The following is a 56093-nucleotide window of genomic DNA, read 5'->3' as shown; positions in this document are numbered from 1 at the left end:
ACTTCGCGCGTGACCTTGGCCTTGCCGTCGACCACTTCCACCTTGGAGGCGAAGGTGGCCTGCGGCAGGTCGGCGAGTGCTGCGAGCATCTGGCCGGTCTGGTTGCAGTCGTCATCGATGGCCTGCTTGCCCAGGATCACCAGGCCCGGCTGTTCCTTGTCGACCAGCGCCTTGAGGATCTTGGCCACGGCCAGCGGCTGCAGCTCGGCGTCGGTCTCGACCAGGATGGCGCGGTCCGCGCCGATGGCCAGGGCCGTGCGCAGCGTCTCCTGGCACTGGGTGACGCCGCAGGAGACGGCGATGATTTCCGTGGCGACGCCCTTTTCCTTCAGGCGCACGGCCTCTTCGACGGCGATTTCGTCGAAGGGGTTCATGCTCATCTTGACGCCGGCGAGGTCCATGCCCGTCCCGTCGGACTTCACCCGCACCTTTACGTTGTAGTCCACCACCCGCTTCACGGGCACCAGCAGCTTCATGTGCGCTCCTGTCTGAATGTTTGAGGCTTGACGGCGGATTTTAGAGTGGGCCTCGCACCGCGCCCGGGCGCAAGGGTGGGCACCGCTACACTGCCGCCGCCATGAACCCTGCTCCCCGCGCCGGCTGCTGCATCGGCGTCTTCGACTCCGGCGTCGGCGGCCTGTCGGTTTTGCCGGCGCTGCGCACGGCGCTGCCCGCCGCGCGGCTGCTCTACGTGGCCGACAGCGGCCACGCGCCCTACGGCGAGCGCACCGAGGCCTTCGTGGTCGAACGCGCCCTGCACATCGCGGCTTTTCTGCTTTCGCAAGGGGCGCAGATGCTGGTGGTGGCCTGCAACACGGCCACGGCCGCCGCGGTGGAAGCGCTGCGGCAAGCGCATGCCGAGACGCCCATCGTGGGCATAGAGCCGGGGGTGAAGCCGGCCGTGGCGCTCACGCGCAGCGGGCACGTGGGCGTGATGGCGACCACCGGGACGCTGTCCAGCCGCAAGTTCCAGCGCCTGCTGGCCGCGCAGCCCACGCACGCGGCCGTGCACCTGCAGGCCTGCCCGGGGCTGGCGCTGGCGATCGAGCGCGGCGATCTGCAATCGGCCGAGCTGCGCGAGGTGGTGCAGCGCCACAGCGCACCGCTGCGCGAAGCCGGCTGCGACGTGGTGGTGCTGGGCTGCACCCATTACCCCTTCGCCGCCCCGCTGATCCGCGAGGCTTTGCCGGGCGTGGCCCTGGTGGACACGGCCGAAGCCGTGGCGCGGCACACGGCCACGCTGGCGGCGCGGCTGGCGGATTCGCCCGGCGATTTGCCGCCGCTGCAGTTGTGGAGCAGCGGGGAGCCGCGGCAGCTCAGCGCGTTTGCGCGGCGCTGGCTGGGGTGGGACGTGGAGGCGAAGTCGTTGCCATAAGGCAATGGCTGGGCTGTGCCTGTAGGAGGCCCGCTGGCGGGCCGAATTGCCGCTCAAGCCGCGGCCGCCCCCTGCCCCCGCTGCAAATCCAGCGGTTTCAGCAGCACCAGCCCCAGGACGAAGAACAGCCCCGTGGCCGCGATCGCCAGCCGGTGGTTGCCGCCGGTGGCCCAGGTGACCAGCCCGTAGGTGACCGGTCCCGCGATGGCCGCCAGCCTGGTCGCCAGCGTCCACAAACCAAAAAACTCCGCCAGCCGCTGCGGCGGCGCGAGCAGCCCAACCAGCGCGCGCCCGGCCGATTGGCTGGAGCCCATGCACAGCCCCGCCAGCACGGCGGCGCACCAGAACAAGCCCGGCCCCGTGGCGGCCCAGGCCAGGAGGGTCATGGCGATCCAGCCCACCAGCGTCCAGCCCAGGGTGCGCTTGTGGCCGGCGCGGTCCTGCCAGTAGCCGAAGGCGAAAGCACCCAGGGCCGAGGCGATGTTCACGAGGAAGATCAGCGCCATGGTCTCCGTCTGCTTGAAGCCCAGCGCCTGCTCGGCGTAGACCGCCGCCAGCGCCACCACCACGGCAATGCCCGCCTGGTAGGCCACCGTGCAGGCCAGCAGCCGGCCGAAGTCCGGGTAGCGGCGCGTGGCCTGCCAGGAGCCGCGCAGGCGGCGCAGCGAGTCCAGCACCCCTGTGCCCCTGCCCGCGACGGGCTGCTGAGGCTGGGCCCGCTCGCGCAGCAGGATGAACGTCGCCAGCGAAGCGACGGCGTAGAGGACGCCCGTGATCGCCATGGTGACCGGGACGAACTGCTCGGCCCGCTGCCCTTGCGCCTGGGCCCACAGCACGTAGGCCAGGCTCAGGCCCAGGGTGAGCATGCCGCCGAAGTAGCCGAAGCTCCAGCCCCAGCCGGAGACGCGGCCCATGGCGTCGCGCCGGGCCAGCTCAGGCAGGAAGGCGGCGATCAGCGACTCACCGGCGCTGTAGAAGGCGTTGGAGACGAGCACCGCCGCCACGGCCAGTGCCACGTCGTCGCGCCCGCAGGCGGCAAGCATGGCGCAGCCCAGCACGCAGCCGGCCGTGGCGCAGGCCAGCAGCTTTTTCTTGGCGGCGTGCACGTCGCCCCAGGCGCCCAGGGCCGGCATGAGCAGGACGACCAGCGCGTTGGACGCCGCCAGCGTGAGCGTCCACGCCAGCGTGGCCCAGGCGGCGTTGCCGGCCACCACGCCGACGAAGTAGGCGTTGAACACGGCGGTGAGGACGACCGTCGTGTAGCCGGAGTTGGCGAAGTCGTACATGGCCCAGCCGAAAACCTCGCGTTTTTGGACGCCGGGGTTCAGGAGGGCTTGAGAAAACAAAGGCATGGCGCGGGCCGCGGCCGGCACCCGGCGTTTCAAACGCCTGGGCCGAAGCCGCGTTGCAGGGCTGGACGAGGCCGCGAGTGTGCCGCGCCCGCGCACCACTCGCGCAGGCGGCCCGGGCGCGCCATGGGCGGGCCCGGGCCGGAAAAGGCGATGGCTTTACTTGCTGGCGCCCGTGCCGCCGCTGGTGCCCATGCCTGTGGAGGTGCCCGAGCCCATGTCCGGCGTGGAGGCCGCACCGGACTGCGTGCCGGACTTGGCAGGCTTCTTGGCCGGTGCGGCGCCCTGGGCGGCCTTCTCTTCCACCGGCGGCTTGGCCGCCTTGTTGCCGCCGGCAGCGGTGCCGGAGGCGACGGGCTGCGCCGGGGCGGCGGCGCCTGCACCGGTGGTGGAGCCGGCGGTGCCCGTGGTGCTGCTTTGGGCCCAGGCGGTGGAGGCGAGGACGGCGGTAAGCGTCACGGCGCCCAGGCTTTTCGCCAGGCCGTTGAGGGAAATGCTCATGAGAAGTCTCCTCTTGTGCTGAAAGGGGCACGGGCTTTTGAAATCAGCCGCACATGCCTTGACGGCAGCGGGCAAGCCATGGTCCCGGGAGCAAAAGGAAAATGTTTTCTTTAAATATCAAGGCAGGCCATCGCGCCCAATGAAATTGAATAAATATATTAAAGATTCGATTAATTTTGAATTCTCAAAATAATTTAAAATTGGCACCAACGCCCAGAAAATTAAATAAATGACGTAACCCAACGTCAGGCGCCTCCCGGCGAACCGACTTGAAGAAGAATTTGATTTGGTGCCCGGGACGGGACTCGAACCCGTAAGCCGTTTTAGCGGCGGCGGATTTTAAGTCCGCTGCGTCTACCGATTTCGCCACCCGGGCGGGCTGCCGTGCGCTCTTGTCGGCACGGCTGGCAAGCCGCGCATTATCGCCGCAAGAAAGGGCCGTTCTTCAGGGGATGTTGAGCAGTTTGTGCGTCTGCAACCCCAATCGCCACTGCGGGTGCTCCAGGCAGTACTGAAGCGCGGCCTGCGTGTTGCGCTCGCGATCCGGGCCGTCCATGGGCTGCAGCACGAAGTGTTTGAAAGCCAGACCCTCGAAGCGCTCCGGCATCGCTTCCACCTGCGGAAACACCAGCTTCAGCTCGTCCCCGGCCGTCAGCGCCAGCGGGGCGTCGGCCTTGGGGCTCACGCAAATCCAGTCCAGGTCGGCCGGCGCGGGCTGCGTGCCGTTGGTTTCCACGGCGATCTCGAAACCCCGCGCGTGCAGCGCCGCTATCAGCGCCGCGTCCAGTTGCAGCAGCGGCTCGCCGCCGGTGCACACCACCAGCGGGCGGCCACCGCCCGGCCACTGCGCCGCCACGGCGTCGGCCAGCGCCGCGGCATCCGCGAACTTGCCGCCGCCGGCGCCGTCGGTACCGACGAAATCCGTGTCGCAGAAGCGGCACACGGCCGTGGCGCGGTCCTGCTCGCGGCCGCTCCACAGGTTGCAGCCGGCAAAGCGGCAGAACACCGCCGCGCGGCCGGCTTGGGCGCCCTCGCCTTGCAGCGTGTAGAAGATTTCCTTGACGGCGTAGCTCATGCGTTCGTCCCGCTGCGCCCGCCTCAGATGGGCAGCGACGGCGCCTCGGCGCCCAGGTACACGGTGGCGCCGCAGCCGGCCGTCTCGTGCAAGTCCACCCGGTTGACCTGCGGCAGGCGCTCGCGCGCCTGGCCCAGCACCCAGCGCGAGAGCGTCGCGGCGTCGCAGTCGGCCAGGTCGGCGCGCTCGTGCAGCGGGTGGTGGTCCAGCATGCGGAAGACGGGGTCGAACAGGCGCTTCACGTCGCCGAAGTCCAGCGTCCAGCCCATCACCTCGTCCAGCGGCGCTTCCAGGTGCAGGCGCAGCAGGTAGGTGTGGCCGTGCAGGCGGCGCAGCGGGCTGCCCTCGGGCGCGCGCTTCAACTGCAGCGCGCTGTCCAGGGTGAAATCCTTCCAGGTGCGCCAGTGGCGGCCGTCATGGCAGGCGCCGCAGGAGGCGGTCTCGAACACCGTCACGTTGGCCAGGCCCGGCAGCACGGGGGCCATGCGCGACCAGATCCAGCTGGAGAGCATTTCGCTGGTCGGGTTCTCCAGCCCGGCCAGCTCGTTCAGGCAGTTCATGTGCAACTGGAGCTGCACGGGCGCCCAGGCGGCATCGAGCTGCTCGTGCGTGGCGCCGTGGGCGTGGATGAGCGCCTCGAAGCCGTGGCCGTGCATGCGGCCGCACTTGTGGCCTTCCGGCACGTTGGGCAGGCGGTGCGCGGCATGGAAGGCGTAGCGGCGCCAGGCATGGGCGCGGCCGGCGCCGTCCAGGTCCACGCCGCGGTCGGCCATGCTTTGCACGCCCACTTCCAGCGGCAGGCCCATCTGGCCGCTGAACCAGCGCGCCAGGCGCTCGTCGCTGGGTTCGTCTATCACTTCGTTGAGCAGCCGGAAGTCCAGCATGGCGGCCACGTCGCGCAGCTCGTCGGACAGGCGCTGCACCTCGCCGCCAGGAAAGCCCGCCCAATCGCCGGGCAGCTCGCCGCGCACGCGCACCTGGAAACCATGGCCGTGCAGGTTGCGGGCGCGATGCGCGGGCGGGACGTTCACCAGTCGCCGCGCCGCCTCGAACCCGGCTGCCGCCGCGTGCCACACCGTCCCAACCATCACCATCGACTCCTTACCGCTCAAACATATGCACGCGCCGTCAGCGCGCAGGGCGCGGGAGTCTAAGTGCTGTGCGGCTTTCGCGACGGCCCGCGCCGCCAAGGCCCTGCACGCACAGCGGCGCGCCGTGCAGTCCGGCACGGCAGCACGCCGGCGGGCGGCGCTTCAGCGCGACGCCTGCTCGCGCCGCTCTATGAAAATGTCCCAGGCCGCCATGAAGAGCGCGGCAATGACGGGCCCCAGCACGAAGCCATTGAGCCCAAACACCGCCAGCCCGCCGAGCGTCGAGATCAGCACCAGGTAGTCGGGCATCTTGGTGTCCTTGCCCACCAGGATGGGCCGCAGCACGTTGTCCACCAGGCCGATCACGACCACGCCCCACACGATCAGGCCCACGCCCTTGAGCATCGCGCCCGTGACCATGAGGTAGACGGCCACCGGCCCCCACACCATGGCCGCGCCCACGGCCGGCAGCAGCGACAGCACCGCCATCACCACGCCCCACAGCAGCGCGCCGTGTATGCCCAGGAACCAGAAGGCCAGGCTGCCCAGGCCGCCCTGCACCACGGCCACGACGATGTTGCCCTTGACGGTGGCCCGTATCACCGCGGCAAAGCGCGAGAGCAGCTCGCGCTTGTCGTCCTCGGCCAGCGGGATGGCCTTGCGCACCCGCGCGGCCAGCGCGTTGCCGTCGCGCAGCAGGAAGAACAGCAGGTACAGCATCACGCCGAAGGCGATGACGAAGTTGAACGTGTCCTGGCCGAAGCTCACCGCGTGCGTGGCCAGCGTCTGCGTGGCCTGCGTCAGCCGCTGCCCCAGCACGGACTTGAGCCCGGCCAGGTCGGCCAGGCCAAAGCGCTCCAGCAGCCCCGTGAGCCAGGCCGGCAGCGCCGCATAAATCTGCTCGGCGTAGCGCGTGAAGTTGATGTCGCCGCTCTGCACGCGCTCCACCACCGACATGGCCTCCTGCACCAGCATGGAGCTGACGACGGCCAGCGGCAGGACGACGATGACCAGCACGATCAGCAGCGTCAGCAGCGACGCCACGTTGGCGCGCCCGCGCAGGTTCTTGCGAATGCGCCGCTGCACCGAGGCAAACAGGATGGCCGTCACCACGGCCCAGAACACCGCGCCGTAATAGGGCAGCAGGATCCAGCCGAAGGCCAGCGTGATGAGCACCAGCAGCCACAGCAGGCTGCGGTACTCCAGCGCGCTGCTGCGTGTGCGGTTGATCTCGAACTTCGCGGGGCGGGGAATCAGGGTGTCGTTTGGGCGGTCGTTCATGGGCAGGCGGCCGACTCAAGAGGCCGCGACCGCGCTTAGGCAAACGGTGCGCCCGCCCCTTTCACGGGCCCGCCTCCCATCACTCGTGCCGCAACGCCTCGATCGGATCCAGCCGCGCCGCGCGCCGGGCCGGGAAGTAGCCGAACAGCACCCCAATGCCCGCCGAGAACAGGAAGGCCAGCACGTTGATGGGCACGTCGAACTGGTAGGGCACGTCCATCAGCCGCGAGCCGGTGATGGAGAAGATGGCCGCCAGCACGATGCCCACCACGCCGCCGAGCGCCGCCAGCGCCACGGCCTCGATCAGGAACTGCAGCAGCACCTCGGCCTCCAGCGCGCCAATGGCCAGCCGCACGCCGATCTCGCGCGTGCGCTCGGTCACGCTCACCAGCATGATGTTCATGATCCCGATGCCGCCCACCAGCAGGCTCACCGCCGCCACGGCGCCCAGCAGCATCGTCATCACGCGCGTGGTGCTGGAGAAGGTCTGCGCGAGCTGCGCGGTGTCCAGCACGTTGAAGTTGTCCTCGTCGGCGGCGGCGAGCTTGCGGCGCTCGCGCAGCAGGTCGCGTATGCCGGCCTTCACGCGCTCGGCGTCGCTGCCCTCGGCCATGGAGATCAGGATGGTCTGCACCCGCGTGCTGCCCGTCACGCGGCGCTGCACGGTGGCCAGCGGCATGATCACCACGTCGTCCTGGTCGTTGCCCATGGCGCCCTGCCCCTTGGAGGCCAGCACGCCCACCACGTCGCAACTGAACTGCTTCACGCGCAGCCGCTGGCCCAGCACCGACGCGGCGTCGGCGGCGAACAGCTCGCGGCGCACGGTCTCGCCGATCAGGCACACGGCGGCGCCGGCCCGCTCCTCGGCCTCCTCGAAGCCGCGGCCCGCGCCAATCGTCCAGTTGTTGGTGAAGAAGTAGTCGCTGGTGGTGCCCGTGACGCTGGTGGCCCAGTTGCGGCCGTTGGCCACCACCGTCACGCCGGAGCGCACCTCGGGCGCCACCGCGGCCACGCCGCCGATCTGCGTGCGTATGGCCTGCACATCCTCCACGGTGAAGCTGGGCGCGCCGGCGCCGGAGGCGCCCGGGCCCAGGCGCTGGCCCGGCCGCACCATGAGCAAATTGGTGCCCAAGCTGGTGATCTGGTCCTGCACCGCCTGCGTGGCGCCCTTGCCCAGCGTCACCATGGTGATGACGGCGCTCACGCCGATGACGATGCCCAGGATGGTGAGAAAGCTGCGCAGCAGGTGGCGACGGATCTCGCGCAGCGCCAGCAGCAGGCTGTTCCAAAGCATCAGTGCGCCCCTCCCTGCGCGGCCACGGGCTGGGCGGCGGCGCCCTCGCCCGCCGGGTGCGGGTTGCGTTCGTCGCTGTCCACCAGCCCGTCCACGAAGCGGACGATGCGGCGCGCGTAGGCCGCCATGTCGCTCTCGTGCGTGACCATGAGCACGGTGATGCCGCGCTCGCTGTTGAGCCGCCACAGCAGCTCCATGATTTCGCGGCTGCGCTGTGTGTCCAGGTTGCCCGTGGGCTCGTCGGCCAGCAGCACCTTGGGGTGCGTGACCAGCGCGCGGGCGATGGCCACGCGCTGCTGCTGGCCGCCGGAGAGCTCGCCGGGCGTGTGCGTGGCCCATTGCGCCAGGCCCACGGTGTCCAGCGACTCCAGCGCCAGCCGCCGCCGCTCCTTGGCCGGCGTGCCGCGATAAAGCAAAGGCAACTCCACGTTCTCCAAGGCCGACGTGCGGGCCAGCAAATTAAAACCTTGGAAGACGAAGCCGAGCTGCTCGCGGCGCAGGCGGGCGCGCTGGTCGCGGCTCAGCTCGTGAACCGGCACGCCGCGGAAGAAGTACTGGCCGCTGGTGGGCACGTCCAGGCAGCCCAGCAGGTTCATCACCGTGCTCTTGCCGGAGCCGCTTGGGCCCATGACGGCGACGAACTCGCCCTCGGCAATGTCCAGGTCCACACCCTTGAGCGCCAGGAAGGCGGCCTGCCCCTGGCCATAGCGCTTGGTGATGCCGCGCAGCCGGATGAGCGGCATGCGCTCCGTGGTGGAGGCCGGCACGCCCGCCGCCGCGGGTGAAGCGGACGTGCTCATCGCGGCTTGCCGGAGCGCTGGTCCACGATCACGGGCACGCCGGCTCGGATGCCCTCGCCGCGCACCTCGGTGCGGCGGCCGTCGCTGGCGCCGGTGCTCACGGTCACGGCGGTTGGGCGGCCGTCCTGCAACAGCCACAAGGTCTTGGTGCCGCCACCGGTGGCGTCGCCGGCCTGCTTGCGCGCGCCGCGGGGCATGCGCGGCATGAGCACGCCGGCCACGCCGCCACCGCCGCCGGGACCGGCGCCGTCCTGCGGCGCGGCGGCCGAGGCCGGGGTGAAGCGCAGCGCCTGGTTGGACACCAGCAGCACGTTGCGGCGCGGGTCGCTGTGGATGGTGGCGGTGGCCGTCATGCCGGGACGCAGCGACAGGTCTTCGTTTTCCACCTCCAGCAGCGTCGGGTAGGTGACGACGTTGTCGGTGGTGGTGGAGCCGTAGGCCACGCGGGTGACGGTGGCCGGGTAGCGGCGCTGCGGCCAGGCGCTGACGCTGAAGTCGGCCTTCTGGCCCACCTGCAGCGAGCCCACGTCGGCCTCGTCCACGTTCACCTGCAGCCGCATGTGCTGCAGGTTCTCGGCCAGGGTGAACAGCGTCACGGCCTGCAGCGAGGCGGCCACGGCGTTGCCGGGGTCCACCGAGCGGGTGAGGATGACGCCGTCGATGGGCGCGCGTATCGACGTCTTGGCCAGGTTGGTTTCGTCGATGAGCACCTGCGCCTGCGCGTCCGTGACGGCGGCGCGGGCGGCCAAGAGGTCGGCCTGCGCGCGCTGCACGGTGGCGCGGGCGGTGTCCAGCTCGGATTGCGAGGGCACCTTGCCGCCGGACAGCCGCGCCACCTCCTCAAAGCGGCCCAACTGCGCCTGCGCCTCCTTGAGCGTGGCCTCCACCTGCGTCACCTTGGCGCGGTTGGAGGCCAGCGTCGCCCGCGAGCGCTCCAGTTGGCCCGCCAGGCGCGTCTGGTCCAGCTCGACCAGCACCTGCCCCTTCTTGACCTGGTCGTTCACGTCCACCAGCACGCGGGCGACGGTGCCCGACATTTCGGAGCCGATGTTGACGGTGCGCGTGGGCTGGAGGGTGCCGTTGGCGCTGACGCTGAGGTTCAGGTCACCTTGCGTCACCGGCTCGGTGACGTACACGGGCGTGGCGTCCTGCGCCTGGCGCGCGCGGTAGGCCATGCCGCCGGCCACGGCGGCGGCCAGCAGCGCGGCCGTGAGCCAGGGGGTCTTGCGGCGCCACCAGGCGCGCGGCTTGGCGTCGGGGCCCAGCAGCGCTTCGAGCTCGGGGGCGGTGTCTTTGGACTTCATGGCGTGGGTTCGATTCGAGGGCGGGCGGGCTCGGGGGCTTCAGGCACGGTGCGGCCGGCGGGCTGTGGTTCAGGGCGTGGCCGTCGCCGTCGAGGTGGCGTCCGGCTGCCAGCCGCCGCCCAGGGCCTTGTAGAGGCGCACATGGGCCACGGCGGCGTCGGCCTGCGCGCTGGCCAGGCTGTCCTGCAGGGCCAGCTGGGTGCGCTGGGTCTGCAGCACGGTCTGGAAGTCCACCAGGCCGCCGCCGTATTGCTGGGTGGCCAGCAGCGCGGCGTTGGAGGCGGCCTCGGCCGCGCGCGCGAGCGTGGCCTGGCGCTCGCGGCTGCTGCGCAGCTCCACGAGGGCGTCCTCCACCTCCTTGAGCGCATTGAGCGCCACGGACTGCAGCGTGGCCGCGGTCTGCTGCGCCGCGGCGTCCTGCGCGCGCACTTGGGCGTTGATGGCGCCGCCGTCAAACAGCGGCAGCGACAGGCTGGCCAGCAGCGAGCTGACCACGGCGCCGGGGCCGGTCAGGCCGCCCACGGTGAGCGCGCTCAGGCCCAGCGAGCCGCTGAGGTTGAAGCTGGGGTAGCGCGCCGCGTCGGCCTGCGTCACGCGGGCCAGCGCCGCCCGCACCCGCGCTTCGGCCGCGCGCACGTCGGGGCGCTGGCGCAGGGTGTCGGTGGGCAGGCTTTGTGCAAGCGCATCCGGGGCCTTGGGAATGGCCGCCAGGGGGGTGAGCTGCTCCGCTTGGGCTTCAGCCGGCGGGCGGCCGGTGAGCACGGCCAGGGCGCTGGCGTATTGAGCGATGGCGAGCTGCAGCGACGGAATCTGCGCCTGCGTCTGCTCGGCCGCGGCGCGGGCCTGCTCGGCCTCCAGCGAGGTGGCCAGGCCGGCCTGCAGCCGCCATTGCGCGATCTGGCTGGTTTCCTGCTGGCTGGCCAGGTTGGCCTGGGCGATGGCCAGCCGCGCCTGCAGGCCGCGCAGGGTGATGAGATCCACGGCGACCTCGGCCGCCAGCGACACCTGCACGTCGGCCAGCGACAGCGCGCTGGCGGCGGCGTCTTCTTCCGCCGCGGCCACGCCGGCGCGGGTGCGGCCGAAGAGGTCAGGCTCCCAGCCCGCATCGAAGCCGGCCTGGAACTGGTTGCTGCTCACGTTGCGGGCGCGGTTGCGCCCGGCCGACGCCGAGGTGCCGACGTTGGGAACCAGCCCCGCCGCCGCGAGGTCGCGCAGCGCGCGCGCCTGTCGCAGCGTCGCTTGCGCGGACGTGACCTGCGGACTGGCCTGCAACGCCTCTTGCACCAGGCCGGGCAGCAGCGGATCGCCGAACTGGGCCCACCAGGAGGCCGTGGCCGCCGGTGACGCCGCCCCACCGGCGTGCTGCTGCACGGCGGTGGTGGCGTCGGTGGGAAGGGACGCGGCGGCGGTATCGCCAGGCGGCCGGATGGCGGCGCAGCCGGAGAGCAGCGCCACCGCGGCCAGCACGGCGGCCCGCCGCAGCGCAGCGGAATGAATCACTGATTGCTTCACGTCTTGAAGTTTGACCTTCGCTTGTGACGCGGCCGCTGCGCCTCCTTTGCTGCAGCGTAAAGACGCTGCGGAGGGCCTTCGCGGCGCGGTGCGCCGGTTTGCAAGGGCAAGCCGGCGGCCCTGGCGACCCAGGGCAAAGCTCAGGGTGGGGCCGGCGGCAGGTATTTCCAGGCGCCGTTCTCGATGCGCACCATCACGCGCGCGCGCTGGTCCAGCCCAAGGTGGTCGCGCGGCGAGAGGCTGAAGATGCCGTGCGCGCCGGCCAGCTCGTGCGTGCCCTCCAGTGCCTCGCGCAGCGCAGCGCGGAAATCGGCGCTGCCCGGCTGGGCTTTCCTGAGCGCCACGGGCACGGCGGCGGCGACAAGTTGCCCGGCGTCCCAGGCATGGGCGCCGAAAGTGGAGACGCTGCCCTTGCCGTGCGCGGCCTCGTACAGCGCGACGTAGGCCAGGGCGCTCTTCTTGACCGGGTGCGTGGCGGGCAGCTGCTCGGCCACCAGCACGGGACCGGCCGGCAGCAGCGTGCCTTCCACGTCCTTGCCGCCCAGGCGGATGAAATCCTCGTTGGCCACGCCGTGCGTCTGGTAGATGCGGCCGGCGTAGCCGCGGTCGCGCAGCGCCTTTTGCGGCACCAGCGCCGGCAGGCCGGCCGCGCCTATCAGCACGGCGGCGGGCCTGGCCATCAGCATGCGCAGCACCTGGGACGCGACCTGGCTTTCGGTGCGCGCGTAGCGCTCGTTGGCCACGATCTTGATGCGCTTGAGCGCCGCGGCGCGGCTGAACTCCTGGAACCAGCCCTCGCCGTAGGCGTCGTTGAAACCGATGAAGGCCACGTTCTCCACGCCGTGGGCCGCCATGTGCTCGGCAATCGACAGCGACATGGCGATGTCGTTCTGCGCCGTCTTGAAGACCCAGCGCCGCTTGGCATCCATGGGCTCGACGATGCGGGCGCTGGCCGCCAGCGACACCATGGGCGTCTGCGTCTCGGCGGCCACGTCCATCATGGCCAGCGAGTTGGGCGCGGTGGTGGAGCCGATGAGCACGTCCACCTTGTGCTCGGCCACCAGGCGGCGCGCGTTGGCGGCGGCGGTGGCGGGGTCGGAGGCGTCGTCCAGGACGATGTAGTTGAGCTTGTGCCCGGCCACGGCCGTGGGCAGCAGCGCGACGGTGTTCATCTCCGGAACGCCCAGCGAGGCCGCCGGGCCGGTGATGGACAGCGTGACGCCCACGTTGACGTCGGCCCAAGCCGGCACCGCCACCACGGCCGGCAGCACGGCGGCCAGGGCGATCAAGCCAAGCTTCAAGGTTTTCATGGGCCATCCACTCCCGGCGCGAAACGGCATGCGCCGGATGCGGCACCCGGCTGTCCTGCTGGAGCGTGCATTGTGCTTGGGACGGTTTGGCCCAGGTCCGCAGCCGGGCCTTGAGGTTTCACCCCGGACCGGGAACGCAGGCCCTCGCCTGCTTGCGAACGTGCCCCGCACCACACACGGGCGTGGTGATTGCCGCAACGCAGCGAGGCTTTTGCTGCAGCGCACGCAGGCCTGCACGCCTGGTTTCGCCTCCATCTCGATGACGCCGTGTTCGGTTGCGGCCGATGGCTCAGCGCCCATGCGGGCACCTGTGTGGCGACCGCCTTTGCCGGCCTGCCGCAAAACGGCTCCCGGCGTACCGACCGAGCGGCGCGGTGGCGGAGCTGTCCCTGGAGCACTACACCAGCTCCGCTGGACGAGATGCCGGGGCTGCAGAAGCTGCATCTGCAAGGGCTGGACGAGCCCACATGCTGCATCCGCACTTCTTGGCGATGGTGGAGATGGCCGCGGCGCGGGGCATCCGGGTGTCGGCAAACATCCATCTCACGCTGCTGACGCTCGCGCGGGCGCAGCGCTGCGTGGATTCGGGCTGAGCGCGCTGTCGGTGTGGCTGGACAGCGTCAGTTGGGCATGCGGCTGAACCTGCCGCGGCTGCATACGCGGGCGGTGCGCACATCGAGCGGCCCGCGCTGTACCGAGGGATGTTCTGAAGCGGACCCGAAGCGCTCAAGCGCCACGGACGCCAAGGCATCAAGACACAGCGTGTCGAGAAGCTGAACCCAAAAAAGAAAAGCGGCCCACAAGGGGCCGCTGAAGATTGGGTTTATTTAGAGTTCTTTGGAGGCGCGGGGCGGAGTCGAACCGCCCTGGACGGATTTGCAATCCGCTGCATAACCGCTTTGCTACCGCGCCGCTGCATGAAAAAAGGAAGCCGGGGCTTCCTTTTCGGTATATGGAGCGGGAAACGAGACTCGAACTCGCGACCTCAACCTTGGCAAGGTTGCGCTCTACCAACTGAGCTATTCCCGCGTTGTCTTCACTTTACATTGCTGCTCAGCGAAGACTCGCAGTATAGACCAAATTTTTAGAATTGCGCAAGCACTTTTTTCAGTGCTTGATCGCTTCGCCAGTAGCCGCCGGAGCGGCCTCGGGCTTGGCGGCGTCCTTTGCCGGCAGTTCCTCGTCGGGCAGCGCTTCCGGAGCCGTTTCCAGGGCAACTTCGAGCACGCGGTCAATCCAGCGGACCGGGACGATCTCGAGCTGGTTCTTCACGTTCTCCGGGATGTCCTGGAGGTCCTTGACGTTTTCCTCGGGGATCAGCACGGTCTTGATGCCGCCGCGGTGTGCGGCCAGCAGCTTTTCCTTGAGTCCGCCGATGGCCGTCACCTCGCCGCGCAGCGTGATCTCGCCGGTCATCGCCACGTCCGCGCGCACCGGGATACCGGTGAGCGAGGAGACGAAGGCCGTCGTCATCGCGATGCCCGCGCTGGGACCGTCCTTGGGCGTGGCGCCGTCGGGCACGTGGATGTGGATGTCGCGCTTTTCGAACATCTCATCCTTGATGCCCAGACGGCGGGCACGCGAGCGCACCACTGAGCGTGCGGCTTCCACCGACTCCTTCATCACGTCGCCAAGCTGGCCGGTGCGGATGATGTTGCCCTTGCCGGGCATCACCACCGACTCGATGGTCAGCAGATCGCCGCCCACTTCCGTCCAGGCCAGGCCGACCACTTGGCCCACCTGGTTCTTCTTCTCGGCGCGGCCAAAGTCGTACTTGCGCACGCCCAGGAAGTCGTGGAGATTTTCCTCGGTCACGACGACCTTGCCTTCGTAGGTCCTGAGCAGCAGGCCCTTGACCACCTTGCGGCAGATCTTGGAGACCTCGCGCTCCAGCGAACGCACGCCGGCTTCACGCGTGTAGTAGCGCACGATGCCGCGCAGGGCGCTTTCCGTGACTTCCATCTCTTCATCGCGCACGCCGTTGTTCTTCTGCTGCTTGGGCAGCAGGTAGCGGCGGGCGATGTTGAGCTTCTCGTCCTCGGTGTAGCCCGACAGGCGAATCACTTCCATGCGATCCAGCAGCGCGGGCGGGATGTTCATGGAGTTGGAGGTCGCCACGAACATCACGTCCGAAAGGTCGAAGTCGACCTCGACGTAGTGGTCGCTGAAGGTGTGGTTCTGCTCGGGGTCCAGCACTTCCAGCAGGGCCGACGACGGGTCGCCGCGGAAATCCATGCCCAGCTTGTCGATCTCGTCGAGCAGGAACAGCGGATTGCGCGTGCCGACCTTGGTCAGGCTCTGCAGCACCTTGCCCGGCATGGAGCCGATGTAGGTACGGCGGTGGCCGCGGATCTCGGCTTCGTCACGCACGCCGCCCAGCGCCATGCGAACGAACTTGCGACCCGTGGCGCGGGCCACGCTCTGGCCCAGCGAGGTCTTGCCAACGCCCGGGGGGCCGACCAGGCACAGGATGGGCGCCTTGACCTTGTCCACGCGCTGCTGCACCGCGAGGTATTCGAGGATGCGGTCCTTGACCTTCTCCAGGCCGTAGTGGTCCTCGTTGAGCACCTCCTCGGCATGTGCCAGGTCGTGCTTGATCTTGGTCTTCTTGGCCCAGGGCAGGTTGATCAGCGTGTCGATGTAGTTGCGCACCACGGTGGCCTCGGCCGACATGGGCGACATGAGCTTGAGCTTCTTGACCTCGCTGTCGGCCTTCTTGCGGGCCTCCTTGGGCATCTTGGCCGCGATGACCTTCTTCTCCAGCTCCTCGATGTCGGCACCTTCCTCGCCGTCGCCGAGTTCCTTCTGGATGGCCTTGACCTGCTCGTTGAGGTAGTACTCGCGCTGGCTCTTCTCCATCTGGCGCTTGACGCGGCCGCGGATGCGCTTTTCCACCTGCAGGATGTCGACCTCGTGCTCCAGCAGCTCCAGCAGCTTCTCCAGCCGCTTGTCCACTTCGTGCAGGTCCAGCACCGACTGCTTGGCTTCGAGCTTGAGCGGCAGGTGCGCGGCGATGGTGTCGGCCAGGCGGCCGGCGTCGTCGATGCCCGCGATGGAGGTCAGGATCTCCGGCGGGATCTTCTTGTTGAGCTTGACGTACTGGTCGAACTGCTGCGTCACGGCACGGCGCAGGGCTTCGACTTCAGGCTTGGTGTCGGTTTCCGGCGGAATGGGGCTGACCTCGGCCACGAAGTGGTCGCCGTTGTCGGTGATTTCCGTGGTCGTGGCGCGCTGCGTGCCCTCGACCAGCACCTTCACCGTGCCGTCAGGCAGCTTGAGCATCTGCAGGATGCTGGAGACGCAGCCGATCTGGAACATGTCGTCCGCCTTCGGCTCGTCCTTGCCGGCAGCCTTCTGCGCCACCAGCATGATCTGACGCCCAGCCTCCATGGCCGCTTCCAGCGCCTTGATCGACTTGGGCCGCCCCACGAACAGCGGGATCACCATGTGGGGAAACACCACGACATCGCGCAGCGGCAGCAGCGGCAGCGTGGTCGAGTCGGCGGGCAATACAGGATGTCCTGACATGGGTTCCTCTCTTTCTCCGGCCCACATGGGGCCCGAGCATTGATTTACAAGCGGGAACGGCCGCCGCCGTGTCTGGAAAAAAGCGTCGTGAGAGCTGTCTCAGGCACTGGCCTTTTGCTCGCGGTACACGAGCAGCGGCTTGGCGCCCTCTTCAATGTTGTGTTCATCGACCACGACCTTGGCCACGCCGTCCAGCGTGGGCAAGTCGAACATGGTGTCAATGAGCGCGTGCTCCATGATGGAACGCAGGCCGCGCGCGCCGGTCTTGCGCGCCAATGCCTTGCGTGCAATGGCCGACAGCGCCGAGGGGCGGATTTCCAGCTCCACACCGTCCATGCCGAACAGACGCTGGTACTGCTTGAGCAGTGCGTTCTTGGGCTCGGTGAGGATCTGCACCAGTGCGTCCTCGGTCAGCTCGCCCAACGTGGCGACCACGGGCAGGCGGCCCACCAGTTCGGGAATCAAGCCGAACTTGATCAGGTCTTCCGGCTCGGCTTCGCGGAACAGGTCGGAGACCCGCTTCTCGCTCTTGCTGTGCACGGTGGCGGCGAAGCCGATGCCGGACTTCTCGGTGCGGTTCTGGATCACCTTCTCCAGCCCGTCGAAGGCGCCGCCGCAGATGAACAGGATGTTGGTCGTGTCGATCTGCAGGAAGTCCTGGTTCGGATGCTTGCGCCCACCCTGCGGCGGCACGCTGGCCATGGTGCCTTCCACGAGCTTGAGCAGCGCCTGCTGCACGCCCTCGCCCGAAACGTCGCGGGTGATGCTGGGGTTGTCGGCCTTGCGGCTGATCTTGTCGATCTCGTCGATGTAGACGATGCCGCGCTGCGCACGCTCGACGTCGTAATTGCAGTTCTGCAGCAGCTTCTGAATGATGTTTTCGACGTCCTCGCCCACGTAGCCCGCCTCGGTGAGCGTGGTGGCGTCAGCGATGACGAAGGGCACGTTCAGCAGCCGCGCCAGCGTCTGCGCCAGCAGCGTCTTGCCCGAGCCGGTCGGGCCAATGAGCAGGATGTTGCTCTTGCTGAGCTCCACCTCCTCCTTGCCGCTGCCCATGTGCTTCAGGCGCTTGTAGTGGTTGTAGACCGCCACGGCCAGCGTGCGCTTGGCCACTTCCTGGCCAATCACGTATTGGTCAAGGCTGGTCTTGATTTCGCCCGGCGTAGGCAGGTCGGACTTCGCGGACTTGGCGGCGCCTTCGGGCGGCACCTCGTCGCGGATGATGTCATTGCACAGCTCGATGCACTCGTCGCAGATGAACACCGAGGGGCCGGCAATGAGCTTCTTTACCTCGTGCTGGCTCTTGCCGCAGAACGAGCAATACAGCACCTTTTCGCTTGAAGCGCCTTTTTTGTCGGCCATGGAATTGAGGGTCGCAAATGCGCGTTGGGGGGTCGGGACAATGATAGTGCAATGAGAAACGGGGCTCCCCGTGTGCGGAGAGCCCCGTCGCCCAAGGTGCTTAAGAAGACACGCCGCACGCCCTTGTCTCTCTGTCGAGGGACGTGCCGCGTGCCCGCTCAGGGCCGGCGATCAATAACCTGATCAATCAGCCCATAACCCTTGGCTTCGGCGGCGGACATGAAGTAGTCGCGCTCGGTGTCGGCCTGGATTTTTTCGAGCGGCTGGCCGGTGCGCTCGGCCAGGATGCGGTTGAGCTGCTCGCGGGTTTTGAGGATTTCACGGGCGTGGATCTCAATGTCCGTGGCTTGGCCCTGCGCGCCGCCCAGCGGCTGGTGGATCATGACCTTGGAGTTGGGCAGCGAGAAGCGCTTGCCCTTGGCACCGGCGGCCAGCAGGAAGGCGCCCATGCTGGCGGCAATACCCATACAAAGTGTCGAAACGTCCGGCTTGATGAACTGCATCGTGTCGTAGATCGACATGCCCGCGCTCACGCTGCCGCCAGGCGAGTTGATGTAGAGCGAGATGTCCTTGTCAGGGTTCTCGCTTTCCAGGAACAGCAGCTGCGCCACCACCAGGTTGGCCGTTTGGTCATTCACCGGCCCCACCAGGAAGATCACGCGCTCGCGCAGCATCCGGCTGTAGATGTCGTAAGACCGCTCGCCGCGACCCGACTGTTCGATGACGATGGGCACCATGCCCAGATTGTTCGTATCCAGCGCACTCATGAGGATTGTCCTTACAGGGGAGGTTCCGCGACGATTATGTCGCGAAGAAAACAAGGGCGCCGGCCTTGCGGCGCGGCGCCCTGCGGCCCTCTGAAAGCAAGGCCTTAGCCGGCCATCAGCTCCTCGAACGGCAGCGCCTTGTCGGTGACCTTGGCCTGGCCCAGGACGAACTCGGTGACGTTGTTTTCGATCACCACGGCCTCGACCTCAGCCATGCGCTGGCGGTCGCTGAGGTACCAGCGCACCACCTCGGCGGGGTTCTCGTAGCTCTGCGCCATCTCTTCGATGTGCGCCTGCAGTTGCTCCGGCTTGGCTTGCAGGTTGTTGGCACGCACCAGCTCGGCCACGACCAGGCCCAGGCGCACGCGCTTCTCGGCCTGGGGCACGAAGATTTCAGCGGGGATGGGGGCCTTGTCGGCGTCCTTGATGCCGCGCTGCTTGAGGTCGGCGCGGGCGCCTTCGGTCATGCGGGCGACTTCGTCTTCCACCAGCGCCTTGGGCAGGTCCAGCTCGGCGGCCTTGACCAGCGCGTCCATCACGGCGGCCTTGTTCTTGGCCTGCACGCGGAACTTGACCTCGCGCTCCAGGTTCTTCTTGATGTCGCTGCGCAGCGCTTCGACCGTGCCTTCGGCAATGCCCAGCGACTTGGCGAATTCCTCGTCCACCGCCGGCAGGTTCTGCAGCTCGATCTTCTTCATCGTGACCAGGAAGTCGGCTTCCTTGCCCGCGACGTCCTTGCCGTGATAGTCCTCGGGGAACTGCAGCGGGAAGGTCTTGCTCTCGCCGGTCTTCATGCCGCGCACGGCCTTGTCGAACTGCTCCAGCATCTGGCCTTCGCCGATGATGAACTGGAAGCCCTCGGCCTTGCCGCCGGCGAAAGGCTCGCCGTCGATCTTGCCTTCGAAGTCGATGGTGACGCGGTCGCCCTCGGCGGCGCCTTCCTCGGCGGCACGCTCGGCGAAGCTGCGGCGCTGCTTGCGCAGGATGTCCAGGGTCTTGTCGATGGCTTCGTCGCTGACCTCGGTGGCCACGCGCTCGACCTCGGAGCCAGCCAGGTCGCCGATCTTCACGTCCGGGTAGACCTCGAAGGTCGCGTCGAAGGCGAGCTGGCCTTCACCGGCCTCGTCCTTCTGCGTGATCTTGGGCGCGCCGGCCACACGCAGCTTGGCCTCGGTGGCGGCGTTGGCGAAGGCCTCGCCCACCTTGTCGTTCATGACCTCGTACTGCACCGAGAAGCCATAGCGCTGAGCGACCACGCTCATCGGAACCTTGCCCGGACGGAAGCCGTCGGCCTTGACGGTGCGCGACAGCTTCTTCAAGCGCGACTGCACCTCGTTGTTGATGGCGTCAGCGGGCAGCGTCAGCGTGATGCGGCGCTCCAGCTTCTCGAGGGTTTCCACTTGGACCGTCATGATGTCGTGCTCTTTCGTTGCTTGTGTGGTGCGCGGGGCCGGACTCGAACCGGCACGCCATTGCTGGCGTCAGGACCTAAACCTGGTGCGTCTACCAATTTCGCCACCCGCGCCGTTGTCCCAGCGCTGCTGCCCGAGCGAGGCGGCAGCGCGCAGTGATTCGGCAAACTTTGGATTTTAGCCTGCTGCGGCGCTCTTCCCCGACAACAGGGGTGCAGCATGGACAATTCGGCCCCGTGAGCATCGACCACTACGAGAACTTTCCCGTCGCTTCCGTGCTGTGTCCGCCGTCCCTGCGCCCGGCGGTGGTGGCGATCTACCACTTCGCGCGCACGGCCGACGACATCGCTGACGAGGGCGATGCACCGGAGTCGCAGCGCCTTGCGGACCTGGCCGCCTACCGCATCGAGCTGCAGCGCTGCGCCGCGGGCGAATCCGCGCAGGACGCGCGCTGGCTCCACGTCTTTGGCCCGCTGGCCGTGCAGATGCGCCGCTTCGCGCTGCCGCCGCAGCTGCTGGCCGATCTGCTGAGCGCTTTCGAGCAGGACACCGGTAACCCCCGCTACCCCGACCGCGCCACGCTGCTGGACTACTGTCGCCGCTCGGCCGATCCCATAGGCCGGCTGCTGCTGCATCTCTACGGCGTGCGCGACGCGGTGGCGCTCCAGCAGTCCGACGCCATCTGCAGCGCGCTGCAGCTCATCAACTTCTGGCAGGACTTCAGCGTGGACCTGCCGCGCGGGCGCCACTACGCTCCGGTGGCCGACGCCGCGCGCCACGGCCTCACGCTGGAGCAGCTTCAAATGCAGCAGGACAGCCCCGCCACGCGCGCCATGGTGCGCGAGCTGTGCCTGTGGGCGCGCGAACTCATGCTCAGCGGCGCCCCGCTCGTCCACCGGCTGCCGGGACGTGCCGGCTGGGAGCTGCGCCTGGTGGTGCAGGGCGGCCTGCGCATCCTTGAGAAAATCGAGCAAATGAATCACGCCACCCTCGCACGGCGCCCAAAGCTGGCCGCCCTGGATGCCCCGCGCCTGCTTTGGCGCGCCCTGGGCATGCGCGCCCGCCCCGCCACGGCCCGGAGCCCCGCATGACGACGACGCCGCAGCAGTACGTGCAGGACAAGGCGGCCGCCAGCGGCTCGTCCTTCTACTACGCCTTCAGATTCCTGCCGCCGCCGCGGCGCGAGGCCATCACGGCCTTCTATGCCTTCTGCCGTGAAGTGGACGACGTGGTGGACGAGGCCCATGACCCCGGCGTGGCCGCCACCAAGCTCGCCTGGTGGCGCCAGGAGGTGGCGTCGGCCTTCGCCGGCAAGCCCAACCACCCGGTGATGCGCGCGCTCGCGCCCCACGTGGCCGACTACGGCATGGAAGCGCGCCAGCTCCTTGCCGTCATCGAGGGCTGCGAGATGGACCTGCAGCAAACGCGCTATCTGGACTTCCCTGCCCTGCAGCGCTATTGCCACCTGGTGGCCGGCATCGTGGGCGAAGTGGCCGCCAGCATCTTCGGCCGCACCCAGGACAAGACGCTGCAGTACGCGCACACGCTGGGCCTGGCCATGCAGCTCACCAACATCATCCGTGACGTGGGCGAGGACGCGCGGCGCGGGCGCATCTATCTGCCGGTGAATGAGCTGCAGCGCTTTGACGTCAAGGCCCACGAGCTGCTCAAGCGCGAGGCGCCCTGGGGCTACAGCGATCGCTTCACCGCCCTCATGCGTTTCCAGGCCGAGCGCGCACACCGTCTCTACGACGAGGCCTTGGCCCTGCTGCCGGACGCCGACCGGCGCGAGCAGCGCCCCGGGCTGATGATGGCCGAGATCTACCGCACGCTGCTGCGCGAGATCGAGGCCGCCGACTTCCAGGTGCTGCACCAGCGCATCTCGCTCACGCCGCTGCGCAAGGTGTGGATCGCCATGCGCACCAACTGGCAGGCGCGCTGACGTGGCCGCGCCCGCCCTGCCCCAACGCGCGGCGCGGCCGCTGCGCGTGGGCGTCATCGGCGGCGGCTGGGCGGGCCTGGCCGCGGCGGTGGAGGCGGTTTCGCGCGGCCATCACGTCACGCTTTTCGAGATGGCGCCGCGCCTGGGTGGACGCGCCCGCGCCTTGCCCGATGGCGTGCTGGACAACGGACAGCACATCCTCATTGGCGCCTACCGCCAGACGCTGGAGATCATGCGCCGCGTCGGCGTGGACCCCGCACAGGTGCTGCAACGGCTGCCGCTGGCCCTGGTGACGCCGGACGGCCGCGGGCTGCGCCTGCCGCCGGGGCCGCCGCTGGCCACCTTCGGCTGGGCCGTCATGCGCCGCCCGGGCTGGAGCCTGCGTGAGCGGCTTGGGCTGCTGGGCGCCTCGTTGCGCTGGGCGGCCATGCGTTTCACCTGCCCGGCCGACTGGAGCGTGGCGACGCTGTGCGAGAGCTTGTCGCCGCGCGTGCGCGCCGAGCTGATCGATCCCCTGTGCGTGGCCGCGCTCAACACGCCCGCCGACCGCGCCAGCGCCACCGTGTTCCTGTGCGTGCTCAAGGACGCCCTCTTCGGCGGCGCCGGTGCGGCCGACCTGCTGTTGCCGCGCCGCCCGCTCTCGGCCCTGCTGCCGGAGCCGGCCGGCGACTGGCTGCGCCGCCACGGCGCCACGCTGCGCGTGGCCAGCCGCGTGCAGGCCGTGTCGCGCGAAGGCCACACATGGCTGGTGCAGGACGAGCGCTTCGACGCCGTGGTGCTGGCCGCCAGCGCCACCGAGGCTTCGCGGCTAGCCCAACCGCTTGCCCCGCAATGGGCCGCGCAGACGGCGGCGCTGCAGTACGAGCCCATCGTCACCGTCTACCTGGAAAGCGCCGGCAGCCGACTGCCGCTGCCCATGCTGCAGTTGCATGAATCCGACACCGCGCCGGCGCAATTCCTCTTCGACCATGGGGCGTTGGGCGGCACGCCGGGCCGCTTTGCCGCCGTGGTCAGCGGCGCGGCGCCCTGGACCGCGCGCGGCCTGCAGGCCACGGGCGAGGCCGTGCAAGCCCAGCTGCTGCGCGACTTCCCCGCCGACATCTGGCGCACTCCGCCCAGCGTCAAGCGCGTGGTGGCCGAGCGCCGTGCCACCTTCGCCTGCACACCGTCGCTGCAACGCCCGCCGGTGCAGGTCGCGCCGGGCCTGTGGGCGGCCGGAGACTATGTGCAAGGGCCTTATCCCGCCACGCTAGAAGGTGCGGTGCGTGCCGGCATCGCCGCCGTCCACGCCCTGGAAAACGCCCCCAGCTGAGGCTTGTGTCCCCACCAGGCAGCACCTTTGCGCACGGCGGGCCAACCCTGGGGCTAGGTGCTTCGCCCCTGCCGTGCAAGGCTGCACACTGCGGAGAAACCCCTAGCGGTCATGTCAAGCAGCAAAGTGAATTTTCGCGATGCAAAATATTGACAACCACAGCACAATCAGCCCCATGCAGAAAAAGGAACTCCAGACGCCCACGATCCAGGTCCTGGAGCGCAGCTTTGCCCTGCTGGATGTACTGGCTGCGCATCGGGAACCGGTTTCTTTGAAGCAAATCAGCGAGCGCACCGGACTTCACCCCTCGACGGCGCACCGCATCCTCAACGACTTGGCCGCCGGCCGCTTCGTGGACCGCCCCGAGGCCGGCAGCTATCGCCTGGGCATGCGGCTGTTGGAGCTGGGCAACCTCGTCAAGGCACGGCTGGACGTGCGCGACGCGGCGCTCAACCCCATGCGCGAGCTGCACAAGATCACGCACCAGACGGTCAACCTCTCGGTGCGCCAGGGCGACGAGATCGTCTACATCGAGCGCACTTACAGCGAACGCTCCGGCATGCAGGTGGTGCGCGCCGTGGGCGGCCGCGCGCCGCTGCATCTCACCTCCGTGGGCAAGCTCTTTCTCGCCCACGACGAACCCCAGCGCGTGCGCGCCTACGCCGCGCGCACGGGCCTGGCCGGGCACACGCGCAACAGCATCACGGACCTGCAGCGGCTGGAGCGCGAGCTCGGCAACGTGCGCCAGCAAGGCATTGCCCGCGACGACGAGGAGCTGGAGCTGGGCGTGCGCTGCATGGCCGCGGGTATCTACGACGACCAGAACCAGCTCGTGGCCGGGCTGTCGCTGTCGGCTCCTTCCGACCGCTTGGAAGAAGGCTGGATAGAGCGCATCAAGTCCACCGCCGCCGAGATTTCCCGCGCCCTGGGCCAGCAGGCCCACCAGGGCTGAAAAGAGGGCGGCACGGGACGCCTGGACGTCCGCCGTCCCCTTCCGTTTCAATGAACGGTCCATGAAAAAAGGCCTGTCCGCTGGACAGGCCTTTCGCATTGGAACTTTGGCTGGAATCAGGAATCAGTCGCCGTGCTTGGCCATGGCCTTGACGCCGGACTCGGCACCTTGCAGCAGCCACTTGCGCAGCCGCTCGGCATCGCCGATACGCGAGTACTTACCGGCGGAATCCAGCAGCACCATGATGAGCTTGCGCCCGGCCAGGTCGGCCTGCATCACCAAGCAGCGGCCCGCCTCGGTGATGTAGCCCGTCTTTTGCAGGCCGATGTCCCAGGTGCCGCCGCGCACCAGGCCGTTGGTGTTGTGGAAAGTCACCTGACGGCTGCCCACCATCACCTGATGCTCGGTCGAGGTCGAGAACTCCCGCACCACCGGGTTGCTGCCGTGCGCGTACTTCACCAGCGCCGCGAGGTCGCGCGCGCTGGACTGGTTGCGGCTGGAGAGCCCGGTGGGCTCGGCGTAGTGGGTGTCGTTCATGCCCAGCTCGCGTGCCTTGTGGTTCATGGCCGCGACAAAGGCTTCCTCGCCACCGGGGTAGTGGCGCCCAAGCGCGCTGGCGGCGCGGTTCTCGGAGGCCATCAGCGCCAAGTGCAGCATCTCTTCACGCGTGAGCCGAGTGCCCACGGCCAGGCGCGAGCTGCTGTTCTTCTCGGTGTCCACGTCTTCCTGCGTGACCGTCAGCACCTCGTCCATAGGCAGCTTGGCCTCGGTCACCACCACTGCCGTCATCAGCTTGGTGATGGAGGCAATGGGCAGCACGGCCTGCGGGTTCTTGCTGAACAGGATTTCGTTGGTGTCCTGGTCCATCACCAGCGCGACGCTGGACTTCAAGTCCAGCGGATCGCTGGTGCTGTGCAGCCCGTAGATCTGTCCAAAAGAGGCACGAGCCGGCGCCGGCTCGTCGGCCACCACGCTGCGGCGCGCCAGCACCGCGCGCACCTTCGTCTTCTCCACCTTGGCCTCGACGCGCGGCGCGACCTTTCGCACCGGTTTTCGGGCGGCCGCTTCGGCCACGTAAGGCTGCAAAAAGGCCGCGCCGACCAACAAGGTCAGCGACCAACTCATCAAGCGGAGGTTATGAAGGCGACGCACGGTAGAACTTCCGGACTGCGGGGGCGGCAGAGTTTACGGGAGGGCAAAAACATATGCAATATCAAAAACTTAGAGAGACTTCCTCAAGTTCGACTTGCACATGATCCAGTCCCTGCGGGCCAGCCGCACCCCTTGCTAGCCCTGCGCAGCCACTCGCTCGGCCTGGCTCTGCAGCTTGTTGAGAGCCGACAGATAAGCCTTGGCCGAGGCGATGACGATGTCGGGGTCAGCCCCCACACCGTTGACCACCCGGCCACCGAGTTGCAAACGCACCGTCACCTCGCCCTGAGATTCTGTGCTGCCTGAGGTGATGGCATTGACCGAATACAGCAACAGTTCCGCACCACTTCTTACTTTCGACTCAATCGCCTTGAGGCTGGCATCCACCGGGCCGTTGCCTTCACTTTCCGCATGGTGCTCCGCCTCGCCGGCGGCAAACACCACACGGGCAAAGGGCCGCTCACCGGTCTCGGAGCGCTGAGCCAGGGAGAGCAAACGGTAATGCTCGTGTTCACTGGTAACGCTCTCGTCGCCCAACAGCGCGATGATGTCTTCGTCGAAGATCTCGCTCTTGCGGTCAGCCAAGTCTTTGAAACGGGCAAAGGCGGCGTTGAGCTCGGCCTCCGACTCCAGCTCCACGCCCAGTTCCTGCAGGCGCTGGCGGAAGGCGTTGCGGCCTGAGAGCTTGCCCAGGACGATCTTGTTGGCGCTCCAGCCTACGTCCTCGGCACGCATGATCTCGTAGGTGTCGCGCGCCTTGAGCACGCCGTCCTGGTGGATGCCGCTGGCGTGCGCAAAGGCATTGGCCCCCACCACCGCCTTGTTGGGCTGCACCACGAAGCCCGTGGTCTGCGCCACCAAGCGCGAGGCCGGGACGATCTGCGAGGTGTCGATGCCCACCTCCAGGTCGAAATGGTCTCGCCGCGTCTTCACGGCCATCACGACTTCTTCCAGCGAGGTGTTGCCGGCGCGCTCACCCAGGCCATTGATGGTGCATTCCACCTGGCGCGCACCGCCAATCTTCACGCCGGCCAGCGAGTTGGCCACGGCCATGCCCAGGTCGTTGTGGCAGTGCACGGACCAGATGGCCTTGTCGGCGTTGGGCACGCGCTCTCGCAGCATGCGTATGAAGTTGCCGTACAGCTCAGGAATGGCGTAGCCCACGGTATCGGGCACGTTGATGGTGGTGGCACCCTCCTCGATCACGGCCTCCAGCACACGGCACAGGAAGTCGGGGTCGGAGCGGTAGCCGTCTTCCGGCGAGAACTCGATGTCCGGGCAGAGGTTGCGCGCGAAGCGCACCGCCAGCCGCGCCTGCTCCAGCACCTGCTCGCGCGTCATGCGCAGCTTCTTCTCCATGTGGAGCTCGCTGGTGGCGATGAAGGTGTGGATGCGCGAGCGCGGCGCCTCCTTGAGCGCCTCGGCGGCGCGGGCAATGTCGCGGTCATTGGCACGGGCCAGCGAGCACACGGTGGCCTCGCGGATGTGCAAGGCGATGGTGCGCACGGCCTCGAAGTCTCCGGGGCTGGCGGCGGCGAAACCGGCCTCGATCACGTCCACGCGCAGCCGCTCCAGTTGCCGCGCGATGCGCAGCTTCTCGTCGCGGGTCATGGAGGCGCCGGGCGACTGCTCGCCGTCACGCAAGGTGGTGTCAAAAATGATCAGCTTGTCGCTCATGTCCGTGTCTCCTTCAGGCAGCCTGTTCCTGCGCCGCGGCGGGCATCACCCCGGTGCCGGCACGCGCCAGCCCCGACAGCAGCGCCTTGAGCGAGGCGTTGACGATGTTGGCGTCCACGCCGGCGCCAAACAGCACCTGCGCGCCCACGCGCATTTCTATGTAGGCGGCCGCGCGTGCCTGCGCGCCCGCGCCCAACGAGTGCTCGTGGTAGTCGAGCACCTGCACTTCCGCACCGGTGTGCGCACGCAGCGCGGCCACGAAGGCATCCACCGGGCCGTTGCCCTCGCCGTGCAGCAGCAGCGCCTGACCCTCCACCGTGGCCTGCGCCTGCACGCGCATGGCGCTGCCGGCCTCTTCCAGCCGCACGGCGCCCAACGCAACGCGCTCCAGGCGGTACTCGCGGTCGAACAGCGCCCACAGGTCGGCAGCGCCGAGCTCGCGGCCTTCGAGGTCCATGACCTGCTGCACGCGGCGGCTGAACTCCATCTGCAGCCGGCGCGGCAGTACCAGGCCGTATTCCTTTTCCAGCAGGTAGGCGATGCCGCCCTTGCCCGACTGGCTGTTGACGCGGATGACGGCCTCGTAGCTGCGGCCCAGGTCCTGCGGATCTATGGGCAGGTAGGGCATTTCCCAGACGTCGCCTTCCTTGCGCGCGGCAAAGGCCTTCTTGATGGCGTCCTGGTGCGAGCCGGAAAAGGAGGTGTAGACCAGATCGCCCACATACGGATGGCGTGCCGGCACGGGCAACTGGTTGCAGTGCTCCACGGTGCGGCGGATGTCGTCGATCTCAGAAAAATCCAGCCCGGGCGACACGCCCTGGGAATAGAGGTTGAGCGCGACGTTGACGATGTCCAGGTTGCCCGTGCGCTCGCCGTTGCCGAAGAGGCAGCCTTCGAGCCGGTCGGCACCGGCCATGAGGGCCAGCTCCGCCGCCGCCGTGCCCGTGCCGCGGTCGTTGTGCGGGTGCACGGACAGCACGATGGCCTCGCGCCGCTGCAGGTGGCGGTGCATCCACTCCACCATGTCCGCGAACACGTTGGGCGTGGAGTGCTCCACGGTGGAGGGCAAATTGATGATGCACTTGCGCTCGGCCGTGGGCGCCCACTCGGCCGTCACCGCGTCCACCACGCGCTTGCTGAACTCCAGCTCCGTGCCCGAGAACATCTCCGGCGAGTATTGGAAGGTCCACTGCGTTTCGGGATGGCCGGCGGCCAGCTCGCGGATGAGCCGCGCGTGCGAGACGGCCAGCTCCACGATGCCGTCCTCGTCCAGCCCAAGCACCACGCGGCGCATCATGGGCGCGGTGGCGTTGTAGACGTGGACGATGGCGCGCGGCACACCCTGCAGCGCCTCGAAGGTGCGGCGGATCAGCGGCTCGCGTGCCGGGGTGAGCACCTGGATGGTGACGTCGTCCGGGATCAGGCCGCCCTCGATGAGCTGGCGTACGAAGTCGAAATCCGCCTGTGAGGCCGAGGGGAAGCCCACCTCGATTTCCTTGAAGCCGATGTCCACCAGCGTGCTGAACAGGCGCATCTTGCGCGCCGGATCCATGGGCTCGATCAGCGCCTGGTTGCCGTCGCGCAGGTCCACGCTGCACCACAGCGGCGCGCGCGTGATCACGGCGTCCGGCCAAGTGCGCTCGGCCAGCCGCACCGGCGCGAAAGCACGGTATTTCTGGGCGGGGTCGGACAACATCGGCATCAAGATCTCCTGGAGAAAACGAAGACTCGCAGCCACGGAATGAAAAAACAAAACGGCCCGCTGCGAGACGCTGGCGGGCCGTTGATCCGTGTGTAAGGACGAAGTCGATCAGCGCGCCCGCGGCACTCCTAGAAGCAGTAGCGAAAAGACAGCGGCGCGGGACGACATCGGCTCAATATAGCACGCCCCTTTCGGGGCACCCCTTGGGGGGTTGTCCATCGCGCCGATAGCGTGCAACGCGGCACGCGAATCGGCCCAGGAGATTCAGCGGTGCAGCCCCGCCTCGTCAGGCTCGTCGGTGGACGTGGCGATCACGCTCACCGGCTTGCCCTTGCTGCGCTTGTAGGCATAGACCGCGTAGCCGGAGAAGCCATACACCACGAACAGCGCGAACAGCACCATGGGCGGGTGGATGTTGATCACCGCAATGCCCAGCGCGATGGCCACGATCACGATGAAGGGCACCGTGCGCTTGAAGCTCACGTCCTTGAAGCTGTAGAAGGGGACGTTGGTCACCATGGTCAGGCCCGCATACAGCGTGAGCGCGAAGGCCGTCCAGCGCAGCCACTCCACGTTCCAGGCGTCGCGCCAGCCGGCGGCATCCATCACCCAGATGAAGCCGATGATCAGCGCCGCCGCCGCCGGGCTGGGCAGCCCCTGGAAGAAGCGCTTGTCGACCACGCCGATGTTGGTGTTGAAGCGCGCCAGCCGCAGCGCCGCGCCAGAGCAGTAGACGAAGGCGGCAATCCAGCCAGGCTTGCCCAGGCCCTTGAGCGCCCACTCGTAGACGATGAGCGCCGGCGCCGCGCCGAAGCTCACCATGTCGGAGAGGCTGTCCATCTGCTCGCCGAAGGCGCTTTGCGTGTTGGTCATGCGCGCCACACGCCCGTCCAGGCTGTCCAGCACGGCGGCACAAAAGATGCCGATGGCCGCCTGCTCGAAGCTCCCGTTCATCGCCATCACCACGGCATAGAAACCGCCGAACAGTGCGGCCAGCGTGAACAGATTGGGCAGGATGTAAATGCCCTTGCGGCGCGGACGCGGCGGCTCGTGCGCCTCGGCGTCATCGGCGTCGCGGTCGTGGATCACGTCGTCGCTCATGCAGCACGAACGCGGCCTCTTGGGCCGCGCTTGGGGGGTCGAATTTTCATGCGCGCGAGGATACCCGAATGAAAAAAGCCGCCCGCAGGCGGCTTTCATCATGTGGAATCCGAGCCGTGATCAGTTGCGGCTCTTGTCCACCATCTTGTTGGCCTTGATCCAGGGCATCATCGCGCGCAGCTTCTCGCCGACCTGCTCGATCGGGTGCTCGGCCGTGAGGCGGCGGCGCGAGATCAGCGTCGGGGCGCCGGCCTTGTTCTCCAGGATGAAGCTCTTGGCGTATTCGCCGGTCTGGATGTCCTTGAGGCACTGGCGCATGGCGTTCTTGGTCTCCTCGGTCACCACGCGCGGGCCGGTGACGTACTCGCCGTATTCGGCGTTGTTGGAGATCGAGTAGTTCATGTTGCCGATGCCGCCTTCGTAGATCAGGTCCACGATCAGCTTGAGCTCGTGCAGGCACTCGAAGTAGGCCATCTCGGGCGCGTAGCCGGCTTCCACCAGCGTCTCGAAACCGGCCTTGATCAGCTCCACGGTACCGCCACACAGCACGGCTTGCTCGCCGAAGAGGTCGGTCTCGGTCTCTTCGCGGAAGTTGGTCTGGATGATGCCGGCCTTGCCGCCGCCGTTGGCCGCGGCGTAGGACAGGGCCAGGTCACGGGCGCGGCCGGTCTTGTCCTGGTACACGGCGATCAGGTGGGGCACGCCGCCACCTTGCGTGTAGGTGAAGCGCACGGTGTGGCCCGGGGCCTTGGGGGCCACCATCCACACGTCGATGTCTTCGCGCGGCACGACTTGGCCATAGTGCACGTTGAAGCCGTGGGCGAAGGCCAGCGAGGCGCCGGGCTTCAGGTTGGGGGCCACTTCGGCGTTGTAGACGCCGGCGATCTGCTCGTCAGGCAGCAGGATCATGACCACGTCGGCTTCCTTCACCGCATCGGCGATCTCGGCCACCTTCAGGCCGGCCTTCTCGGCTTTGACCCACGAGGCGCCGCCGCGGCGCAGACCCACCGTGACGCGCACACCGCTGTCGTTGAGGTTGAGCGCGTGGGCGTGGCCCTGCGAGCCGTAGCCAATGATGGTGACGTTCTTGCCCTTGATCAGGCTCAGGTCCGCGTCCTTGTCGTAGTAGACGTTCATGTGATGCTTCCTAGTGGGGGTCTTCGAAGGCGTGAAGGGTGAGTGGTGAAGCGTGCGGACGCCGGAACAGCAAGGGACGAAAAAAGCACTGCGGCCCTTTTTCGCTCACCCTTCACTCTTCACGCTTCACGGAAAAGAAACGAGGCCTGCCGCGTCAGACACGCAGGATGCGCTCGCCGCGGCCAATGCCGCTGGCGCCGGTGCGCACGGTTTCCAAGATGGCGCTGCGGTCCAGCGCCTGCAGGAAGGCGTCAAGCTTGCTGCTGTCGCCGGTGAGCTCCACCGTGTAGCTCTTGTCCGTCACGTCCACGATGTGGCCGCGGAAGATGTCGGCAGTGCGCTTGATCTCCTCGCGCTCCTTGCCCACGGCGCGCACCTTCACCAGCATGAGCTCGCGCTCGATGAAGCTGCCCTCGGTGAGGTCCACCACCTTCACGACCTCGATGAGGCGGTTCAGGTGCTTGGTGATCTGCTCGATCACCTCGTCGCTGCCGGTGGTGACGATGGTCATGCGCGAGAGCGAGGCGTCCTCGGTGGGCGCCACGGTGAGGCTCTCGATGTTGTAGCCGCGCGCCGAGAACAGGGCCACGACGCGGGAGAGCGCGCCGGGCTCGTTTTCCAGCAGCAGCGCAATGATGTGTTTCATGGGTTCGTCCTCCAGGGCTCCTCGGCCCCGGCAGCGGTAACTGCCGGCACCTTGGCCCCGCGTTCGAAGTCAGCAGAAAAAGGCTTGTCGGCCGCCGCCCCGCGCGGCGCCAAGGCAAGGCGCGGTAACGCCCTGCCCCGCGCCGGCTGTGGCCGCCGGCCGGGTGCGGTTACAGGTCCTCGGAGCCCAGCAGCATCTCGGAGATGCCCTTGCCCGCCTTCACCATGGGCCAGACGTTCTCGGTCGGGTCCGTGCGGATGTCCAGGAACACCGTGCGCTCGGTCAGGCGCATGGCCTCGCGCAGCGCGGGCTCCACGTCAGACGGACGCTCGACCTTCAGGCCCACGTGGCCGTAGGCCTCGGCCAGCTTCACGAAGTCCGGCAGCGCATCCATGTAGCTGTGCGAGTAGCGGCCCTCGTAGTCGAGCTCCTGCCACTGCCGCACCATGCCCAGGTAGCGGTTGTTCAGCGAGATCACCTTGACCGGCGTCTTGTACTGCTGGCAGGTCGAGAGCTCCTGGATGCACATCTGTATGGAGCCTTCGCCCGTGATGCAGAACACGTCGCTCTCGGGCTTGGCCAGCTTGATGCCCATGGCGTAGGGCAAGCCCACGCCCATGGTGCCCAGGCCGCCGGAGTTGATCCAGCGCCGCGGCTCCTCGAAGCCGTAGAACTGCGCGGCAAACATCTGGTGCTGGCCGACGTCCGAGGTGATGTAGGTGTCACGCCCGCGGGTGAGCTCGGCGAGCTTTTGCACCACGAACTGCGGCTTGATGACCTCGGAGCTGTTCTTGTACGAGAGGCACTCGCGCTGGCGCCAGCCGTTGACCTGGCTCCACCAGTGGGAGAGCGCCTGCTGGTCCGGGCGCTGCTGGGCCTCGCGGATCTGTGCGATCAGCTCCTGCAGCACTTCCTTGACGTCGCCCACGATGGGGATGTCCACCTTCACGCGCTTGGAAATGGAGGACGGGTCGATGTCCACGTGGACGATCTTGCGCTCCACCGAGGCGAAGTGCGCCGGGTTGCCGATCACGCGGTCGTCGAAACGCGCACCCACGGCCAGCAGCACGTCGCAGTGCTGCATGGTCATGTTGGCTTCGTAGGTGCCGTGCATGCCCAGCATGCCCAGGAACTTCGGGTCGCTCGCGGGAATGGCGCCCAGGCCCATGAGCGTGTTGGTGCAGGGATAGCCCAGCAGGTCGGCGAGCTCGCGCAGCTCGGCCGCCGCGTTGGCCAGCACCACGCCGCCGCCGCTGTAGATATAGGGGCGCTTGGCCTGCAGCAGCAGCTGCACCGCCTTGCGGATCTGACCGCCATGACCCTTGCGCACCGGGTTGTAGGAGCGCATCTCGACCTTGTCGGGATAGCTGAAGGTCGTGGTCTTGAGCGAGACGTCCTTGGGGATGTCCACCACCACCGGGCCAGGACGGCCGGTGCGGGCGATATGGAAGGCCTTCTTCAGCGTCATGGCCAGATCGCGCACGTCCTTCACCAGGAAGTTGTGCTTGACCACCGGACGCGTGATGCCCACCGTGTCGCACTCCTGGAAGGCGTCCAGGCCAATCGCGGCCGTGGGCACCTGCCCGGTGATGATCACCATGGGGATGGAGTCCATGTAGGCCGTGGCGATGCCGGTGACGGCATTGGTCACGCCCGGACCCGAGGTCACCAGCGCCACGCCCACATCGCCGGTGGCGCGCGCATAGCCGTCAGCCGCGTGCACGGCCGCCTGCTCGTGACGCACCAGCACGTGCTGGATCGAATCCTGCTTGTACAGCGCGTCGTAGATGTAGAGCACCGAGCCGCCGGGATAGCCCCAGAGGTACTTGACACCCTCGGCCTGCAGGCTGCGGACGAGGATTTCAGAGCCGTTGAGCTCAGCGGAGGGAGATTGCGGTTGGGCCCGGAGGGCACCCTTGACTTCCGCGGCAGACATGTCCATGAAGAACCTTTGCGAATTTCTCTGACGAAAAACCATCGGTGTCCCTCCTCGCACCCTTGTGGGGCGGATTCGGAACCTGCGCGGTCAAAAACGAGACACCCGTGTTCGGGCGACAGCTTGAGACCAAAAAGCGTTGTGCGAACTATCGATTATGGCATCACCGCCGCACCAGGGTCTTGACGAATGGTGAGCAGCGTCACGCCAGCAGGCATAATCGCGCGCGTTTGCCGCCGCCGGCCCGCCCCTCTTGGCCACCGACAAAGAACTCTCCGATTTCCTCGCCAGCGTTGAGAAACGCGCTTTCAAGCGCACCGCCTACACCGTCCGTGACGACGATGCGGCGCTCGACATCGTGCAGGACGCCATGATCCGTTTAGCGGAAAAGTACGCGGACCGCCCCGCCGCGGAATTGCCGCTGCTGTTCCAGCGCATCCTTTCTAACGCGACCATGGACTGGTTTCGCCGCCGCAAGGTGCGCTCAGCCGTGGAGAGCAACTTCTCCACCTTTGAAGGCGGCGCCGACGACGAGGATTTCAATCTGCTGGAACTGCTGGAGACGCAAGACGGCAGCCTGGGTGCCGAGGGCGCCGACGATCAGGCCTCGCGGGCGCAGATGTTGCAAGTCATCGAACATGAAGTAGCACAGTTGCCAGCGCGTCAACGCGAAGCGTTTCTGCTGCGTTACTGGGAAGAACTCGATGTTGCCGAGACCGCGGAGGTCATGGGTTGCTCTGAAGGCAGTGTCAAAACGCACTGTTCCAGGGCAGTGCATGCCCTGGCCAAGGCTCTGCGCGCCAAGGGAATTGCGCCATGAACTACTCCAGAACCCTCTCCACGCCGCTTGATTCGCAAGCACTTGAAGCACGCTTTGCCCTGCGCCTGACGGCGCGGCTGAGCGAGGGCGCGGCGCGACAGCCCCATGCCATAGAAGAGCGGCTGCGCTTTGCGCGCCAGCAGGCGCTGGAGCGCGCCCGCGAGCGGCGCAAGGCGGTGGTGACGCAACAACCCGCGACAGTTCAGGCCGCAGGCAGCACGCTCGCTTTGGGTGGCGGCCCGCGTGACAAGGGCGGCAGTTGGTGGGAGCGCGCCATGGCCATGGCATTGCCGCTGGCGGTGTTGGTGGGCGGCATGGCACTCATTCACTGGAACCAGACCCACGCCCAAATTGAGGCCGCGGTGCAGATAGACGCCGATCTGCTCACCGATGACCTGCCGCCCGCGGCCTACAGCGATCCCGGCTTCGTCGAATTCCTGCGCAAACAGCAGGACCGCTGACAAGGACCACCGACATCGTGATCCGCCGCCAGCGCCCCGGGCGCCCCCTTCTTATTGCGGCCGCGCTGGCCGTGGCGGCCGGCACCGCTTGGTCACAGCCGGCACCGACCCCGGACACCACAACCCACGCCGGGGCCACCGAGCGCTCGTCGGCCTGGGCCTCGCTCACGCCGGCGCAGCGCACCACGCTGGCGCCGCTGGAGCGCGACTGGCACAACATCGACGTGCTGCGCCAGCGCAAGTGGCTGGAAATCGCCATGCGATTCCCGCGCATGTCGACCGAGGAGCAGCAGCGCGTGCAGGAGCGCATGACCGAGTGGGCCCGCATGACGCCGGAAGAGCGCGGCCGCGCCCGCGTGCAGTTCCAAGAGGTGCGCCAGATCAGCCCGCAGCAGCGCCAAGCCGGATGGGAGGCCTATCAGGCCCTGCCACCTGAGGAAAAACGTGAATTAGCCCTGCGCGCCATGCCCACGCCCGCGCGCGGCGCCGGTCAGGCGGCCGAGCCCAACGCAAAATCCACGATAGTGCGCGTGCCCGCCGCCCCGCCCGTGCTCAAGCCGGTTGGGGCGACGCAGGTGCAGGTGGCGCCCGGCGCCACCACCACCAGCGTCACGCGTGCGCCTACGCCGCCGCTGCACCAGCAACCCGGGCTGCCCAAGATGGCCGCCACTCCGACTTTCGTGGACAAGAACACCCTTTTGCCCAAGCGCGGCGCTCAAGCCGCCGCCACGCTCAGCGAACCGGCCGCCTCGCAGGCGGTTGGCCGCCAGTGACCGCGCCCCTCACCGGCGCGCTGCAGACCCCCAGCCTGAAGCGCCGACTGGCCTGCATGGCCTACGAGGGCGTGCTGCTGTTTGGCGTGCTCATGTTCGCGGGCTTCATCTACTCCGGTCTCACGCAGCAGCGCCACGCGCTGCAGGGCCAGGGCGGCATGCAGGCCTTCCTGTTCGTCATCCTGGGCCTGTACTTCGTGTGGTTCTGGACGCACGGCGGCCAGACTGTGGCCATGAAGGCTTGGCACATCAAGCTGCTGGACGCTCAAGGCGCGCCGGTGGCTCCCAAGCGCGCACTCTGCCGCTACCTGGCCAGCTGGATATGGTTCGTCCCGGCCCTGCTGGCTGCGCGGCTGGCTCACCTGCCCTCCAGCACCGCCATTTTTGGACTGCTGCTGGCCGGCATGCTTGCCTACGCCCTGCTGGCCCTGCTGCACCCGCAGCGCCAGTACTGGCACGATCGCCTCTGCGGCACGCAACTCGTCGTCAGCCGCCCACCGCCGCGCAAGCGCAAGTGAACCCATGCACGACCGTCCGCCCAGCGCCGACACCATTCCGACGCCGATGACCAATCCTCACAAGGGCCGCACCGGGCTGGACCGCATGATGCGCGCCACGCGCTACTCCATGGACGGGCTCAGGATGGCCTATCTCGGCGAGCAGGCCTTCCGCCAGGAAGTCTGGCTGGCCGCCGTGCTGCTGCCGTTGGGCCTGTGGCTTGGGCGCACCTGGGTCGAGACCGCGCTGCTGCTGGGCAGCGTGCTGCTGGTGCTCATCGTCGAGCTGCTCAACTCCGGCATAGAGGCCGCCATAGACCGCGTTTCGCTGGAGCTGCACGACCTCTCCAAGCGCGCCAAGGATCTGGCCAGCGCCGCGGTGTTCCTCTCGCTCGTCCTGTGCGCCATGGTCTGGCTCATGGCGCTGTGGCAGCGTCTGGCCGGCGGCTCCTGACGCGCACCGCTTTCCTGTTCTCCTCCACCGCACCCCTACCTGCGGCGTAGATCTCAGCGCCTCCGCAGAGACTCACACCGGCCCCGTCTTAGGCCATCGCCCATCCCAATGAAAAGCGGCGCACGAAATGTGCGCCGCGATGCGTGAGCCGCGGGCCAAAAGCCCCGCATGCGCGTTCAGTCCTTGCGGCTGCGACGGCGGCTGGTGGCATACAAGCCCAGCAGTCCGCCACCCAGCAGCAGCATCGAGCTGGGCTCGGGCACAGCCGCGGTCGGGGTATTGGAGAAGCTCAGCGTGCCGCCGCCACTGATGGTGGACATGCCGCCAGTCAGCAGTGCCGGACCATTGGAAGCCGCGCTCGTCGTGCCGTTCACGTGCATGTACGAATAAAAGTCGTTGGGCACGTTGAACAGCCGCTTGCCGGCAGCGTTGAGCGACAGCAGCAAAGACACGCCAAAGTCGCCGGAAGCCAGGCCGTTGTAGATGTTCGCCTCGCCCAGGGCCAAGGTCGCCGAGCCCAGCAGCACGTCGTCGCTGCTGTTGCTGCGGGTGAAGTTGACCTGCGTGCCGCCACTGATGGTCGAGCCTGTGGTGCCCAACCGCGTGTTGCTGTTGACGTCCGCGTAAAGGCTGAGGCTGACCGACGCAAAAGCTGCGTGGATCAAGTTGTTGCCCTGCCCGTAGTCCGTCTCACCATTGATGATGAAGGTGGCGTAGAGCTGGTAACCCGCAGATCCAGGGCTGTTGATGTAGGAACTGACGCTGCCGGAGCTGTTGGCGTACGACGACAGGGAAAGGTAGCCCGCCTCACGGAACAGGTCGCCGCTGCCCGCCAGTCCATTGCCGCCCGTGACGGTCTGGGCAATCCTGGCGCCGTAGGCGTAGGACATGCGGTCCGCTGCAACGGTGTTGGCCGGCGTGCCGGAAATTGCATCCTCGTGAACCTGAAAGGCCGGATAAGCGTAGGCAGAAGAAACGCCCCCCAGCGAGGACAAGGCGGCCCCGGCCACCAAGCCGAGAGAGGACAGAAAACGGCACTTCATAAAATTCTTTCGCGGACTACAAGTTTCAACTTGTCAAACTGCGTGTGACTGCACAGTAAAAGCAAGGTCAATGCCAACCTTGAAAAATCACCCTAAGTCCTTGATTTTTAAGAAAATACAGATAGATACAAAACAACTTTACGCAATCAGTGTCAAGTTTTCCGACATAGGTTTATCGACTTGAATCGTATCAAAAATTATCTTAAGAAACTAAATACAACAAAGTTGTTTGACAGGGATTTCCACCTTTCCCGCTCATGCGCCTCCACCAGTGCACAAGGCCATGCGGGCTTGTCCGCAAAAGATCTCATGCTCTCCACGCAGCGTGCTGCAGAACCGCAAAAGCGGTGTACGGACCGCCCTGGGATGTTCCGGCGGCCAAAGACCGCCGATGAAAAACTGCCTGCGGGCGCCCCTTACGTGACGGCGGGCCCCGGTCAGCCCACGACTTTGCTCATGCTCTGAAGGTTGCCGTGCGGCGACATGGGGTGGTTGGTGCGTGTCGCAGCGCCACTGACCTCCAGCTGCTGCAGCGGCTGGCGAATCGAGCGGCTTTGCGCCGCGGGCCCGGCGCCAACACGGCCCATGAAGACGCAGCGCTGCACTTCCTGCACACCCAACAAGGCCTGCAGTCGCTCGACGGCATGCACGGCATTGGCATGCACATCGGCTTGCGCCGTGAAGGAACGTCCCTCGCGCAGGTAGCGGGCGAAGATCAGCGGCGTCATGGCCGGCTGCAGGTTCAGCCCCTGCCGCGTGACGGCCAGCCAGAAGCGCTGCATGGCGCGCCCTGCCGCTACGAACTCGTCCACCGTGTGCGGCTCGCGCGGCGCCACGAGCGCGAAATGCGCCCCGCAGGCCAAGCCGGGAATCAGGTCCATCTGCAGCCGCGGCGCCACCGTGCCGGCCAGCCAGCGGTTGAAGAAGCGCACGCGCCCCCAACTGCCCAGAACGAAACGCATCATCTTCACCGTCATGCGGTCCGCGCCCAAGGCATGGTCCGGCACCTTGTCCACGCTGAAGCGAGCATTCCACTCGATGATCTCTCGGTGTACCAGGTAGGCCTCGCGCATGGTCAGCCGCACTTTGGCAAAGGCGCTGAGCAGCCGCGCCATGTCCAGCCGCTGCGTGAAATCCTCTCGCCACACCACGCGGTAGTGCGGCGCCACCGCCGCCTCCAGCGCCTGCTTCTCCTGCGCCGTGAGCCGCCGCGCGCTCATGGCGCGGCGCTGCACGCTGCGCGACTCGATGCTGGCGGCCAGCGGGTCGGCCTTGAGCCGGGGGTCCGGCTTGAAATGCACGTCGAAGGTGGGCCGCCCAAGCGGCGCATCGCCACGCCGTGTCGAGCGCATGGACCAGCCCCGCACCGAGGCCGCGATGGCCATGGTCTCCAGCAGCGCGCCCAACGACTGCTCGCTGGCGTGGCCGTCCAGGTCGTAGACGCAGTGTTCGCGCGTGTCGAAGCCGTGCACCACGACATGACGCTCATTCACCACCTCGAAGCGCCAGGGCTGCGTGTTGTCGCCGCTGGGCGCCCAACGGGCCAGGTCCAGAATGGCGCGCAGGATGTCTTGGGATTCAAGCGGCATGCAATACCTCCAGGGCTGCGCCCATGCGCCGGCGGGCCACCGACAAGGCCAGGCGCTGTAGCGGGTGGCGGTGCCCGCCCGGGCGCCAGGTGCGCACGTACTTGTTGCGGTAGGCGTCGAAATGCAGCCCATAGGGCGCAGGCCACACCTTGCCGCGGCCCAGCAGCAGCTTGACGCTCTCGCCCGCTGCCATCCCGGCCGCAAGCTGGCAGCCGATGATGGTGGACGGCCCGCGCCGCTCGGCCAGGTTCAGCGTCGAGGGATCGACCAGATAGGCCCCGTGCAGCCCCGCCGGCGCCAGGCCCAGCAGGAAACGCAGCGCCTTCTCGCCGTCCGGCAAATCGCCCCAGCCGAAATACTCCTCAAAGGACATGCGCCCGGGCAGGAAATTCAGCACCGCCGAACCCATGCCCAATGGCGCCGCCGTGCAGGCCGGAATTTTCTTGACATGACAGGCTTCGAAAACCATTTGCCGCGCGGCAAACGCAAAAAAATCCAGTCCATCTATATACAAATCGACACCATCAAAAAAGGCATCGATATTGGCCTTGTCCACGCCCTGGCCGAACACCCTGATATCAAGCTCAGGATTGATGTCCAGCGCCATGGCCTTGAGCACCTCGGCCTTTGGACGGTCCAGGCTGCTCATGGTGGCACCCACCTGGCGATTGAAATTGACGACGTCGAAAACGTCAAAATCAGCAATATGAAAGGCCCCAATGCCCAGGCGGGCCAGCGTGAGCAGATGCACCCCCCCCACGCCACCCATGCCGGCAATGGCCACACGTTTGCCGCGCAATATATTTTGTTCGGCACGCGTTACCCAACCGATATTCCTGGAAAACGCGTTTTGATATTCAAATCTGGCGTCCATACATCCTATAAAGTCGCCACTTATTAGTGCAGACGAATACTGTAGGGGACAAGTGCAGAATTGAAGAGACGACAAGCGCCAATAAAATCACACTGTCTTAAGCAACGTCATGCCCGCGCGGGGCCGGGCATGGGCGCATTGCGCGCAAAGAGCGGCCGGCACCGCGAACCCGGTGCCGGCCGTAGGCAGCTTGGGCGCGTCAGCCCACCACGCGCAAGGCCTTCACGAAGCCTTCGACCTTGCGGCCACGCTTGGCGCGCTTGGACAGGTAAGGCGCCACGCCGGCCCAGCGCAGCACCTCCTCCTTGGCCTTGCCGCCACGGCCGCTGCCCATCACGGTCAGCACCTCGGCGAAGGTGGCCGCCGACAGCAGCGGCTCCTTGGCGTCGACTTCCATCAGCACCAGGCCGCGCCCGCCGCCGGGCTGCAGCTTGAGCTCGGTGAGCGGGAACACCAGCAGCCGCCCGTCCAGCGTGAGGCAAGCCACCTGCTTGTGCGCGGGCATCACCACCGAGGGCGGCAGCAGCAGCTCGCCGTCCTCCAGCGTCAGGAAGGCCTTGCCGGCGCGGTTGCGGCCCTGCAGGTCGCTCACCCGCGCCATCAGGCCAAAGCCGCCCGTGTGCGCCAGCAGCAGCGTGGTGGCGGCGTTGCCGGCAAAGTAATGCGCGGGCTGCGTGCCGGCCTCCAGCTCGATCAGGCTGGTGATGGGCACGCCGTCGCCGCGCCCGCCCGGCAGCGCCGACACGGCCACCGAGTACACGCGGCCGCTGCCCTTAGCCGCGCTGCCGAACACCAGCAGCGTGTCCACGCTGCGGCAGGGGAAGACGCCGTAGAGCGAGTCGCCGGCCTTGAAGGCGAGCGTGGCGGCGTCCACCTCGTGGCCCTTGAGCGCGCGCACCCAGCCCTTGAGGCTGACCACCACCGTCACCGGCTCGTCGGCCACCTTGAGCTCGACGCTGGCGCGCTTGTCGGCCTGTATGAGCGTGCGGCGCTCGTCGCCAAAGGTCTTGGCGTCGGCCTCGATCTCCTTGACCACCGTGCGCTTGAGCGCCGCGGGCGAGGCCAGGATGGCTTCGAGCTTCTCCTGCTCGGCGCGCAGCGCCTTGAGCTCCTGCTCGATCTTGATGGCCTCCAGCCGCGCCAGTTGGCGCAGCCGGATTTCCAGGATGTCCTCGGCCTGGCGGTCGCTCAGACGGAAACGGTCCATGAGCGCGGGCTTGGGCTCGTCCGCGTTGCGGATGATGCGGATGACCTCGTCGATGTTGAGCAGGACGAGCTGGCGCCCTTCCAGCACGTGAATGCGATCCAGCACCTTGGCCAGGCGATGGCGGGTGCGCTTCTGCACCGTGTCGATACGGAAGCCTATCCACTCCAGCAGCACCTGGCGCAGGCTCTTTTGCGTGGGCCGGCCGTCGGCGCCGACCATGGTCAGGTTCAGCGGCGCGCTGCCTTCCAGGCTGGTGTGCGCCAGCAGCACGGTCATGAACTCCTGCTGCGAGACGGTGCGGCTCTTGGGCTCGAACACCAGGCGCACCGGCGCGTCCTTGCTGGACTCGTCGCGCACCGCGTCCAGCACGCCCAACACGCTTTGCTTGAGCTGCAGCTGCTCGGCGGTGAGCGCCTTCTTGCCGGCCTTGACCTTGGGGTTGGTGATCTCCTCGATCTCCTCCAGCACCTTTTGCGCGCTGGCGCCCGGGGGCAGCTCGGTCACGACGACCTGCCACTGGCCGCGGGCCAGGTCTTCAATCTTCCAGCGCGCGCGCACCTTGAGGCTGCCGCGGCCGCCGGCGTAGGCGTCGCGTATCTCGGACGGGCTGCTGATGATCTGGCCGCCGCCGGGAAAGTCGGGGCCGGGCAGCAGCGTGTAGAGCTCGTCGTCGGAAAGCTGCTCGTTCTTGAGCAGCGCCACGGTGGCCGTCGCGACCTCGCGCAGGTTGTGGCTGGGCACCTCGGTGGCCAGGCCCACGGCGATGCCGGAGGCGCCGTTGAGCAGGACAAAGGGCAGCCGCGCGGGCAGCAGCTTGGGCTCGGCGGTGGAGCCGTCGTAGTTGGGCATCAGCTCCACCGTGCCCTCGTCGATCTCGTCGAGCAGCAGCCGCGTGATGGGCGCCAGCCGCGCCTCGGTGTAGCGCATGGCCGCGGCGCCGTCGCCATCGCGGCTGCCGAAGTTGCCCTGGCCGTCGATGAGCGGGTAGCGCAGGGAGAAATCCTGCGCCATGCGCACCAGCGCGTCGTAGGCGGCCGTGTCGCCGTGCGGGTGGTAGCGGCCCAACACGTCGCCCACCACGCGCGCGCTCTTGACGGGCTTGGGCCCGGCGGCCGTCGTGAAGGACAGCCCCATGCGCTGCATGGCGTACAGGATGCGGCGCTGCACCGGCTTCTGGCCGTCGCACACGTCCGGCAGCGCCCGCCCCTTGACCACGCTGAGCGCGTACTCCAGGTAAGCCTGCTGCGCGTAATGCGCCAGGGTGATGGCATCGCTGGCGACGCCGTCGCCGCCCTCGCTGCCGCCATCGAATTCAAGCGTGCTTTGGTCCATGTCTTGTTGTTTCGCCAGCCCTCAAGGACTGAGGGCGGCAGGCTCCAAAGGCCTGCCGCCGTTGAATGGGTTGTGAAAACCGCGCCTGTGGCGGCGTCCCCGGACGCTTCTCAGACGTCCACCTCCACCGCGTCGCCGTGCAGCTCCATGAGCTCGCGCCGCGCCGCGGCCTCGCCCTTGCCCATGAGTTTGCTCAGCCACTCGGTGGTGGCGGCGAAATCGAGCTGGCCGAAAGCCACGGACAGCAGCCGCCGGGTATCTGGGTTGAGCGTGGTGTCCCACAACTGCTCGGCATTCATCTCGCCCAGGCCCTTGAAGCGGCTGATGGTCCAGCTGCCCTCGCGCGCGCCTTCCTTGCGCAGCTTGTCCAGCATGGCTTCGAGCTCGCCCTCGTCCAGCGCGTAGAGCTTGGCCGCGGGCTTCTTGCCGCGCGCCGGGGCGTCGATGCGGAAGAGGGGCGGCTTGGCCACGAACACGTGACCCGCTTCGATGAGCTTGGGAAAGTGGCGGAAGAAGAGCGTGAGCAGCAGCACCTGGATGTGCGAGCCGTCCACGTCCGCGTCCGACAGGATGCACACCTTGCCGTAGCGCAGCCCCGAGAGGTCGGGCTGGTCGTTGGGCCCGTGCGGGTCCACGCCCACGGCCACGGCGATGTCGTGGATCTCGTTGTTCTTGAACAGCAGGTCGCGCTCGACCTCCCAGGCGTTGAGCACCTTGCCGCGCAGCGGCAGGATGGCCTGCGTCTCCTTGTCGCGGCCCATCTTGGCGCTGCCGCCGGCGCTGTCGCCTTCCACCAGGAAAAGCTCATTGAGCGCGATGTCGCGGCTTTCGCAGTCGGTGAGCTTGCCCGGCAGCACGGCCACGCCGGAGCCCTTCTTCTTCTCGACCTTTTGCGCCGCGCGCTGGCGTGTCTGGGCCTGCTTGATCACCAGCTCCGCCAGCTTCTTGCCGTGTTCCACGTGCTGGTGCAGCCACAGCTCCAGCGCGGGACGGACGAAGGCCGACACCAGCCGCAGCGCGTCGCGCGAGTTCAGCCGCTCCTTGGTCTGGCCCTGGAACTGCGGGTCCAGCACCTTGGCCGACAGCACGAAGCTCGCGCGCGAGAACACGTCGTCGGGCATGAGCTTCACGCCCTTGGGCAGCAGCCCGTGCAGTTCCACGAAGCCCTTGACTGCCGTGAAGAGGCCGTCCTTCAAGCCCGCCTCGTGCGTGCCGCCGGCCACCGTGGGGATGAGGTTGACGTAGCTCTCGCGCAGCGTGCCGCCCTCTTCCGTGAACGCGACGCACCAGGCCGCGCCCTCGCCCTCGGCGAAGTTTTCGGTCTCGGCCGGCGTGGCGTAGCGCTCGCCCTCGAACAGCGGGATGAGCGCGTCGGCGCTCAGGCTTTGCTGCAGGTAGTCGCGCAGGCCGCCCTTGTAGAGCCACTCCAGCGTCTCGCCGCTCTTTTCCACGTGCAGCGTCACGCTCACGCCGGGCATGAGCACGGCCTTGCTGCGCAGTAGGTGGACGATCTCCTGGCGCGGCAACTCGGAGCTTTCGAAGTACTTGGCGTCCGGCCACACGCGCACCCGCGTGCCCGACTTCTTCTCGGACCCGGTGGCCTTGCGCACGGCCAGCGGCTCGATCACGTCGCCGCCGCTGAAGGCCAGGCTCGCGGCCTTGCCCTCGCGCCAGACCTCCACCTGCAGCCGGGTCGCCAGCGCATTGGTCACGCTTACGCCCACGCCGTGCAGGCCGCCGGAGAAGCTGTAGGCGCCGCCGGCCCCTTTGTCGAACTTGCCCCCGGCGTGCAGCCGGGTGAACACGATCTCCAGCACCGGCACCTTCTCCTCGGGATGCAGGCCGTAGGGGATGCCGCGCCCGTCGTCCTCCACGGAAACGGAGGCATCGGCATGCAGCGTCACGGCGATGCGCCGGCCATGCCCGGCCAGCGCCTCGTCGGCGGCGTTGTCTATGACCTCCTGGATGATGTGCAGAGGGTTGTCGGTGCGGGTGTACATGCCCGGCCGCTGCTTGACGGGCTCCAGGCCCTTCAGGACGCGGATGGAGCTTTCGCCGTAAACGGGGGCGGAGTTGGTGCTTTTCGTCGCCATGGCTTGATTGTAAGGACCCCAGGCGCAGTGCTGTGTTTTTCAACAGCTTTTGTAAGGGCCAAACACGGCTCCCCGCGCCGCTGCAGCGGCGCATGGAAACACCGCGGCCCAAGCGGCCGTGCCGCGGTCGCTACAGTGGCGGGATGAGCCCCGCGCCAACCTCCTCCCCGACCCGTCTCTCCATGACTCAGGTGCTGCTGTGCGGCGCCGCCATCGTCACGCTGTCCATGGGCATACGCCACGGCTTTGGCCTGTGGCTGCAGCCCGTGACCACCGAGCGGGGCTGGACGCGCGAGACCTTCGCCTTCGCGCTGGCGGTGCAGAACATCGCCTGGGGCCTGGCCGGGCCCTTTGCCGGCATGCTGGCCGACCGCTTCGGGGCGTTTCGCGTGCTGGTGGGCGGCTCGCTGCTGTATGCGCTGGGCCTGGTGCTCATGGGGCTGTCCACCACGGGGCTGGCCTTCACCGGCAGCGCGGGGCTGCTCATCGGCATGGCGCAGTCGGGGACGACCTACGCCGTGATCTACGGCGTCATCGGCCGCCACGTGGCCCCGGAAAAGCGCAGCTGGGCCATGGGCGTGGCTGCGGCGGCGGGCTCCTTCGGCCAGTTCCTGATGGTGCCGGTGGAAAACGGCCTCATCGGCGGGGTGGGCTGGCAGAACGCCCTCTTCATCCTGGGCGCGGCGGCGCTGGCCATCATCCCGTTGTCCTTCGGCCTGCGCGAGCCGCGCGCCGTGCCGGCCGCGGGCGGCGCGCCGCAGCAAAGCATGGGCGCGGCGATCAAGGAGGCGCTGGGCTCGCGCAGCTTCCAGTTGCTGACCGCCGGCTACTTCGTCTGCGGCTTCCAGGTGGTGTTCATAGGCGTGCATCTGCCCAGCTACCTCAAGGACCGCGGGCTGGAGCCGCAGGTGGCCACCACGGCGCTGGCGCTCATAGGCCTGTTCAACGTGTTCGGCACCTACGCCGCGGGCACGCTGGGCCAGCGCCTGGCCAAGCGCCACATCCTCTCGGCCATCTACGCGCTGCGCGCGGTGGCCATCACGGCCTTCATCACGCTGCCGCTGTCGCCCATGAGCGTGTACGTGTTCGCCTCGGTCATGGGCGTGCTGTGGCTGTCCACGGTGCCGCCGACCAACGCGGTGGTGGCGCAGATCTTCGGCGTGCGCTTCCTGTCCATGTTGGGCGGCTTCGTGTTCCTGAGCCACCAGGTGGGCTCGTTCCTGGGCGTGTGGCTGGGCGGCAAGCTCTTCGACGCCACGGGCAGCTACGACGTGGTGTGGTGGATCGCGGTGGCCCTGGGCGTGGTCGCGGCGCTGATCAACCAGCCCGTGCGCGAGCAGCCCATTGCCCGCCCAACGCCCGCCACGGCCTCCGCAGCCTGATTGCGCACCGCCATGGCACCGCGCTTTCGCACCAGGCGCTTGCTCGGCTGGGCCGTGGCCGCGCTGGTGCTGGCCCTGGTGTTCCTGGCCTACCTGCGCCCGTCCATGGTGTTCAGCGTCGCCAACCAGCTCTGGAGCTGTTTTTAGAGCCGGCGGCCCCCCCCCGCTTCAACCTGAGTTCTGCGCATGCATTCCGGCTCCTCCCCCGCTGACGCCGCTTCGCCCTGGATTCGCCGCTTCACGCCGCTGCTGCCTGCAGGCTGCAGCGTGCTGGACGTGGCCTGCGGCGGCGGTCGCCACGTGCACTGGTTCGCGCAACGGGGCCACGAGGTGGTGGCGCTGGACCGCGACGCCGAGGCCGTGGCGCCGCTGCGGGGCATCGCGCGCGTGGTGGTGGCCGACATCGAAAACGGCCCCTGGCCGCTGCCGGGCAAGCGCTTCGGCGCCGTGGTGGTCACGAACTACCTGTGGCGCCCGCTGTTGCCGCGGCTGCTGGAGAGCCTGCAAGACGGCGGCGTGCTGCTCTATGAAACCTTCGCCGCGGGCAACGAGACGGTGGGCCGCCCGCGCAGCCCGGATTTCCTCTTGCGCCCGGGCGAGTTGCTCGACGTGGCGCGGGGCCTGCGCGTGGTGGCGTTCGAAGACGGCTTCCTGCAGGAGCCCGCGCGCTTCGTGCAGCGCATTGCCGCCGTGCGCGAAGCCCCACCCGCGCCGGACGCCGCACCGGCGCGCCGCCTTCTGTAGACCCGGCCCGGCGGGCTGCCGAAACGGGCCGGATAGAATCTCGCGATTAAAGGAAGCTTCTCTCCCATGAAACCCATCACCGGAAGCATCGTTGCACTGGTCACGCCCATGCACGAAGACGGCAGCGTGGACTACGCCGCGCTGCGCAGCCTGATCGACTGGCACATCGCCGAAGGCACCGACTGCATAGGCGTCGTGGGCACCACGGGCGAATCGCCCACGGTGTCGGTGGAGGAGCACTGCGAGATCATCCGCGTGGCCGTCGAGCAGGCCGCGGGCCGCGTGCCCATCATGGCCGGCGCCGGCGCCAACTCCACGCGCGAAGCCATTGAGCTGTCGGAGTTCGCCCGCAAGGTCGGCGCCGACTGCACGCTGCAGGTCGTTCCCTACTACAACAAGCCCACGCAGGAAGGCATCTACCGCCACTTCCGCGCCATCGCCGAGGCCGTGGACATCCCCGTGGTGCTCTACAACGTGCCCGGCCGCACCGTGGCCGATATGGCGCACGACACCGTGCTGCGCCTGGCGCAGGTGCCCGGCATCATCGGCGTCAAGGAAGCCACCGGCAACATCGACCGCGCCACGTGGCTGATCAAGCAGGCGCCGCAGGGCTTTGGCATCTACTCCGGCGACGACCCCACCGCCTTCGCCCTCATGCTGGCCGGCGGCCACGGCAACATCAGCGTCACGGCCAACGTGGCCCCGCGCGCCATGGCCGAGCTGTGCAAGGCCGCCATCGCGGGCGACGCCAAGCGCGCCGTGGAGCTGCACATGCAACTGCTGCCGCTGCACAAGCAGCTCTTCGTGGAGCCCAACCCGATTCCCGTGAAGTGGGCGCTGGCGCGCATGGGCCGTTGCGGCCCGGCGCTGCGGCTGCCGCTCACCGGCCTGTCCGAGGCGGCGCAGCCGCTGGTGGAACAGGCCCTGCGCGACAGCGGCCTGCTCTGAGCCGACCCGGCAGCCGGCTACAACGCCGGCTGCGCCGCTCTCGCCCTCCAGACCTTCCGTCCGCCGCGCGGCGGCGGCTTTTCGCGATGCCTGAAATGAACCGTCTCGTCGTCCCGTCCGCGCTCGTGCTGGCCCTTGGACTCGCCGGCTGCTCCACCATGGAAAACGCGCTGTCCGGCGACAAGCTGGACTACCGCAGCCAGGCCACCAAGACCGCGCCGCTGGAAATCCCGCCGGACCTGACCCAGCTCGCCCGCGACCAGCAGCGCTACCAGCCGCAAAACGGCCCGGTCAGCGCGGCCACCTACCAGCAGGCCGCGCCGGCCGCAGGGGCCGCCCCCACGACGGCGGCCACGCCCGCCGCGGGCGGCGCCGCCACTGCCGGCACGGGTGCCGTGGCGCCCACGCAGCTCGGCGACATGCGCATTGAGCGCGCGGGCAACGAGCGCTGGCTGGTCACCTCGGCCACGCCCGACCAGCTCTGGCCTCAGCTCGTGGCCTTCTGGCAGGAGCGCGGCTTCAACATCGCCAAGGACGATGCCCAGGCCGGCGTGATCGAGACCGAGTGGGCCGAGAACCGCGCCAAACTGCCGCAGGACTTCATCCGCCGCTCCATCGGCAAGATCTTCGACGGCGCCTATTCCACCAGCGAGCGCGACATGTTCCGCACCCGCGTGGAGCGCACCACGCGCGGCACCGAGATCACCATCACGCACCGCGGGATGGAAGAGGTCTTCGTCAGCCAGATGCGCGACCAGACCAAGTGGACCGCCCGTCCCAGCGATCCGGGCCTGGAGGCCGAATTCCTCAGCCGCCTGATGGTCAAGCTCGGCGCCAAGGAGGAAGTGGCCCGCGCCACCGTGGCCCAAGCGCCGGTGCAGGCCCCGCGCGCCCGCGCGCTTGACGGCCAGGCCGCCGCGCTGCAACTGGACGACAGCTTCGACCGCGCCTGGCGCCGCGTCGGCGTGGCGCTGGACCGCAGCGGCTTCACCGTCGAAGACCGGGACCGCACCAGCGGCCTGTACTACGTGCGCTACGTCGACCCCAAGGAAGCCAAGCGCGAGGAGCCCGGCTTCTTCAGCCGCCTCTTCGGCCGCGACGAGAAGCGCGCCGTGACGGACCGCTACCGCGTGGCCGTCAAGTCCGAGGGCAACGCCAGCACCGTGTCGGTGCAGAACGCCCAAGGCGCGCCGGACGGCGGTGAAGTCGCCAAGCGCATCGTGCAGGCGCTGCTGGACGACCTGAAGTAAGCCTTTCGCTGACTACCTCTTCCCGGCAGTACCGCGGGTGATGCGCTTCAGCAACCTGGGCAGCGGCAGCTCAGGCAATTCGACCCTGGTCGAGGCCGGCCCCGCCGGCCGGCCCACGCGGCTGCTGGTGGACTGCGGCTTCTCCATGCGCGAGCTGGGCCGGCGTCTGGCGCTGCGCGGCGTGGAGCTTGGACAGATCGACGCCGTGTTCGTCACGCACGAGCATGGCGACCACGTGGGCTGCGCCCTCACGCTGGCACGCCGCCATGGCGTGCGGCTGTGCATGAGCGCGGGCACTTGGGCCGCGCTGCGCCGCAAGGCGGGGCTGGACGAGTCCGACGCCGAGCCCGCTTTCCTGCAGGTGCTGTCCTGCGGCGACAGGCTGGACTTGGGCGCGCTGCAGCTTCAACCCTTTGGCGTGCCGCATGACGCGCGCGAGCCGCTGCAGTTGCGCGTGCACGATGGCCAGCACCACCTGGGCCTGCTCACCGACTTGGGCGAGGTGACGGACGCCGTCGCCCAAGCCCTTGGCGGCTGCGATGCCCTGCTGCTGGAAACCAATCACGACCGCGACATGCTGGCCGCCGGGCCCTATCCCTGGGTGCTCAAGCGCCGCATCAGCGGCCGCTTCGGCCACCTGGAAAACAGCCTGTCCGCCGCGCTGCTGCAGCGGCTTCACCACGCCGGGCTGCGCCACGTGGTGGCCGCGCACCTGAGCCGCCAGAACAACACGCCTGAGCTGGCCGCGCAGGCGCTGGCCGCGGCCTTGGGCACGGGCGTGCAGGACGTGCTCGTCGCCGACCCCGTGCACGGCTGCGGCTGGCTGGACCTGCACTGAACGGGCGCGCGTCACGGCGCGCTTTTCAATGTCCCCAGCGCGGCTCCCGCGTCCCGGAGCGTGCATGCGTGCGCACGAATCGTCCGGCGCCACGCCGCAAGTGAAGCGCAGGCGGCTTGTGGAGCGCATCGCGCATCCCGCTCTTCGCCCCGTCCCAGGCCGCATCCGCTCCCGGCCATAAAAAAGCCGCCCGCAGGCGGCTTCTTTTCCAGCTGTGGCTTGCAGATTACTGCGAAGCGGCAGAGGCAGCGGCGGAAGCGGCCGAAGCGGCAGCGTCGGCGGCGCCAGCAGCGGCGGAAGCGGCAGCGGAGGCAGACTCGGCGGCCGGAGCAGCGGCGGGAGCGGGAGCCGGGGCGGGGGCAGGAGCTTCTTCCTTCTTGCCGCAAGCGGTCAGGGCAGCGGCGGCAATGACGGCAGCCAGCAGGAGCGACTTGTTCATTTGTGTGTCCTCGAATTCGAAAAGTAGTCGAACAATTACCAATCGGCTGGGGTGTTCGAAGCCCCGACTCACGGGGACGCGGATCGTTACTTGTGAACCTTGTCCAACCTGAAATTATACCGTTGCACTAGGGTAGGTCCCTACTGCAACGGGCCGCTGCGCCCTTGGACGGTGCAAGCGTTGCGGCCACGCATCACTTTCGTGCCTGTAACGATTGCTGCCTTGATTGGAAGTTGAGGCCTCAAGCTTCCAGCGGCTGCACCCAGCCGGCGCAGGCCCAATCGCGGAGCAATTCGTGTGCGTCCTCGCTCAATGCGGCCACGTCGCGCGCGGACAGCCGGCCCTCGTCGGCCAGGCGGCGCATGAGCCGCGCGTCGCGCCCGCCGGCGCGGAAGGACTCGCCGTTGATGAAGACGAATTTCTCGTCATACATCATGCGGCTGCGCCGGTGCAGGGCAACGCCGCCCGCGACGTCCGCGTCCTCGTTCTGCTCGAACCACACGATGGGTTTGGGCTCGCTCAGGATCTCCCCCAGCGCCGCCTGCAGCAGCGCCGGGTCGCGCAGCGCACGCTCCAGGGCGCGGCGCGCGAAGTCCGACAGCGCCTGCGGAATCTCGCCCGGCGTGGCGGTGGCGGGCTGCTTGGGGTCGCGGTAGAGGCGGCCCTTCTCCTCCTCGTCCATGAGCTCCGGCAGGCGCTGCAGCAGCTCGCGGGCGAGGTCGTCCTCGCAGGGCACGCGGAAGCCTGCCGAGCAGGTCATGCACTCGCCGTCCACGGCCGTGCCGTCGTGGCCCCAGCGCGGGGGCAGGTAGAGCATGTCGCCGGGCTCCAGCACCACGTCCTCGGTGGGTTGGAAGTTGGCCAGCAGCTTCAGCGGCACGCCGGGCACCAGGGATTCGTCCTGCACCGGGCCTATGCGCCAGCGGCGCTTGCCCTGTACCTGAATGAGGAACACGTCGTAGTTGTCCATGTGGGCGCCGACGCCGCCGCCCTCGCTGGCCCAAGAGATCATCAGGTCGTCCAGCCGCGCCTGCGGAACGAAGCGAAAGCGCGAGAGCAACTCGTGCGCGGCCGGCACGTGGTGGTCCAGCCCCTGCACCAGCAGCGTCCAGCGCGGCTGCTTGACCGCGGGCAGTGCCTGGCGCGGCAGCGGCCCGTGGCGCAGCTTCCAGGCGTCGCCCTTGGCGACGATGACGCGGGATTCGACGTCCTCCTGCTGCGCCAGCGCGAACATGTCGGCACGGGTGATGGGCGGCGTGATGCCGGGAAGGGCCTGGCGCACCAGCAGGGGCTTTTTTTGCCAGTAGCGGCGCATGAAGGTGGCGGGGCTGATGCCGCCGAGAAGGGTCGTGGCTTGGTCAATCTGCATTCCCGGGATTGTCATGCCCGCTGTGGCATCCTCGGACGATGAACATCAACGCACCTTGCGTGGTCAGCCTCACCTGGACGCTGGCCGACGCACAAGGCCAGACCATCGACGAGCTGGCCGATCCGGTCGAATTCTTTTACGGCGGCGACGACCTCCTGCCCAAGGTCGAAGAAGCCCTGGCCGGCCATGAAACCGGCCACGAGGCCTGGCTGCACCTGGAGCCCGAGCACGCCTTCGGCGACTACAAGCCTGAGCTGGTGTGCTTCGAGGCCAGAAGCCTGTTCCCCGAGCAGGTCGAGCCCGGCATGGCCTTCGAAGGGCTGCCTGAGGGCAGCGCCACCACCGGCATGCCCGCCGACACCGTCTACATGGTCACCGAGGTGTACCCGGAGCACGTGGTGCTGGACGGCAACCACCCGCTGGCCGGCATCGCGCTGCAGCTGCACATCAAGGTGCGCGACGTGCGCGAGGCCACCGAGGAAGAAATCGAGGCCGGCAGCGTCGGCGACAGCGTGCTGGCCCTCCTGGCCCCGCCGCCCGGCGCGCCGCGCGACGAAACGCTGCACTGACAGCGCCGAAGTAAAGAGAAGGAAGTACAGGCATGAGTTCCGGCATCCAATGGGACCTGTTCCTCGCCGCTGCCACGGCGCTGGCCCTCACGCCGGGGCCGGACATGATTTACGTCGTCTCGCGCGCGCTGGCGCAGGGCCGCAAGGCGGCGCTGATCTCCGCGGCCGGGCTGACGCTGGGCGTGGCGGCCCACACCTTCTTCGCTGCCTTCGGCGTGACGGTGCTGCTGCAGACCTCGGAGATCGCCTTCACGGCGCTCAAGGTCGCGGGCGCCTGCTATCTGCTGTGGATGGGCGTGCAGCTGTGGCGCGCGGCGCCGAGCATGGACATCCACGCCGCGTCTGACCGCCTGGGCCCTCGCGCCCTCTTCCTGCAAGGCGCCCTCTCTGCGCTGCTCAACCCCAAGCTGGCCCTGTTTTTCCTGGCCTTCCTGCCGCAGTTCGTCCCGGCCGACAGCGCCTCGCCGGCGCTGGACACGGTGCTGCTGGGCCTGGCCTTTGGCGCCATTGGCGTGCCGGTGCAGGCCGTGGCGGGCTGGGTGGCCGGATCGTTGAGCCAGGCGCTGCGCCGCAACCCGCGCGCGGTGGTGAGCACCTTCCGCTTCAGCGGCGCGCTCATGCTCATCCTGGGCTTGAGGCTGCTGGTGTCGCCGCGCTGACAGCGCTTTCCCGACGCGAAAAAGCCGGCCCGCGGGCCGGCTTTTTCATTGGGCGGCGCCTGGCGGCTCAAGCCGCCTTGGCCGCCTGCCCCGGCTCATCCGCCTCGCCCTGCTCCGGCGCCGTGATGGGCCCCTTGCCGCTGAAGCGGTCCAGCGCGAGGTAAATCACCGGGGTGATGTAGAGCGTCACGGCCTGCGAGAACACCAGGCCGCCCACCACCGCCAGGCCCAGCGGCTGGCGCAGCTCGGCGCCGGCGCCTATGCCCAGCGCGATGGGCAGCGCGCCCATGAGCGCGGCCAGCGTGGTCATCATGATGGGACGAAAGCGCAGCACGCAGGCCTCGCGTATCGCCTCCACCGGCTTCATGCCGCGCTCGCGCTGCGCCTCCAGCGCGAAGTCGATCATCATGATCGCGTTCTTCTTGACGATGCCTATGAGCAGCAGGATGCCGATCGTGGCGATGATGGTCAGGTCCTGGCCGAAGAACTTGAGCATCAGCAGCGCGCCCACGGCGGCCGAGGGCAGGCCCGCCAGGATGGTCAGCGGGTGGATGTAGCTCTCATACAGCACGCCCAGCAGCACGTAGATCACCAGCAGCGCCGCCACGATCAATATCGCCTGGCTGCCCTGCGAGCTCTTGAAAACGGCCGCGTCGCCGCCGTAGCGGGTGATGATGGATTCGGGCATCCCTATGGCCGTGCGGTAGCCCTCCAGCTTCTCCGTCGCGTCGCCCAGCGCCACGCCGGGGGCGAGGTTGAAGGACACCGTCACCGCCTGCAGCTGGCCCACGTGGTTGACCGAGATGGGCCCCACCGTGCGAGAGACGGTGGCGAAGGCCGACAGCGGCACCAGCGTGCCGCCGGCGGAGCGCACGTAGATGCGCGAGAGGTCCGCCTCGTCCTCCTTGGCCTGCGGCGCCGCCTCCATGATCACCTGGTAGTTGTCGGTGTTGGTGTAGATGGTGGAGACCTGCCGCTCGCCAAACGCGCTGTAGAGCGCGGTGCGCACGGCGTCTATGGACACGCCCAGCGTGTTGGCGCGGTCGCGGTCGATGGACAGCGAGGCCTGCAGCCCGCGCAGTTGCGCGTCGCTGGTGACATCGCGGAACAGCGCATCGCCACGCAGCTTTTCCTGCAGCTTGGTGGCCCATTCGTAGATCTCGCCGGCCTGCACGCTTTGCAGGATGTACTGGTACTGCGCCTTGCTGGAGCGGCCGCCGAGCTGCAGGTTCTGCACCGGGCGCATGTAGACGGTGATGCCCGCCACCGTGCGCAGCTTGCGCCGCAGGCCCTCCACCACTTCCTTCATGCTCGCGCGGTCCTTGCGCGGCTTGAGGTTGACGAACATGCGGCCGGTGTTGGTGGTGTTGCCGCCGCCGCCCAGGAAGGAGTTGACGCTGAGCACGTTGGGGTCGTCGCGGATGATGGCCGCCGCGCGCTCCTGCAACTGCACCATGCCCTGGAAGGAGATGTCCTCTGCGGCTTCCGTGCTCACCGAGAGCTGGCCGATGTCTTCCTCGGGGAAGAAGCCCTTGGGAATGGTCATGAACAGCCAGACCGTGGCCACCAGGGTGCCCAGCGCCACCAGCATCACCACGCCGCGGAACTTGAGCGCGGCGTCCAGCGTGCGGCTGTAGACGCGCAGCACGGCATCGAAAGCGTGCTCGAAGCCGCGCACCAGCAGCCCGGGCGGCTTCTTGTGCGCCTCGTCGCTCAGGAAACGGCTGGCCAGCATCGGCACCAGCGTGAGCGACACGAAGGCCGACACCACAATGGCCAGCGACACCACCACGGCGAACTCGTGGAACAACAGCCCAATCACCCCGGGCATGAAGAAGATGGGGATGAAGACCGCGATCAGCGAGGTGGAGATGGAGATGATGGTGAAGCCCACCTCGCGCGAGCCGCGCAGCGCGGCCTGGAAGGGCGGTACGCCCTTCTCCACGTGGCGGATGATGTTCTCCAGCATCACGATGGCGTCGTCCACCACCAGGCCCACGGCCAGCGTCAGGCCCAGCAGCGAGATGTTGTCCAGCGAGTAGCCCAGCCCCCACAGCAGTGACAGCGCGCCCACCAGCGACACCGGCAGCGACAGCGACGGGATGACGGTGGCCACGAAGCGGCGCAGGAACAGGAAGATCACCAGCACCACCAGCACCACCGTGCCCAGCAGCGTGAGGTTGACGTCGTGCAGCGCCTCGCGGATGGACACCGAGCGGTCGTTGACCAGGCTCACTTTCACCGACTGCGGCAACTGCTCCTGGAACCCCGGCAGCGCCGCCTTGATGGAGTCCACCACCCGCACCGTGTTGGCGTCGGGCTGCCTTTGAATGGCCAGCGTGATGGAGCGCTCGCCGTTGAAGCTGTTGAAGTTGCGGACGATCTCGTAGCTGTCCTCGACCTGCGCCACGTCGCGCAGCCGCACGGCGTTGCCGTTGCGGCTGGCAACGATCACTTCCGAGAACTCGGCCGCGTTGCGCAACTGGCGGTTGGCCTGCAGCGTGAGCGTCTGGCTCGTCCCTTCCAGCGTGCCCACGGGCGTGTTGGCGTTGGCCGCGCGCAGGGCGCTGGCGACTTCGTCCAGGCCGATGTTGCGGGCGGCAAGCTGGTCCGGCAGCACGCGCACGCGCACGGCAAAGCGCTTCTGGCCGTAGATGTTCACCTGCGCCACGCCGGGCAGCGTGGACAGCGTCGGGGAGATGAGGTGCTCGGCGTAGTCGTTGAGGTCTTGCAGGCTCAGCGCGGGCGAGGTCAGCGCCAGCAGCAGCACGGGGGCGTCGGCGGGGTTGACCTTGCGGTAGGACGGCGGCTGCGTCATGTCCTGCGGCAACTGGCGCTGCGCGCGCAGCAGCGCGGCCTGCACGTCCACGGCGGCGGCGTCGATGTCGCGGCCCTCGTCGAACTCCAGCGTCACCGAGGTGTTGCCCAGCGTGCTGGTGGAGCTGATGACGTTCAGGCCCGGAATGGTCTGGAACTGCTTTTCCAGTTGCAGCGCCACCGAGGTGGCCATGTTCTCGGGGCTGGCGCCGGGCAGCGAGGCCGAGACGTTGATGACGGGCGTGTTGTAGCTGGGCAGTGCCGCCACCGGGATGCGGCCATAGGCCAGCACACCGGCCACGACGATGGCCAGGTTGAGCAGCACCGTCATCACCGGACGGCGAATGAACAGCTCCGACAGGTTCACCGCAGCGCCTCCGCCTGCGACGCCGCCGTGGCCCTGTCTCTTATACACAT

Annotated in this window: 48 protein-coding genes and 4 tRNA genes (1 of these 52 running past the window's edge); 19 read left to right on the top strand and 33 right to left on the bottom strand. The window is 68.0% G+C overall.

Translation table 11 applies throughout. The features are described 5' to 3' along the window. Positions 1 to 476, bottom strand: the 5' portion of a protein-coding gene (locus SM757_RS23735; protein WP_322467288.1) for an electron transfer flavoprotein subunit beta/FixA family protein. The gene continues 274 nt to the left of window position 1, outside the view; the window shows 476 of its 750 coding nt (coding positions 1–476); its start codon is at positions 474 to 476; its stop codon lies beyond the left edge, outside the window. A gap of 101 nt (positions 477 to 577) precedes the next feature. Here SM757_RS23735 and murI point away from each other — a divergent pair, with 101 nt between their 5' ends. Then, positions 578 to 1375 carry a glutamate racemase gene (murI, locus tag SM757_RS23730; RefSeq protein ID WP_066333753.1) on the top strand — a complete coding sequence of 266 codons (798 nt, stop codon included), beginning with the start codon at positions 578 to 580 and terminating at the stop codon, positions 1373 to 1375. Between the two features lie 53 nt (positions 1376 to 1428). On the opposite strand, the gene SM757_RS23725 is transcribed toward murI, so the two are convergent. The 11 genes from SM757_RS23725 to SM757_RS23675 all read right to left on the bottom strand — a co-directional run bounded on the left by SM757_RS23725 (position 1429) and on the right by SM757_RS23675 (position 12892). Next, complete coding sequence (locus SM757_RS23725; protein ID WP_322467287.1) at positions 1429 to 2727, bottom strand: MFS transporter; 1299 nt, start codon at positions 2725 to 2727, stop codon at positions 1429 to 1431. A 156-nt stretch (positions 2728 to 2883) separates the two neighbouring features. Then, positions 2884 to 3225: a hypothetical protein gene (locus SM757_RS23720; protein ID WP_322467286.1), complete on the bottom strand. Its 342-nt coding sequence runs from the start codon at positions 3223 to 3225 to the stop codon at positions 2884 to 2886. Between the two features lie 287 nt (positions 3226 to 3512). After that, positions 3513 to 3601, bottom strand: a tRNA-Leu gene (locus SM757_RS23715). A 69-nt stretch (positions 3602 to 3670) separates the two neighbouring features. Further along, complete coding sequence (gene queE / locus SM757_RS23710; RefSeq protein WP_322467285.1) at positions 3671 to 4300, bottom strand: 7-carboxy-7-deazaguanine synthase; 630 nt, start codon at positions 4298 to 4300, stop codon at positions 3671 to 3673. A 23-nt stretch (positions 4301 to 4323) separates the two neighbouring features. Further along, positions 4324 to 5388 carry a 6-carboxytetrahydropterin synthase gene (locus SM757_RS23705; protein WP_322467284.1) on the bottom strand — a complete coding sequence of 355 codons (1065 nt, stop codon included), beginning with the start codon at positions 5386 to 5388 and terminating at the stop codon, positions 4324 to 4326. Between the two features lie 165 nt (positions 5389 to 5553). Then, a complete protein-coding gene (locus SM757_RS23700; protein WP_322467283.1) occupies positions 5554 to 6672 on the bottom strand; it encodes an AI-2E family transporter in 1119 nt (372 codons plus the stop codon). A 79-nt stretch (positions 6673 to 6751) separates the two neighbouring features. Beyond that, the gene (locus SM757_RS23695; RefSeq protein ID WP_322467282.1) at positions 6752 to 7966 is read right to left on the bottom strand and encodes an ABC transporter permease; all 1215 of its coding nucleotides are present in this window, start codon (positions 7964 to 7966) and stop codon (positions 6752 to 6754) included. Next, entirely contained in the window at positions 7966 to 8766 is an 801-nt protein-coding gene (locus tag SM757_RS23690; RefSeq protein ID WP_407655799.1) for an ABC transporter ATP-binding protein, read from the bottom strand. The genes SM757_RS23695 and SM757_RS23690 overlap by 1 nt, the downstream gene beginning before the upstream one ends. After that, complete coding sequence (locus SM757_RS23685; RefSeq protein ID WP_322467281.1) at positions 8763 to 10070, bottom strand: efflux RND transporter periplasmic adaptor subunit; 1308 nt, start codon at positions 10068 to 10070, stop codon at positions 8763 to 8765. Before SM757_RS23685 ends, SM757_RS23690 begins: the two co-directional genes overlap by 4 nt. Positions 10071 to 10139: 69 nt before the next feature. Continuing rightward, entirely contained in the window at positions 10140 to 11570 is a 1431-nt protein-coding gene (locus SM757_RS23680) for an efflux transporter outer membrane subunit (protein WP_322467280.1), read from the bottom strand. A gap of 152 nt (positions 11571 to 11722) precedes the next feature. Beyond that, positions 11723 to 12892: an ABC transporter substrate-binding protein gene (locus tag SM757_RS23675; RefSeq protein WP_322467279.1), complete on the bottom strand. Its 1170-nt coding sequence runs from the start codon at positions 12890 to 12892 to the stop codon at positions 11723 to 11725. Between the two features lie 467 nt (positions 12893 to 13359). On the opposite strand from SM757_RS23675, the gene SM757_RS23670 reads away from it, so the two are divergent. Then, positions 13360 to 13485 (top strand): hypothetical protein, encoded by a 126-nt coding sequence (locus tag SM757_RS23670; RefSeq protein ID WP_322467278.1) that lies wholly within the window; start codon positions 13360 to 13362, stop codon positions 13483 to 13485. Between the two features lie 245 nt (positions 13486 to 13730). On the opposite strand, the gene SM757_RS23665 is transcribed toward SM757_RS23670, so the two are convergent. The 7 genes from SM757_RS23665 to SM757_RS23635 all read right to left on the bottom strand — a co-directional run bounded on the left by SM757_RS23665 (position 13731) and on the right by SM757_RS23635 (position 20074). Then, positions 13731 to 13804, bottom strand: a tRNA-Cys gene (locus SM757_RS23665). 41 nt (positions 13805 to 13845) lie between these two features. Then, positions 13846 to 13921: transfer RNA gene (locus tag SM757_RS23660), tRNA-Gly, on the bottom strand. A gap of 78 nt (positions 13922 to 13999) precedes the next feature. Continuing rightward, positions 14000 to 16420 carry an endopeptidase La gene (gene lon / locus SM757_RS23655; protein ID WP_322467277.1) on the bottom strand — a complete coding sequence of 807 codons (2421 nt, stop codon included), beginning with the start codon at positions 16418 to 16420 and terminating at the stop codon, positions 14000 to 14002. 99 nt (positions 16421 to 16519) lie between these two features. Then, complete coding sequence (clpX, locus tag SM757_RS23650) at positions 16520 to 17782, bottom strand: ATP-dependent Clp protease ATP-binding subunit ClpX (RefSeq protein ID WP_066333781.1); 1263 nt, start codon at positions 17780 to 17782, stop codon at positions 16520 to 16522. 158 nt (positions 17783 to 17940) lie between these two features. Next, positions 17941 to 18549: an ATP-dependent Clp endopeptidase proteolytic subunit ClpP gene (gene clpP / locus SM757_RS23645; RefSeq protein WP_066333782.1), complete on the bottom strand. Its 609-nt coding sequence runs from the start codon at positions 18547 to 18549 to the stop codon at positions 17941 to 17943. Between the two features lie 104 nt (positions 18550 to 18653). Continuing rightward, the gene (gene tig, locus SM757_RS23640) at positions 18654 to 19961 is read right to left on the bottom strand and encodes a trigger factor (protein WP_322467276.1); all 1308 of its coding nucleotides are present in this window, start codon (positions 19959 to 19961) and stop codon (positions 18654 to 18656) included. 26 nt (positions 19962 to 19987) lie between these two features. Beyond that, positions 19988 to 20074 (bottom strand) — tRNA-Leu (locus SM757_RS23635). A gap of 123 nt (positions 20075 to 20197) precedes the next feature. On the opposite strand from SM757_RS23635, the gene hpnC reads away from it, so the two are divergent. The 4 genes from hpnC (at position 20198) to SM757_RS23615 (ending at position 24167) form a co-directional block, all read left to right on the top strand. Further along, positions 20198 to 21052 (top strand): squalene synthase HpnC, encoded by an 855-nt coding sequence (gene hpnC / locus SM757_RS23630; RefSeq protein ID WP_322467275.1) that lies wholly within the window; start codon positions 20198 to 20200, stop codon positions 21050 to 21052. Next, positions 21049 to 21903, top strand: coding sequence for a presqualene diphosphate synthase HpnD (hpnD, locus tag SM757_RS23625; protein ID WP_066333789.1), 855 nt, complete (start codon positions 21049 to 21051; stop codon positions 21901 to 21903). Before hpnC ends, hpnD begins: the two co-directional genes overlap by 4 nt. 1 nt (position 21904) lies before the next feature. Then, positions 21905 to 23215 (top strand): hydroxysqualene dehydroxylase HpnE, encoded by a 1311-nt coding sequence (gene hpnE / locus SM757_RS23620; protein WP_322467274.1) that lies wholly within the window; start codon positions 21905 to 21907, stop codon positions 23213 to 23215. A gap of 175 nt (positions 23216 to 23390) precedes the next feature. Beyond that, positions 23391 to 24167 carry an IclR family transcriptional regulator gene (locus tag SM757_RS23615; RefSeq protein WP_066333792.1) on the top strand — a complete coding sequence of 259 codons (777 nt, stop codon included), beginning with the start codon at positions 23391 to 23393 and terminating at the stop codon, positions 24165 to 24167. Positions 24168 to 24290: 123 nt separating this feature from the next. On the opposite strand, the gene pbpG is transcribed toward SM757_RS23615, so the two are convergent. From pbpG to SM757_RS23580, 7 genes are all read right to left on the bottom strand, one after another. Beyond that, positions 24291 to 25292 (bottom strand): D-alanyl-D-alanine endopeptidase, encoded by a 1002-nt coding sequence (pbpG, locus tag SM757_RS23610; protein ID WP_322467273.1) that lies wholly within the window; start codon positions 25290 to 25292, stop codon positions 24291 to 24293. Positions 25293 to 25454: 162 nt separating this feature from the next. Next, positions 25455 to 26996 (bottom strand): 2-isopropylmalate synthase, encoded by a 1542-nt coding sequence (locus SM757_RS23605; RefSeq protein ID WP_322467272.1) that lies wholly within the window; start codon positions 26994 to 26996, stop codon positions 25455 to 25457. A 13-nt stretch (positions 26997 to 27009) separates the two neighbouring features. After that, on the bottom strand, positions 27010 to 28692 hold the full coding sequence (gene leuA / locus SM757_RS23600) for a 2-isopropylmalate synthase (protein ID WP_066333799.1): 1683 nt from the start codon (positions 28690 to 28692) through the stop codon (positions 27010 to 27012). Between the two features lie 270 nt (positions 28693 to 28962). Next, the gene (gene pssA, locus SM757_RS23595; RefSeq protein ID WP_066333801.1) at positions 28963 to 29799 is read right to left on the bottom strand and encodes a CDP-diacylglycerol--serine O-phosphatidyltransferase; all 837 of its coding nucleotides are present in this window, start codon (positions 29797 to 29799) and stop codon (positions 28963 to 28965) included. A gap of 120 nt (positions 29800 to 29919) precedes the next feature. Further along, positions 29920 to 30936, bottom strand: a complete 1017-nt coding sequence (ilvC, locus tag SM757_RS23590; RefSeq protein WP_066333804.1) for a ketol-acid reductoisomerase — start codon at positions 30934 to 30936, stop codon at positions 29920 to 29922. A gap of 154 nt (positions 30937 to 31090) precedes the next feature. Then, complete coding sequence (gene ilvN, locus SM757_RS23585; RefSeq protein ID WP_066333806.1) at positions 31091 to 31582, bottom strand: acetolactate synthase small subunit; 492 nt, start codon at positions 31580 to 31582, stop codon at positions 31091 to 31093. Between the two features lie 169 nt (positions 31583 to 31751). After that, on the bottom strand, positions 31752 to 33524 hold the full coding sequence (locus tag SM757_RS23580) for an acetolactate synthase 3 catalytic subunit (RefSeq protein WP_066333807.1): 1773 nt from the start codon (positions 33522 to 33524) through the stop codon (positions 31752 to 31754). A 247-nt stretch (positions 33525 to 33771) separates the two neighbouring features. On the opposite strand from SM757_RS23580, the gene SM757_RS23575 reads away from it, so the two are divergent. From SM757_RS23575 to SM757_RS23555, 5 genes are read left to right on the top strand one after another with little or no spacing between them, the layout of a single operon-like run. Beyond that, positions 33772 to 34338 carry an RNA polymerase sigma factor gene (locus SM757_RS23575; protein WP_322467271.1) on the top strand — a complete coding sequence of 189 codons (567 nt, stop codon included), beginning with the start codon at positions 33772 to 33774 and terminating at the stop codon, positions 34336 to 34338. Then, positions 34335 to 34799 carry a DUF3619 family protein gene (locus tag SM757_RS23570; protein ID WP_322467270.1) on the top strand — a complete coding sequence of 155 codons (465 nt, stop codon included), beginning with the start codon at positions 34335 to 34337 and terminating at the stop codon, positions 34797 to 34799. The genes SM757_RS23575 and SM757_RS23570 overlap by 4 nt, the downstream gene beginning before the upstream one ends. Positions 34800 to 34816: 17 nt before the next feature. Then, positions 34817 to 35572, top strand: coding sequence for a DUF3106 domain-containing protein (locus tag SM757_RS23565; RefSeq protein ID WP_322467269.1), 756 nt, complete (start codon positions 34817 to 34819; stop codon positions 35570 to 35572). Further along, the gene (locus SM757_RS23560; protein WP_322467268.1) at positions 35569 to 36090 is read left to right on the top strand and encodes an RDD family protein; all 522 of its coding nucleotides are present in this window, start codon (positions 35569 to 35571) and stop codon (positions 36088 to 36090) included. Before SM757_RS23565 ends, SM757_RS23560 begins: the two co-directional genes overlap by 4 nt. A gap of 4 nt (positions 36091 to 36094) precedes the next feature. Continuing rightward, on the top strand, positions 36095 to 36523 hold the full coding sequence (locus SM757_RS23555; protein WP_407655798.1) for a diacylglycerol kinase: 429 nt from the start codon (positions 36095 to 36097) through the stop codon (positions 36521 to 36523). 176 nt (positions 36524 to 36699) lie between these two features. On the opposite strand, the gene pepA is transcribed toward SM757_RS23555, so the two are convergent. The 5 genes from pepA to SM757_RS23530 all read right to left on the bottom strand — a co-directional run bounded on the left by pepA (position 36700) and on the right by SM757_RS23530 (position 44661). Beyond that, positions 36700 to 37566 carry a flocculation-associated PEP-CTERM protein PepA gene (pepA, locus tag SM757_RS23550; protein ID WP_322467267.1) on the bottom strand — a complete coding sequence of 289 codons (867 nt, stop codon included), beginning with the start codon at positions 37564 to 37566 and terminating at the stop codon, positions 36700 to 36702. 437 nt (positions 37567 to 38003) lie between these two features. Then, positions 38004 to 39155 carry a nitroreductase family protein gene (locus SM757_RS23545; protein ID WP_322467266.1) on the bottom strand — a complete coding sequence of 384 codons (1152 nt, stop codon included), beginning with the start codon at positions 39153 to 39155 and terminating at the stop codon, positions 38004 to 38006. After that, positions 39145 to 40029, bottom strand: a complete 885-nt coding sequence (locus tag SM757_RS23540; RefSeq protein ID WP_066333824.1) for a ThiF family adenylyltransferase — start codon at positions 40027 to 40029, stop codon at positions 39145 to 39147. Before SM757_RS23540 ends, SM757_RS23545 begins: the two co-directional genes overlap by 11 nt. Positions 40030 to 40228: 199 nt before the next feature. Continuing rightward, positions 40229 to 42568 (bottom strand): DNA topoisomerase IV subunit A, encoded by a 2340-nt coding sequence (gene parC / locus SM757_RS23535; RefSeq protein ID WP_322467265.1) that lies wholly within the window; start codon positions 42566 to 42568, stop codon positions 40229 to 40231. A gap of 110 nt (positions 42569 to 42678) precedes the next feature. Further along, complete coding sequence (locus SM757_RS23530; RefSeq protein WP_322467264.1) at positions 42679 to 44661, bottom strand: DNA topoisomerase IV subunit B; 1983 nt, start codon at positions 44659 to 44661, stop codon at positions 42679 to 42681. Positions 44662 to 44843: 182 nt separating this feature from the next. Between SM757_RS23530 and SM757_RS23525 the strand changes: the two genes are divergently transcribed. From SM757_RS23525 to SM757_RS23500, 6 genes are all read left to right on the top strand, one after another. Beyond that, the gene (locus tag SM757_RS23525; protein ID WP_407655797.1) at positions 44844 to 46043 is read left to right on the top strand and encodes an MFS transporter; all 1200 of its coding nucleotides are present in this window, start codon (positions 44844 to 44846) and stop codon (positions 46041 to 46043) included. Positions 46044 to 46055: 12 nt separating this feature from the next. After that, complete coding sequence (locus SM757_RS23520; RefSeq protein WP_322467262.1) at positions 46056 to 46190, top strand: hypothetical protein; 135 nt, start codon at positions 46056 to 46058, stop codon at positions 46188 to 46190. Between the two features lie 39 nt (positions 46191 to 46229). Next, positions 46230 to 46787, top strand: coding sequence for a class I SAM-dependent methyltransferase (locus SM757_RS23515; RefSeq protein WP_322467261.1), 558 nt, complete (start codon positions 46230 to 46232; stop codon positions 46785 to 46787). Positions 46788 to 46853: 66 nt separating this feature from the next. After that, the gene (gene dapA / locus SM757_RS23510; RefSeq protein ID WP_066333832.1) at positions 46854 to 47735 is read left to right on the top strand and encodes a 4-hydroxy-tetrahydrodipicolinate synthase; all 882 of its coding nucleotides are present in this window, start codon (positions 46854 to 46856) and stop codon (positions 47733 to 47735) included. A 95-nt stretch (positions 47736 to 47830) separates the two neighbouring features. Further along, the gene (gene bamC, locus SM757_RS23505) at positions 47831 to 48985 is read left to right on the top strand and encodes an outer membrane protein assembly factor BamC (protein WP_407655796.1); all 1155 of its coding nucleotides are present in this window, start codon (positions 47831 to 47833) and stop codon (positions 48983 to 48985) included. A 40-nt stretch (positions 48986 to 49025) separates the two neighbouring features. Then, positions 49026 to 49823, top strand: a complete 798-nt coding sequence (locus tag SM757_RS23500; RefSeq protein ID WP_322467259.1) for an MBL fold metallo-hydrolase — start codon at positions 49026 to 49028, stop codon at positions 49821 to 49823. Between the two features lie 680 nt (positions 49824 to 50503). Here SM757_RS23500 and SM757_RS23495 read toward each other — a convergent pair. Then, positions 50504 to 51631 (bottom strand): JmjC domain-containing protein, encoded by a 1128-nt coding sequence (locus SM757_RS23495; protein ID WP_066333838.1) that lies wholly within the window; start codon positions 51629 to 51631, stop codon positions 50504 to 50506. 38 nt (positions 51632 to 51669) lie between these two features. Between SM757_RS23495 and SM757_RS23490 the strand changes: the two genes are divergently transcribed. Both SM757_RS23490 and SM757_RS23485 read left to right on the top strand, forming a co-directional pair. Next, positions 51670 to 52200 (top strand): FKBP-type peptidyl-prolyl cis-trans isomerase, encoded by a 531-nt coding sequence (locus tag SM757_RS23490; RefSeq protein WP_322467258.1) that lies wholly within the window; start codon positions 51670 to 51672, stop codon positions 52198 to 52200. A gap of 32 nt (positions 52201 to 52232) precedes the next feature. Next, the gene (locus tag SM757_RS23485; RefSeq protein WP_066333844.1) at positions 52233 to 52859 is read left to right on the top strand and encodes a LysE family translocator; all 627 of its coding nucleotides are present in this window, start codon (positions 52233 to 52235) and stop codon (positions 52857 to 52859) included. A gap of 67 nt (positions 52860 to 52926) precedes the next feature. Here the strand turns inward: SM757_RS23485 and SM757_RS23480 are convergent, their stop codons facing one another. Further along, the gene (locus SM757_RS23480; RefSeq protein ID WP_322467257.1) at positions 52927 to 56043 is read right to left on the bottom strand and encodes an efflux RND transporter permease subunit; all 3117 of its coding nucleotides are present in this window, start codon (positions 56041 to 56043) and stop codon (positions 52927 to 52929) included. Positions 56044 to 56093: the final 50 nt, after the last annotated feature.

The sequence above is a fragment of the Azohydromonas lata genome, assembly GCF_034427735.1.
Taxonomy (GTDB): Bacteria; Pseudomonadota; Gammaproteobacteria; order Burkholderiales; family Burkholderiaceae_C; genus Azohydromonas; species Azohydromonas lata.
Note: the sequence above shows the minus strand (reverse complement) of the source record. Positions and strands in the feature narration are given on the sequence as shown.

What these genes read in the sequence shown, in the direction of transcription:
- murI (WP_066333753.1), top strand. Translation starts at nt 578, where the DNA reads ATGAACCCTGCTCCCCGCGCCGGCTGCTGCATCGGCGTCTTCGACTCC.
- SM757_RS23725 (WP_322467287.1), bottom strand. Translation starts at nt 2,727, where the DNA reads ATGCCTTTGTTTTCTCAAGCCCTCCTGAACCCCGGCGTCCAAAAACGC.
- SM757_RS23720 (WP_322467286.1), bottom strand. Translation starts at nt 3,225, where the DNA reads ATGAGCATTTCCCTCAACGGCCTGGCGAAAAGCCTGGGCGCCGTGACG.
- queE (WP_322467285.1), bottom strand. Translation starts at nt 4,300, where the DNA reads ATGAGCTACGCCGTCAAGGAAATCTTCTACACGCTGCAAGGCGAGGGC.
- SM757_RS23705 (WP_322467284.1), bottom strand. Translation starts at nt 5,388, where the DNA reads ATGGTTGGGACGGTGTGGCACGCGGCGGCAGCCGGGTTCGAGGCGGCG.
- SM757_RS23700 (WP_322467283.1), bottom strand. Translation starts at nt 6,672, where the DNA reads ATGAACGACCGCCCAAACGACACCCTGATTCCCCGCCCCGCGAAGTTC.
- SM757_RS23695 (WP_322467282.1), bottom strand. Translation starts at nt 7,966, where the DNA reads ATGCTTTGGAACAGCCTGCTGCTGGCGCTGCGCGAGATCCGTCGCCAC.
- SM757_RS23690 (WP_407655799.1), bottom strand. Translation starts at nt 8,766, where the DNA reads ATGAGCACGTCCGCTTCACCCGCGGCGGCGGGCGTGCCGGCCTCCACC.
- SM757_RS23685 (WP_322467281.1), bottom strand. Translation starts at nt 10,070, where the DNA reads ATGAAGTCCAAAGACACCGCCCCCGAGCTCGAAGCGCTGCTGGGCCCC.
- SM757_RS23675 (WP_322467279.1), bottom strand. Translation starts at nt 12,892, where the DNA reads ATGAAAACCTTGAAGCTTGGCTTGATCGCCCTGGCCGCCGTGCTGCCG.
- SM757_RS23670 (WP_322467278.1), top strand. Translation starts at nt 13,360, where the DNA reads ATGCTGCATCCGCACTTCTTGGCGATGGTGGAGATGGCCGCGGCGCGG.
- lon (WP_322467277.1), bottom strand. Translation starts at nt 16,420, where the DNA reads ATGTCAGGACATCCTGTATTGCCCGCCGACTCGACCACGCTGCCGCTG.
- clpX (WP_066333781.1), bottom strand. Translation starts at nt 17,782, where the DNA reads ATGGCCGACAAAAAAGGCGCTTCAAGCGAAAAGGTGCTGTATTGCTCG.
- clpP (WP_066333782.1), bottom strand. Translation starts at nt 18,549, where the DNA reads ATGAGTGCGCTGGATACGAACAATCTGGGCATGGTGCCCATCGTCATC.
- tig (WP_322467276.1), bottom strand. Translation starts at nt 19,961, where the DNA reads ATGACGGTCCAAGTGGAAACCCTCGAGAAGCTGGAGCGCCGCATCACG.
- hpnD (WP_066333789.1), top strand. Translation starts at nt 21,049, where the DNA reads ATGACGACGACGCCGCAGCAGTACGTGCAGGACAAGGCGGCCGCCAGC.
- SM757_RS23615 (WP_066333792.1), top strand. Translation starts at nt 23,391, where the DNA reads ATGCAGAAAAAGGAACTCCAGACGCCCACGATCCAGGTCCTGGAGCGC.
- pbpG (WP_322467273.1), bottom strand. Translation starts at nt 25,292, where the DNA reads ATGAGTTGGTCGCTGACCTTGTTGGTCGGCGCGGCCTTTTTGCAGCCT.
- SM757_RS23605 (WP_322467272.1), bottom strand. Translation starts at nt 26,996, where the DNA reads ATGAGCGACAAGCTGATCATTTTTGACACCACCTTGCGTGACGGCGAG.
- leuA (WP_066333799.1), bottom strand. Translation starts at nt 28,692, where the DNA reads ATGTTGTCCGACCCCGCCCAGAAATACCGTGCTTTCGCGCCGGTGCGG.
- pssA (WP_066333801.1), bottom strand. Translation starts at nt 29,799, where the DNA reads ATGAGCGACGACGTGATCCACGACCGCGACGCCGATGACGCCGAGGCG.
- ilvC (WP_066333804.1), bottom strand. Translation starts at nt 30,936, where the DNA reads ATGAACGTCTACTACGACAAGGACGCGGACCTGAGCCTGATCAAGGGC.
- ilvN (WP_066333806.1), bottom strand. Translation starts at nt 31,582, where the DNA reads ATGAAACACATCATTGCGCTGCTGCTGGAAAACGAGCCCGGCGCGCTC.
- SM757_RS23580 (WP_066333807.1), bottom strand. Translation starts at nt 33,524, where the DNA reads ATGGACATGTCTGCCGCGGAAGTCAAGGGTGCCCTCCGGGCCCAACCG.
- SM757_RS23570 (WP_322467270.1), top strand. Translation starts at nt 34,335, where the DNA reads ATGAACTACTCCAGAACCCTCTCCACGCCGCTTGATTCGCAAGCACTT.
- SM757_RS23555 (WP_407655798.1), top strand. Translation starts at nt 36,095, where the DNA reads ATGCACGACCGTCCGCCCAGCGCCGACACCATTCCGACGCCGATGACC.
- pepA (WP_322467267.1), bottom strand. Translation starts at nt 37,566, where the DNA reads ATGAAGTGCCGTTTTCTGTCCTCTCTCGGCTTGGTGGCCGGGGCCGCC.
- SM757_RS23545 (WP_322467266.1), bottom strand. Translation starts at nt 39,155, where the DNA reads ATGCCGCTTGAATCCCAAGACATCCTGCGCGCCATTCTGGACCTGGCC.
- SM757_RS23540 (WP_066333824.1), bottom strand. Translation starts at nt 40,029, where the DNA reads ATGGACGCCAGATTTGAATATCAAAACGCGTTTTCCAGGAATATCGGT.
- parC (WP_322467265.1), bottom strand. Translation starts at nt 42,568, where the DNA reads ATGGACCAAAGCACGCTTGAATTCGATGGCGGCAGCGAGGGCGGCGAC.
- SM757_RS23530 (WP_322467264.1), bottom strand. Translation starts at nt 44,661, where the DNA reads ATGGCGACGAAAAGCACCAACTCCGCCCCCGTTTACGGCGAAAGCTCC.
- SM757_RS23525 (WP_407655797.1), top strand. Translation starts at nt 44,844, where the DNA reads ATGACTCAGGTGCTGCTGTGCGGCGCCGCCATCGTCACGCTGTCCATG.
- SM757_RS23520 (WP_322467262.1), top strand. Translation starts at nt 46,056, where the DNA reads ATGGCACCGCGCTTTCGCACCAGGCGCTTGCTCGGCTGGGCCGTGGCC.
- SM757_RS23515 (WP_322467261.1), top strand. Translation starts at nt 46,230, where the DNA reads ATGCATTCCGGCTCCTCCCCCGCTGACGCCGCTTCGCCCTGGATTCGC.
- dapA (WP_066333832.1), top strand. Translation starts at nt 46,854, where the DNA reads ATGAAACCCATCACCGGAAGCATCGTTGCACTGGTCACGCCCATGCAC.
- bamC (WP_407655796.1), top strand. Translation starts at nt 47,831, where the DNA reads ATGAACCGTCTCGTCGTCCCGTCCGCGCTCGTGCTGGCCCTTGGACTC.
- SM757_RS23500 (WP_322467259.1), top strand. Translation starts at nt 49,026, where the DNA reads ATGCGCTTCAGCAACCTGGGCAGCGGCAGCTCAGGCAATTCGACCCTG.
- SM757_RS23495 (WP_066333838.1), bottom strand. Translation starts at nt 51,631, where the DNA reads ATGCAGATTGACCAAGCCACGACCCTTCTCGGCGGCATCAGCCCCGCC.
- SM757_RS23490 (WP_322467258.1), top strand. Translation starts at nt 51,670, where the DNA reads ATGAACATCAACGCACCTTGCGTGGTCAGCCTCACCTGGACGCTGGCC.
- SM757_RS23485 (WP_066333844.1), top strand. Translation starts at nt 52,233, where the DNA reads ATGAGTTCCGGCATCCAATGGGACCTGTTCCTCGCCGCTGCCACGGCG.